The following is a 57,671-nucleotide window of genomic DNA, read 5'->3' on the forward strand; positions in this document are numbered from 1 at the left end:
GACGGGTGGTTGTGCCTGCCGGACGGGTGGTTGTGCCTGCCGGACGGGTGGTTGTGCCTGCCGGACGGGTGGTTGTACCTGCCGGACGGGTGGTTGTGCCTGCCGGGCGGGTGGTTGTGCCTGCCGGACGGGTACCTGTTTCAGCGGGCCGTGTTGTTGTGCCCACTGCAGCCCTTCTGTCCGAACCGGTTTCTGCCTGGCTTACACCGGTACCGTCGGTCCGCCGGCTACCCGGCGCGGTTGTGGTTTCGGTACGCCTTCCATAGGCACTGGTAACTCCTGAAGGTGTATAGCCTCCAATCCCGCCACCTCTTCCGGCTCCTATATAAGTACCTGAGGCACGGCGGTGACCTGTATGATAGGCAACACCCCTGACAGGCCTGGCATAGCCGTAATAGCCGTAGTGCCCCCAGTATGTATGCGGATACCATGCATAGCGGGCATGGTAAGGATAATGCATCCCGTACCACCCCCCGTAACCATATCCCCAGTGCCTGTAATGCCATGGCGAGTATCCAAAATAAAACGATGAATGCCAGGGCGAATAGTGAAACGGTGAGTAAAACGGTCTGTGCCAGCCCCAGGAGAACCCGAAGTGGTAACGGTTAAGGCTGCGCCAGTAAAAATCAGTATAGAACGGATCGTAATACCCGCCGTAATAGTAATCGGAATGGAACCTTCTCATCCTGGTGGACCAGTAGTATTGATTCGGATCATATATGTTATAGATGTTTGTAACATGCCCATCAGCGTAATGTTGCTGCGCATGATGGACCTGCTCATATGCTAAGGTATCCCTCCCCACTACATAATAATCCTCAAAATATATCGTGTCGTTGGGAGTAACGCCATACTCCTCCCAGGCATACCTAACTTCCTGCTGTGCTGCAGCATTCACTGCCCTGGCATCCCTTTCCGGAACAACTTCCCTGGTCACTTCGGTAACTGTTGCTACCGGCTCGTCACCGGGCGTATAATAAAGATCATCATACCCGGTCGAAAGATGGGTCCCGGATGAACAGGCTCCTGCTATAAGAGCCAAAACCATCAATATCTTAACATTTGCTTTCATGACAGACCTCCCGATTCTTTTATTTAATGAAATTCCTTATTCAGTCTTCACTCAATATCTCACTGAATTAATAACAAAATCTATACCAATTGGCTGTAAATATAAAAATTTTATCAGGGCAAAGCTGATAAAGCAATCAATGCCGCTGACAGCACTGATAATCGAATAAACCTTCTGCGGTGACGGTCAGGATCTTCCGGCAAGGTTCTTGACACGCCAATAGCAGGCGGATCAGGCATGTAGTACTGATAATTGTATATTTTAAACTCCTCTCCGAGCTGTTTGTAATCTTCAATTAACTGTTCGATCGATCCAAACGGATAAACCGGAATAAAAAAGCTGAAATAGGGTATGCCAAAGTAAAAACCTATGGCGGTGACAAATTCAGGGTCATTACTGTATAGCCGGTGGTAAACCAGGGTATCACCGCCCACAATAAAGTAATCATCAAACCATATTGTATCATTAGGGCTTACATTATACTCCTGGTATGCATATTTGTAGTCCGGTTGATAACGCTCCTCATATAAAACCGTATCTCTTCCCACGACAAAATACTCATCAAACCATACCGTATCAAATGGTGTCACGTTGTATTCATGAAAAGCGTAACGTTCGCCCCTGACCGGAATGAACACATCTTTTTCCCCGTCAGCCCGGGAGATTTCATTATTCACTGTTCCTGCAGCAGGATCCGGGCCGTAGTCAGTCCCTGTAAGGTTGCCATCATCGCCGGCGGAAATTGAAGTACCGGCCGTACATGCCCCTGCAACAAGAGCTAAAGCAAGAATAATGTTTACAGCGCTTTTGCCGTTGAACCAAAAATTTGCTTTCATGATCTTTTTGCCGGATTAATGTGCAGAAAAATATTTAAATTGCGTCACTTTATACTTAACTATTTTTAACAAATTCCATACCAAATATCAATTATGGCTAAAGTTTTATCCAGCAGGAAAGAAGATTATGCTCAATGGTACAATGATTTGGTTATCAAGGCCGGACTGGCAGAAAATTCGGCAGTAAGGGGATGTATGGTGATAAAACCATACGGGTATGCGATATGGGAGAAAATGCAGTCCGTTCTGGATAAGATGTTCAAGGATACGGGACATTCCAATGCCTATTTCCCGCTCTTTATACCCAAATCATTTTTGAGCAGGGAGGCCGATCATGTTGAAGGCTTTGCCAAGGAATGTGCAGTCGTGACCCATTACAGGCTAAAAAACTCTCCTTCGGGAAAGGGCATTGAAGTTGATGAAACAGCCAGGCTGGAGGAAGAGCTTATAATAAGGCCTACCTCGGAGACCATTATATGGAACACATATAAAAACTGGATACAGTCCTACAGAGACCTCCCCCTGCTTATTAACCAGTGGGCAAATGTGGTGAGATGGGAAATGAGGACAAGGCTCTTTCTGAGAACCACCGAATTTTTATGGCAGGAGGGACATACCGCTCATGCCACAAAGGTTGAGGCGATGGAAGAGACCATGAAGATCCTGGATATTTACGCAAAATTTGCAAAAAACTGGATGGCAATGCCGGTTATCCAGGGCACTAAAACGGAGAATGAAAGGTTTGCGGGGGCTGTTGAAACATTTTCAATAGAAGCACTAATGCAGGACGGCAAAGCACTGCAGTCGGGTACCTCCCATTTTCTCGGACAAAACTTTGCAAAAGCTTTTGATGTGACCTTCCTGAACAAGGAGGGTAAACTTGAGCATGTGTGGGCCACCTCATGGGGAGTTTCAACCAGGCTGATGGGAGCCTTGATAATGGCCCATTCGGATGACAGGGGACTGGTGCTGCCACCAAAACTTGCTCCCATACAGGTAGTTATAGTGCCCATCTATAAAAAGACCGAGGACCTGGGGATGATCAGCGAAAAAGTGGAAATAATCAGAAAAAGACTTATTGATGCAGGGATTACAGTTAAATACGACGACCGTGATACACAAAAACCGGGATGGAAATTTGCAGATTATGAACTGAAGGGTGTTCCCGTAAGACTGGCCATTGGGCCAAGGGACATTGAAAACAACACAGTTGAACTTGCAAGAAGAGATACTCTTGAGAAAAAGATATACCCGGTTGAAGGCATAGATATTCTAGTAAAAGAGCTTCTTGATGAGATACAGGAGAATATACACAAAAAAGCTCTTGATTTCCGGACCCGCAATACCTTTGAAGCCAACACCTATGAGGAGTTCAGGCATATAACTGAAACAACCGGCGGATTTATCCTGGCCCATTGGGACGGCACCAGGGAGACAGAAGAGAGAATAAACCAGGAAACAAAATCTACCATACGCTGCATTCCTCTTGATAACCCGAAGGAGCCCGGCAAATGCATGGTTACCGGCAAACCTTCATCACAGAGGGTGATCTTTGCCAAAGCATACTGACCTTAATTTACTCGGCGTTACGAAAGCATTTTTCCGGGGAGCGGTTACCGGTAACCGAAAACCTCCGATAATGCCCCGGCCGGTAAGGGTATGATGGCTGCCAGCTTATCTTACCGAGAATCTGTATACAGCAATGTGCCTGTATTCTTCGCCCGGGCGAAGAATCGTGTTCGGAAATGCAGGCTGATTTGGAGAATCGGGAAAATGCTGGGTTTCCAGGCACAACCCCCAATACTTGTCATAAACCACCCCTTCCTTGCCGGTTATGGTACCGTCAAGGAAATTTCCGGTATAAAGCTGCACGCCGGGCTGCGTTGTATGCACCTCCATCTGGCGCCCGCTTGCCGGATCATAAAGCACAGCCGCCTTAACAGGCACTACCTCATCACCGTCAAGAACGTAATTGTGATCATAACCCCCGGGCACTTTGTCAATATCCCGTCCTACCGGCTTCATCTCCCTGAAGTCCATGGGACCACCGTCAACCGGAAGCAACTTCCCGGTGGGTATAAGCTCATCGTTGACCCCGGTATACCGGCCGGCATTTATCTGCAGTTCATGATCAAGCACGTTACCGGTACCGCCGTTAAGGTTAAAATAGCCATGATGGGCAAGGTTGACCGGCGTAGCCTTGTCTGTTTCTGCCCTGAACTCAAATCTCAGCTCATTGTTGTCATTGAGCTCGCAAATCACGCTTACCTGCAGGTTGCCGGGATACCCTTCCTCACCATCCGGACTCAGATAGGTAAGAAGAAGTTTTGAGGCTCCCTCCTCCGCATCAAGGATCTCATAATCCCACACCCTTTTGTCAAATCCCCGTATTCCGCCATGCAGGTGGTTGTTGCCATCATTGGCAGCAAGCCGGTATTCTTCTCCGTCAAGTTCGAACCGCGCACCGGCGATCCTGTTGGCATACCTGCCCACAACAGCACCGAAATAGGGGTGTTCGCCAAGGTATTCATCGAGGCTTTCGAAGCCGAGAACAACATCAGAAAGTCCTCCTTCCCTGTCGGGTACCTCGAGCGATGTTACAATAGCGCCATAATTGGTGATTTCGGCAACCATGCCGTTACTGTTCTCAAGCCTGAATATATGTACATCTCTTCCATCAGGCATTTGGCCGAAAATTCTTTTTTCTATCTTCATTACCTCTTCATTATTTGGGCTGCCCGCCTGTCCGCATCCGCCAGAAAACATCAAAGATACGAGGATCATAAACCCCACGGCTGTAAAGCAGCATCTGTTAATATTTTTATTTCCCATGATATCCGTTTTTTTACTTAATTCATTGATATTATTGTTACCCTTCCGGGGAAAAGCACGGCATGGCAATATATATAATTTATAGTTCCTTTGCGCAAAAAATCGATTAATTTTACACCCGTTTATGCAAAACTTTTTATGGAATTCTCGATCGTATCAGGATTTGTTCCTACCGGTGATCAGCCCGAAGCAATAAGACAGCTTACAAAAGAGATCATGAACGGTACCCGCTGCCAGACCCTGCTGGGTGTTACCGGCTCGGGCAAAACCTTCACAGTTGCCAACGTGATCGAAAAGGTGCAGCGCCCAACACTGGTACTCAGCCACAACAAGACCCTGGCAGCACAGCTGTATACCGAATTCAGGGAGTTCTTCCCAAATAATGCAGTCGAATATTTCGTCTCCTACTACGACTATTACCAGCCGGAGGCTTACATTCCGGTAACAGACACCTACATAGAGAAAGACCTGTCTATCAATGACGAGATCGAAAAGCTGAGACTCAGCACCACATCATCACTGCTTTCGGGAAGACGCGATGTAATAGTCGTATCATCAGTATCGTGTATTTACGGAATTGGCAATCCGGATGATTTTCACAGCAACACCATCAGGCTTGAAAAAGGGCAGGTAATTAATCGCAACCAGTTGCTGCGCAGACTGGTGGACAGTCTCTATTCGAGAACCGCAGATGATTTCAGCCATGGAAAATTCAGGGTAAAGGGCGACACGGTTGATGTCTTTCCGGCCTATGCCGACTTTGCATACCGGATCATATTCTGGGGAGATGAAATAGAGGAGATCAGCATCCTTGATCCGCTTACCGGATCGGATGGTGAACAGAAGGAGAGTGTAGTTGTTTACCCGGCGAATATATTCGTTACGACACGCGACAGGATGCAGCAGGCAATAAGGAATATCCAGGATGATATGGTTGAGCAGGTCATTTTCTTCGAGGACCAGGGGAGGAAGCTTGAGGCGGAAAGACTGAAACAAAAGGTTGAGTATGATATTGAAATGATAAAGGAACTGGGATATTGTTCAGGCATAGAGAACTACTCAAGGTACTTTGACGGCAGGGCAGCCGGTACCAGGCCCTTCTGCCTGCTTGATTATTTTCCGGAAGACTTCATCACCATAGTGGACGAAAGTCACGTCACACTGCCACAGATACGGGCAATGCACGGCGGAGATTACTCAAGGAAGAAAAACCTTGTGGATTTCGGTTTCCGGTTACCGGCAGCAATAGATAACAGGCCGCTAAAATTCGAGGAGTTCGAGCAGGTAACAGGCCAGATTATCTTTGTCAGCGCGACTCCCGGTGACTATGAACTTGAGAAGAGCGAAGGCATAATTGTTGAACAGGTGATCAGGCCGACCGGACTTCCGGAACCTGATGTGGAGGTGCATCCCACCCCTGATCAGATCGACCACCTGATGGGAGAGATTAACAGCAGGGCAGCGAAAAATGAAAGGGTACTGGTAACAACACTTACAAAGCGTATGGCCGAAGAACTTACCAGGTACCTGTCCAATATGAACATAAGCTGCAGGTATATACACTCAGATATCGATACGCTTGAGAGGGTCGAGATAATGGAAGGACTGAGAGAGGGGAACTTTGACGTTCTGATCGGGGTAAACCTCCTCAGGGAGGGTCTCGACCTGCCCGAAGTATCACTGGTGGCTATTTTGGATGCGGACAAGGAAGGTTTTCTCAGGTCAGCAAGATCGCTAACGCAGACGGCCGGAAGAGCTGCAAGGAACATCAACGGGAAAGTGATCATGTATGCAGACACCATTACCCGGTCGATGAAACAGAGCATCGAAGAGACCGCACGGCGAAGGGAAAAGCAGCTGGCATACAACAGGGATAATAATATTACCCCCGCGCAGATTGTAAAATCAAGCAGAACATCGCTGAAAAAGGCGGGGAAGTATACCGATCCCGAAAAATTTGATATTGCAGCCGACCCGGTAGTCCGCTACATGAACTCAGAAGAACTTCAGAAAGCAATTGCCAGGACACGCAGCGCCATGGAGAAAGCCGCTGAAGAGCTTGACTTCCTTACTGCTGCAAGATACAGGGATGAACTGTATGAGCTTGAAAAACTGATCGGAAATAAAAAACCCTGATAATCAGCGACCCACTGCTCATTTTTATTTAAAAGTTTTTTATATAAAAATTAATTTGTAGTTTAGTAGTGAAATCGCCCCGCTATGCAAGGACGGGCGACGGTGGTGGATTATATACATATAGTATGGAAAAACTAATCATCCAGGGCGAAAAGAAGACGCCATATATAAGCCTTGATCCCGGCAGCAGGCAGTTGAAATTTGAGGGCCGGTCAATTCCCGAAGACACAATCAGCTTCTACGAACCCATACTCAAATGGATGGAACAGTATGTTGAGGCAGAACGGAAAGACACAACTGACCTGCATGTGAACCTTGAGTATTTCAATACCAGTACATCCAGGTACCTGTTTGGAATATTCAAGAAACTTGAGGCATACCACAACAAGGGTAACCCTGTGCTGATACACTGGTATTATGAAAAGGATGATTTTGAAATGCTGGAATCCGGCGAGGATTACGCATCAATCCTGAAAATACCCTTCAAAATGGTGCCGGTTGAGGTTGAAGGAGACAACCTTGACCAACTTTAACCAGACAGCATATCTTTTTACCAGGTTATAATTCACAGGTGAACCTATCTCCGTTGTCCGGGGATTCGCTCGGAAAGTTCCAGCCAGGTGTACTAAAGTTGTGCCTGACGCAATGAAAGTAATCTCACTGGGAAAAAACAGGTTTGACTGCAGTAATAGTGGTGAAGAAAGTTTTACGTTCACTTCCCCGGAAGGAAAAAGCAAAAAAGGCGGAATAAATTCCGCCCTGAATGTAATTCTTTTTTATTAAAATCAGCCAAGATAGCTTTTCAGCAGCCTGCTTCTTGAGGTATGGCGCAGCCTTCTGATAGCTTTCTCCTTGATCTGCCTGACCCTCTCACGGGTAAGTCCGAATCTTTCTCCTATCTCTTCAAGTGTCATGTCCTGTACTCCGATACCGAAGAAATACCTTACGATATCTCTTTCCCTTTCGGTAAGTGTGGCCAGCGAACGTTCTATCTCCTTGCCAAGTGATTCATTCAGCAACGCCCTGTCGGCATTAGGCGAATCATTGTTTATCAGCACGTCGAGAAGGGAGTTCTCCTCTCCGTCGGCAAAGGGCGCATCAACCGACAGGTGCCTGCCCGACACCCTTAGGGTATCGCTAACCTTCTCCTTTGGCAGCTCGAGAATTTCTGCAAGCTCTTCCGGTGATGGTGTGCGTTCAAACTCCTGTTCGAATTTTGAAAATGCCTTGTTGATTTTGTTAAGGGAGCCCACCTGGTTGAGGGGAAGACGGACAATACGTGACTGCTCGGCAAGAGCCTGCAGAATTGACTGCCTTATCCACCATACGGCATAAGAGATGAACTTGAACCCGCGGGTCTCATCAAACTTCTCGGCAGCCTTTATCAATCCAAGGTTCCCCTCGTTTATAAGATCGGGAAGGCTAAGTCCTTGATTCTGATACTGTTTTGCAACAGAAACCACGAAGCGCAGGTTTGCCCTTGTAAGCTTTTCCAGGGCCTCTTTATCGCCCTGCCTGATCCTCTGGGCAAGATCAACCTCCTCTTCAATAGTGATAAGCTCTTCCCTGCCAATCTCCTGCAGATACTTGTCAAGCGAAGCACTCTCCCTGTTGGTAATTGATTTTGTGATCTTTAGCTGTCTCATCCTCTCCTTTTAAAATATAATGGCAAATTTAAGGCAATTAATATATATTTTCAACCTGATCAGTGGGCTTTCCTGAATAAACGCTAAAAAAGACCTGCTATTGCAGGCCTTTTTACTTTAAACTGGCGGCAATATACCTCCCGTATTAAAGACCCAATGCATAATAGGCAACCGTACCATCCGGATAGACACCTTCAACAAGAACGCCTCCTGTATGCCCATCCAGTATTTCCCTGATGTCGGCCGGCGAATTTACCGGCCTGTTGTTTATGGAGGTTATTATAAAGGTTTCTCTCATACCGGCCTCCATGAATTTACCAGGTCCGAGGTCGGTTATCTGTACACCACCGCGAATGTTCAACTCTCTCCTAATATCCCGGGGAACCTCCCTGAACCTTGCCCCCAGGTAAGCCTCCTGCGGCCTCACAATTTCCGTATGGCCCTCTAGATTACGTAGAGTGGCGGTGATTTGTTGCGTTCTGTTGTTACGATTTACCAAAATATTTATTTTATCATTCGGGCGGTAGCGCGCCACCTGCTCCTGCAGTTCGGAGGGACTGTTTACAGTGACATTGTCAATTCTCAATATTACATCGCCCTCTTTCAGTCCCGCTTCCTCTGCCGCACTATTAACCAGAATTGAGTCTACATACACCCCTTCAAGCCTGTCTATACCCTTCTCCCGGGCCAGATCGGAACTAAGTTCCTGCATTCTGATACCCAGCACGGCCCTCTGCACTTCACCAAACTCAATGATATCGTCCACCACCTTTTTCACTATGCTTACAGGTACGGCGAAAGAGTTACCGGCAAACGCCCCCGTTGGCGACATGATGAGCGTAGGGATACCTACCAGCTCGCCCCTGAGGTTTACCAGCGCACCACCACTGTTACCCCTGTTTACGGCAGCATCTGTCTGTATGAACGATTCTATTGGCATATCACGGTTACTGAATATGCCAACGGTTCGTCCCCTGGCACTGACTATGCCAGCTGTCACTGTTGAGGTAAGGTTCATCGGGTTTCCTACCGCCAGCACCCACTGACCGAGGCGAAGGTCATCTGAATCGCCGAATTCTATATAACGGAGCCCTTCGGCTTCAACCTTCAGCAGGGCAATATCTGAGTTAGGATCACTGCCTACTATCGATGCTTCGTAACTGCGGCGGTCATTAAGTACGACCTCAACCGCCGTCGCATTTTCAATCACATGGTAATTGGTCACAATATAACCATCCTCAGATATGATCACACCCGAGCCGAAACCTGTTACAGGCTCCGGTTCACGCTCCTGGCGGGGACCGAAGAACCATTCGTGTAAAGGATCCTGCCTGCGCTGCTGAAACTGCGGCTGGCGCCTCATTGATGTCACTTTCACATGTACCACGCCGTGAACCGTTTTCTCGGCGGCATAGGTGAAGTCAAACTTATCGGCCTCAAAATCATCAGGGAGATTTGTAAACCATGTGGGCCGGTCTTCCCTGTAGGTAATCACTTCAGTTACCGGTCCGGCAATTTTTGCATACGCTATTACTGCGACCAGGGCCGCTATCACTGCTATAAATATGTTTATTATAATGCTTTTGATCTTCATAACTCCGGTATTTTGTTTTTAATTAAAAATTAAAATAGTCACTGATTAATAAACTCTCAATTACCATTTTTGTTTTAAAATCAGCCCGCCTCAATCTGTAAATATTGGCTGTGGCCTTTTTTAAGGTAACTTTGCATATAATTTATGCAAAAATAGTGCCTGATACCGGCAACATGCCAACTCGTCGGGTTAAAAAAATTTAAAATCGCTGACAAACCGGATCTCATGGAGCTCAAATTCAGTAAATATCACGGCAACGGAAATGATTTCATTATTATTGACAACCGTTCAGGCAGATTTCCCACAGAGGATGAGGTATTAATCAGTAGATTGTGTAACAGGTACTTCGGGATTGGAGGAGACGGACTCATTCTGCTGGAAGTCCGCGAAGATTATGATTTCCACATGAGGTATTTTAATTCAGACGGCAGGGAAGCAACAATGTGCGGAAACGGCGGACGCTGCCTTGTGCATTTTGCAAACAGGCTTGGTCTTACAGGACAGGATGCACATTTCTCCGGAATTGACGGCCCCCACCATGCGAGGATCGGCGAGAATGAGCTCGTGCACCTGAGGATGCAGGATGTTTCCGGAATTGAAAAGGTGGGCAATGCATTTGTTCTGAACACAGGTTCGCCACACTATGTGGTTTTTGTGGCCGATCCAGATAATTGTGATGTTGTTGCTGAGGGCAGAAAAATACGTTACAGCGGAAATTTTGGCGAACGGGGCATCAATGTAAATTTTGTCGGGTACGATAACAATGCAATCCGGGTCAGGACCTATGAAAGAGGTGTTGAGAATGAGACACTCTCCTGCGGGACCGGATCGGTTGCAGCTGCCATCTGTTCAAGGCTTGACAGTGACCTGCCTGACCATACCGTGGAAGTCCGCTCCCCCGGAGGTTCTCTTGAAGTCAGCTTCAGACGGAAAGATCGGTTAAGTTTTACTGATATATGGCTTACAGGTCCCGCAAAACAGGTGTTCGACGGCAGGACCGATACCGGTCATCTCCCTTCCTTGTAACACCCCGAAGTAACTTCATTTTTTACATGCCACCAGCCTTATTACGCTGGCAGCCCCCCTGTGGCACAAACCCTCATCCAGATTAACCTCCTGCTTGTATAAGGTCTCAATTTCAAGATCACTGAAATCCTCCTTCAGCTCGCCGATATCATACAGCATCGATTTGTCAGCCGGCCCCCCGCTGTCATACTTAAGCTGCCCCCTGGAGAAAGCCTCCAGTATGAAGAACCCCCCTTTCTTTAGTGAGTTTACAAGCTTCTTATGAATGTATGATCTGTTTCCGGCCATGAAATGTACATGTATAAGCGCTATTGCATCATACATCTCCTCACCAAGCTCGTGAAACTCAATATCTGCAACAAGGTACTCAATGCTCACCCCCTCCCTCCTGGCAAGCTCAAGAGCCTTATTCCTCGCATTAAGGCTGAAATCAAATGCATTAACATCCCAGCCCTTATTGGCTGCATAAACGGCATTACGGCCCTCACCCTCAGCCGGCAGCAGTATTCTGCCGGGTTCCACCCCATCGATGAAGGTCTTGAAAAAGACATTTGGTTTGTCTCCGTAAACATAATCCCTGTTTTTGTACCTTTCCTCCCAGAATTCTCTCATTGCGTGTGAAAATAAAAATTAATCATACTGTTTAAACCAACCGGCAGATGGTCTTTAGGTAAAACCGCCGATTTATGATTACCTGGCGGGAGCCCTGTTACCGATCATCACGAAAGCTCCCCAATAGAAGGGTGAGCTGTAACTCTCCATTACTTTTAGCTGAGCATCCCTGAAGGCAATGCTTTTATCACCTTTTTCAAGCCATTTCCTGTAAAACTCCGACATCAGCATCTGGGTTACCTCATCGCTCACCTGCCACAGGCTCAATATGACAGTCCCCGACCCGGCCACCTGGAACGCCCGCTGAAGTCCGTAAACACCCTCACCGTTGATCACCTCCCCCAGACCGGTTTCACATGCACTCAGAACAACCAGCCGGGTCGAAGAGAGGTCAAGCAGCATCGCCTCATAAGCATTCAGTATACCGTCATCACCATCAGCAATATTAACGGTACCTATCTGCTGTATAGTATTGTCCGCCCCGGCCAGCATCAGTCCGCTCCGCAACAGGGGATTCTCAACAGCCTTTTCCGGTTCAATCCCAAGTACCGTTTCACCGGATCCTGCATCAACATCATCAAGGAAAAACCCGTGAGTAGCTACGTGCAGGATATCGGGGCTCCGAACCCTCCTTATATTTGTTTCAGTTGCCATGTCGTCAAGATAAACCGAGGTACTCCATCCCGCACTACTGAAAAGCCTGTCAATGATCTCAACCTCTTCCCTTGTCCCAGGCAGTTCAGGCAGGGGCATAGTGGTTACAAGGTCCCAGTCCACTCCAAGCGAATAATTGGGATCACCGACAAGCACGGCTGATCCCTCACCCTGGAAAGCATCCGTTTCCTGCCTCGGCTGTTCTGCAAGTACCCTTGTGTTCGGTACATAGAACATCCTCTTTTTCCTTATCAGGTAACTTCCATCAACATCTGTAAGGGTTAGCAGGTTGATCTGGTTGAAAACACCGTCGAGCGATATGAAAATATCAGAATAATCAGCGGTGACCGATGATAACTCTCCCCAGTATATCCTGCCAAGTTCATTATCTTCCAGGGCCCGCTCCATAATCCTTCTGTATTCGGCAGCATATAATGTTTCCATCTCATTGCCGTTCCTGAATACAGTAACTGAGGGCTGATCCATATTCCGGTCAACCACCAGCGATGCGTAATATACAAGTGTATCGGGCCTGAGGTAATTATATCTCCTGAAACGGATGATCTCCATGGCAGCCTCATCATCATACAGTGCATCGGCTATGTCCCTGTATGAAACCCTTTGGACCGAGTACCCCTCCTCAAACGCATCGGACATTCTTGACAGCTCCCTCTCCATTCTGTTTGCCGCATTCTCAAGTGAATCAATATTTATGTTATCCTCTGCCAGATCTTCCCTTGGCATGGTATACAGGTATGCAAGGTACTCCCTGATATCAAGCCACTCCTGGAATCTGCCTACCAGTTCGTTGTCGCCGCTGCTTAAGATCTGGTTCCTCACCCTTGTGGTGGCGTTCAGCAAAAGAGCCTTTACAGCAATATGGTAATCATACATGTCGCCTGTTATCCCGTCAATGTGATCTTTCGCATCAACTGAGAATGAATTGAACCTGATGAAACGCGGCTGTATCCTTGCCCAGAACCTTGCCTTCTCCGTATCGCTCATGGCGGGGAAATGTCTGTCAATCTGATGCAGGTGGCGATCAAGTACCCTGGTATACCACTCATATGCATCCTGATAATCACCTTCCTGCCATCTCAGAACGGCCATCCGCTCAATTGTGCTGATATGATTTGGATGATGATCATCCAGTGATTCCTTTTCAATCTCCAGCGCTTCCTGAAGCAGAGGCAATGCCGCTCCGGTATTCCCGGCCAGGAGATAGAAACCACCGAGCTCCGAGGCGGTGGCAGCATAGTGGGGATTATCCCGGCCCAGTCTCCGTCTGTAAATATCCAGTGCACTGGTTAAATTCTCCTCAACCTTGTCCATTTCTCCGGTAACCATGTAGAGTGACGCAATGTTCCTGAGCATAACTGCATAGTCGGGGTGCCCGGCACCCAGGCGTCTGCGCTTTGCAGCCAGAGCATCAAGATAGATTTTTTCCGCCTCATCATACTCCTCCAGAAGCTGGTACAACAATGCCAGGTTAACCTTCATTCTCAAAAAATTTGCCGATCTTTCACCAAGCTGGCCGGAAGCTATCTCCACAGCACTATTAAGCAATTCTTCAGCTTCATTATACCGTCCTGTAACCTGGTAAAAAATCGCCTGGTTATTCAGTGCAATTGAGTAGGGCACAGAGTTACCTCCCTGGTACCTGTATATGTTCTCAACTGCTTTCTCATAATAATCATGGGCCTCGGTATATCTCCCCATATCCTTGTACAGCACTGCAAGATTGTTGTAGGATGCTCCAAGCGTGCTCTCATCGGCCACAGCTCGGGCCCGCATCTCCATGGCTTCAATTGTGAGGTTCTCGGCGCTGCTGTATCTGCCGGTTGCATGGTGCAGCAATCCAAGGTTACTTATGACACTTGCAGCCTCCTTTGAGGGGTACATATTGTTAAACCTGTAAATCTCCAAAGCACTGTTAAACGAAAGTTCAGCAGACCTGAACCGCCCGGAAGCATAGAACATCTCACCCGCCTGGTTAAGATCCTCTGCCTTTTCAGCCGGAGACCTGTCCGCATAACTTTCGGGCGTCAGCACAAAAAGCAGCACTCTCTGGAGTTTGCGGTATCTTTCCTGTGACTCGAACATCCCTGAATTGTCACTGAATGAAACTGCATAGTTAAATTCTGTCTGATCGTACTCTTCATAAGACTTTCTCAGCTGATTTACAGCCTCATCCTTCAGGGCATCCACTACCCTGTCCCTGCCGGCATCGATGATCTGGCGCAGTATCTGCCCAGGAGCAGCCTCAAACTGAAAAAACAGGACAATAATAACCGGAATAAGCTTTCTCATAGTTTCAGTTTTTTGATTAACACCGGAGTTCGTAAATTTGCATCCCGGCCGGGATATTTGCTCAGAAATTCCGGACCCGGCAGCCGTCTGATAAATGAACAATATAAAAGTAATGAATATAGGGCAAATAACATAAACCATGCCTTCTTCAATTAAATATCAACCCACTCTGTTTTATGAACCATGACCCTGTGCAGCAAAGAATTCAAATTCCTCCGGATATTGTCAGGCCGGAAATAAGATCAGACACTGAAGGAACAGCCCCGTTCAGGGCGGGTATGAAATACGGCCGGGCCCTCAGGGATATAGAAGCAGGAGAATACAAAATAATTCAAGGCAGTTTTGCAACAGCACTGGCTTTTTACTCCTGGCTCAGAAAACATACCTCCCACGAATACCCGGTCAATGATCACTCATCTTCCAGGCTTAACAGGAAGAAGCTGGCAGAAAGGGCAGGCCATATAATGATCAGGGTCAGGGATCACAAGCCGGACATGGACAAAGCACCGTCAAATCCATGGCTTAAGGATTTTTATCCTGATATAAATGAGTTCCTGATCTCACTTCCCGACCTGCTCGGCATGAACGGCGCACGGCAATGGTTTATGAACGGGGTAAAATACCCGGTACTTGACCACAGGTTACATCCATTCTACGGCGCCTATTTTCCCGTACGTACGGCACATCTTATGTTGCTGGACAACTGGATGAATAGAAGCATGAAGTTGTTCAGGCATGTAAAAGATATTGGTACCGGATGCGGAATAATGGGTTTTATGGCCCTCAAACATGGCGCCAAATCGGTCCATGCCACCGACATAAATCCCAATGCAATATTCAGTACCATAACTGATGCAGGGCGCATGGGACTCAGGAGCAGGTTAACTGCCGAACAGGCCTCTTTCTTTGGCAAAAAGAACCGGGGTCTGGGTAAAGGCCCTGGTTTAACCCTTTTTAATCCGCCCTGGATACCGGGATCATCGAGCAATATAATAGACAAGGGTATTTATTACGAAGAGGGTTTTTTTGAGGAATTCCTTGCTGATGCGGCAGAAAACATTGATTCCGGCGGAATTATTGCAGTTGTTTTTTCTGACTATGCAATCATTGCCGGCTTAACGGGAAAAAACCCGGTCGAAACTGCTGTATCTGCCAGCAATCATTTCTCTCTTGCGGATGTAATCACCGGAAAAGTTCCGGAAAGATCCCGCAAAAGATCAAGATCCTGGATAAACCGTATCAGGGAAAATGAAACAACCGGACTCTGGATACTCAAAAGAACCTGAAAAGAAATAACCGCCTAAATGTATGTTCTCAGTATATCTGCTATCTCCCGGTCGTTTCTCAGCCGGGGCACCTTGTTTTGTCCGCCCAGCTTGCCTATTGAGTTCATATATTTTGCAAAACCATTTTCAGGCACAATCCTGACAACGAGCGACTGAATAATGTTCCCCTTAACCAGGTCATCGTAATAACTGTTCCTTCTCCTCATCTGGCGGTCCAGTTCGCCGGCAAACGCATCCATGTCAGAAGGCAGTTTCTCAAACTCAATAAACCACTCGTGGCAGGGTTTGCCTCCCTGGTAATCAAACAACGGCGCAACAGTGAATTCTGATATTCTTGCACCGGTCTTTTTGCACGTCTCAACAATAGCTGAGTCGGCCTCCTCGGCAATAACATGCTCACCAAATGCTGAAGTAAACTGGCTCACCCTTCCTGTAACGAGAATTCTGTAAGGATCTTTCGAAACAAACCTGACCGTATCGCCTATATTATAACCCCACATACCGGCATTTGTATTGAGTATCATAACATAGTTAACACCTGTTTCAACCCCTTCAAGCGGTATGCGCCCGGGTTTATCGTCGTGGAATTTGTCCAGTGGTATAAACTCGTAAAAAATCCCGGCATCGGGAATTAGTATCAGTCCCTCTGAAGGAAACTCATCCTGAAAAGCCATGAACCCTTCTGAGGCAGGAAATGTCTCCAGGGAATCAACATGATCGCCACCGATGAGTTTTCGGAATTTTCCCTCGTAAGGTTCAAAATTCACACCACCGTAAATAAATAGCGAGAACTCAGGGAATACCTCCTTTATTGAAGCTTTGCCGCTCTGCCGGATAAGCTTCTCAAAATACATTTCCACCCAGGGAGGGATGCCGCTTATCAGTGTCATGTTCCTGTCAACTGTCTGATCAACTATAGCATCCAGCTTCCTCTCCCAGTCCTCTATACAATTAACCTCCCATGAGGGCAACTGGTTGCGCCTAAGGTATGACGGAACATGATGATTTACTATTCCTGAAAGCCGTCCTGAAGGAATACCGTTCTCATCTTTCAGCAGGGGGCTGCCTGAAAGGAATATGTAGTTTCCGTCTACAAACCCCGCGTTGCCGGTCTTCCGTATATAGTTCAACAGGGCAAGCCTTGTAGAGCCTATGTGATTGGGAATTGAATCGCGGGTGATCGGTATATATTTACCCCCGGAAGTGGTACCCGATGTCATTGCAAAATAGATGGGGCGGCCTGGCCACAAAACGCTCCGGTGTCCCAGCCTTACCCTTCCTATATATGACCTGAGCCCCTCATAGTCCCTTACCGGCACCATATTAGCGAACTGTTCGTATGTTCTTACTGAAGAGAAAGAATGATCGCGGCCAAAACCGGTATCCCTGCCCTTACGCAGGAGCTGCCTGAAAACCCGATCCTGCATTTCAACTGCCCGGCTTTTCCATGAATTTATCCGATTACTGTATAATCTGGCAGCCATCCTGGCTGAAAAATTCAAAAAGCTCATTTACCTGTTTTTGCAGTTAAACTTCAATTATCGCTTTCTCCGTATCCGGATTCAATAAGCACTCCAATCAATTCCCGGTAAACCCCGGTTCCTTCTTCGAGTGCCTTAAAAGGCAGCCGCTCATCAACGTTGTGAATTGTTTCAAGCAGGTGCACAGGTAAAAATACGGGTAATATGCCATATGTAGGTATACCCAGGGCCCTGAAATAATTGTTGTCGTTCGATGCAGGAGCGAGTATGGGGATAACACCCGATCCGGGAAAAACCCTGAGAAGCGCCTCCTTCATGTATTCATAGTACTCGTCTACCGGGGTCGGCGGAGCATGTATACCCTCCCTGATTACAGTCAGCTCTACCTTGCTGTTGTCAAGCGATCTTCGGATCTTGTCAAGGAATTCATCAACATCAGTTTCAGGCAGCAGCCTGCAGTCCAGAATTGCTGTTATCTCCTGCGGTATCTGATTGGGAGGACCCTTCGGAGTATTAATAGCGGTTATCGTTATGGTGTTAGATATCAGAGCATATACCATCTCCTCCCTTTTCATTGCAGGTACAACGAAAGGCCTGAACAACCTGAGGTTCCTCAGTGCCAGTCCGCGCAAGCCTCCCTCCACCCGGCCCAGTTCATAAAACATATTACGGGTTGACTCTGAAAATATTATCCTCCTGTTTCTTTCTGCAAGACGGTTAAGTGCCTGAATCTTATCCTGTACAACATAACTGGAAGGCGGCACCGAACCATGTCCGCTCGTTGTCATCGTAAGTTTAAGTTCAATCCAGAGACTTCGCTTAAAGGCTGTTGAAATCCCGAAAAGTTTCCTGTCCGGTTCCCTAACCAGAACACCGGGCACACCCGATCCACCCTCGCCGTATACAACTGCGGGATTTAAAATATCCATAAAATCTTCAACAATGATCATGGCCCCGGTATGCCCACCCGTTTCTTCACCTGAAACTGAAAGCATTGTGACATTGAAAGGCAGTTCAGAAGCAGATGCAACATCCAGGTAATCCTTCATTGCCATTAGCTGCATAACTGCCATTCCCTTGTTGTCTATTGCACCTCGTCCCCATACCTTACCACCGGAAATGGTGCCGGAAAATGGCGGATAGGTATACTCTCCATTTCCCCCGGCAGGGACAACATCAATGTGATTCAGCAGAACGATGTTGGGCTTGCCTGAAGAGAGCGGATATAATGATGCTGTAAAATTAAAACTGGCAGGTTCATCGGTTAGTATCTCCACATGGAAGCCCATCTGCCGGGCAACTGTCGAAAAGAAAAGACCTGCCATCCTCTCATGACCGGTAACTGATGCATGTCTGATATAACGGCTCAGCAATTCAGCTGAATAAGGCACACTATCACTCCCTTCAGCAAAAACGACCCTGAAGGGACTGCAAAAACAGAAGAATAAAAGTAGTGTTGCTAAGCGTCCAACCATAATACAAAAATAATATATTCCCAAATAGTGGCAAGGTCAGATTGCGTTATTCAGGGAGGCGTTGATACCGTAACTTAGTCAGCGATCAGTATCGGGTCCAGTTACTCCAATGAACATGAACATGCTGGCGGACTGGCAGGCTGATAATGTCAGGTAGCGGCCTATATATCTATATTGGCATATTTGGCGTGCCGTTCAATGAACTCCCTTCTTGGAGGAACCTCATCTCCCATCAGCATTGCAAATATATGATCTGCCTCAGCGGCATTTTCAATAGTCACCTGCCTGAGCTTCCTTGTCTCCGGGTTCATGGTTGTTTCCCAGAGCTGCTCGGCATTCATCTCGCCGAGCCCCTTGTAACGCTGAATATGAATGCCGCTCTCCGAACCCTGACCAAGCTCATCCACAGCTATTTTACGCTCGTCCTCCGACCAGCAGTATCTTTCATGTTTACCCCTTTTAATAAGGTAAAGGGGTGGGGTGGCAATATAGAGGTGCCCATTCTTGATCAGCTCCAGCATGTGCCTGAAAAAGAATGTCATGATCAGGGTTGATATATGACTGCCGTCAACATCGGCATCAGTCATTATTACAACCTTGAAATACCTCAGCTTTTCAAGGTTAAGTTCCTTAGAGTCCTCGTCAGTCCCTATTGTAACTCCCAGGGCGGTAAATATATTCTTGATCTCTTCGTTGTCGAATATCTTATGAGGCATTGCTTTCTCCACATTCAGAATCTTTCCGCGCAGGGGCAGTATGGCCTGGAACGCACGGTCCCTTCCCTGCTTTGCAGTGCCACCAGCTGAATCACCCTCAACAAGGAATATCTCACATATACCGGGATCACGCTCAGAACAGTCAGCCAGCTTTCCCGGTAATCCCGACCCGCTCAGTACATTTTTCCTCTGAACAAGTTCCCGTGCTTTTCTTGCAGCATGACGCGCTGTTGCAGCAAGAACAACCTTCTGTACGATACTTTTGGCATCCTTCGGGTTCTCCTCAAGATAATTGCTAAGTGCCGAGCTTACTGCCTGGTCGACAGCACCCATTACTTCGGAGTTGCCAAGCTTGGTTTTGGTCTGTCCCTCAAACTGGGGCTCCTGCACTTTTATGGAAACAATAGCCGTGAGACCTTCCCGGAAATCATCGCCGCTTATATCGAACTTGAGCTTGCTAAGCATCCCGGATTTTTCTGCATAATTCTTCAGGGTACGGGTCAGCCCCCTTCTGAAACCCGCAAGATGCGTACCGCCTTCGATAGTGTTGATGTTATTTACATACGAATGGACATTCTCAGAGAAAGAAGTGTTATACTGCAGTGCTATCTCGACCGGGATGTCATTTTTCTCCGTCTCGATATAGATGATATTATCAATAATACTGTCCCTTGTAAGGTCAAGAAAACCGACAAATTCCTTTAGTCCCTCTTCAGAGTAATACGATTCATGCCTGTATTTGCCCGAAGTGTCATTGACCCCGTTACCATTCTCTTCAACATCTCTTTTGTCGGTTATGCTCAGCCTTATACCCTTATTGAGAAATGCAAGTTCACGCAGACGGGATGAGAGAATATCATAATGAAAGTCCGTTGTCGAAAAGATCGACGGATCAGGGTAAAATGTAACAATTGTGCCGGTTCTGTCAGAAGTTCCAATCTCCTTTACCTGGTAAAGAGGCCTTCCTGCTGAATACTCCTGCATATAAACCTTGCCTTCACGGTGGACCTCGGCAATAAGCTTCACCGACAAGGCATTGACACATGAAACACCAACTCCGTGAAGACCCCCTGAAACCTTATAAGATTCCTTGTCAAATTTTCCGCCTGCATGTAACACTGTCATAACAACTTCAAGAGCGGACTTTTTCTCTTTTTCATGATAGTCGACCGGGATCCCCCGGCCATTGTCACTCACTGTTATTGAGCCATCCTCGTTAATAACCAGATCAATATTATTACAGTAGCCCACCATTGCTTCATCAATGGAGTTGTCAATCACCTCATATACCAGGTGGTGCAGCCCCTTGATACTAACATCGCCAATATACATCGCAGGTCTTTTCCTGACCGCCTCAAGTCCCTCCAGCACCTGTATGCTGTCAGCCAGGTACAAGCCTTTTTTCAATTCTTCAGGATTGATCTCCATAGAAATTTATTAAAATAGTTAATTACAACACGCTCTATATAAATGAATTTTAAAAAATCATTCACTGTTTTTTAAATCCAACAAATATAACAAAAATCAAGCAAAGATTCCCTGAAAACTGACCACCTGAAAGGCTGACTTTTCAACAAATAACAAACATCCTAAAGCTATGGTAAGCTGAGTATTACATAGAGTAAGTAAACCCTGCTTTCAAGGTAAAACCCTGTACAGGATAATTATTCCATTTGTAGTACCTGACATTCGCAATATTATTCAGACGAAGAAATCCCGATAGTATCCTGCTGTACCTGTATTCAAACCTGAGGTTAAAATCAGTAATTCCGGGAAGTTCAACTGCCTCTTCATCCATCCCGAAAGGTTTTGCATACCGCCTGCCTATGTAGAAAACATCGGCATTAAGAAGTATTTTGTCTCTTAAATTATAGCCGGCCGACAGCTTCATGTCCAGTGAAGGTATATGCCAGGGTTGTTCCTGGAGTTTCATCGCAAAGTTCCTGTAGTTAAACCTTGCCATTAAATTAATCCTTTCAGATATGTCTGCCCCGATCTCGCCTGAATAGGTCAGTATTTCAACATCATCATATACTACAGAAAACTGGTTCCCGATAATGCCGGTGCTGTCATTTATAAAGAAGTGTTTATCATCCTGTACTACATATGAAACCCTGAAATTGAAGGATATATCCCTGGTAAAATTACCCTTGACCCCTGTATGGATATCCATATTTGTATTTGAATTCCGCACAAACAGGCCGGGAACAATGAAAGGATTATCGTAGGCGGTACGGCTGTAGTTGTTGATATTCAGATTACCGTCTATGCCTACATAAGGAATTACATAATTGCGAATTATACTGAACTGAAGGCTGGCCCTTGGATGAAAATAAAATCTGGATTCTTCGCCAAGTTGGTCATAATATGAATGAAACCCGGCAAAAACCTCCCATTCGTCGTCAGCCTTGTTGAACCACGGACTGAAACGGAGAATCAGGTTGGAGGTGTCGGTAAAAAACGTATTGTTATAATAATCTGCCACAAGTTCGGCACCTATAATCTGGCTGCGGACGAACCTGTCAAAGGATGACCTGAAGGATAACCCGTGCTCCTGTACATTGAGCCGGTCCTGAAAATACAAGTAATCAAAAGAGATGTCATAGTTTAGGTGATTTGAATCTATGTGGGTCGATTTAAACCTGATACCGCCATTAGCCGCAAGAAATTGCTGACTTATGTCCTCCTCGGTCAGCAGTGTGTCAACCCGGGTATCATATCCGTAATAGTTGAACCTGTTGGAGTTAAGGCCGGCTTCGCCGGATATAACACTTCTTCGTCCCATCCTTTTGCCGTAAAACAGCATTTCATTATCAGCAAATTGAGAATTAGCCTTTTCATCATTATCAAGTTTCAGCCTTCCCTGGGAAGAGAGGTGTTTGAGGTATAGCCCGCCGCTGAATTTGTTGTTGCGGAGATTATTTATACTCAGCTCCCCGTAAGGTGTTGAGTAATTCCCGAAACCAAGGCTCAGATAGCTGCCATAAAGCTTTGAAACTGGTTCGGCCGACATCCTGGCCGGGGTAATAGGCTCTACATCAAAGCCGGAAGCCAGTGGAGTGGGCAGTATGGAGTAGCTGAATACAGGTTTAACGCTAAGTGTGTCTGTCAGGGACGGCAGGATATTGATCTTGGCTGCCTCGGTAACGGCAGGTTCAAACGGCCTTACAACCACTACTTCCCGGTCTATCCTTTCCTGGGCATTGAGTACCCCGGGAATAAGTGCAATCACTGATAAAACCGCTGCCTGCAAATGTACCCTGAAAACTGACATGTTCATTGGATCGCTCATTTTAGAAAGAATATTAATTTTCTGTATTACTGGTTTTGCAATCTGATCTCAATGGTATCAGCCTCCCGTTCGGGAACAATCTCCTCGCGCTGTTCGATTGCGACAAGCCTTTTCCGTGCATCTGACAAAATTCCGTCATCTGTAATGTCATAATTGTCAAGAATGCTTTGAAGGGTGTGCCTCGCCTGGAAATCATCGCCAATATCATGATAGATATCTGCCAGCAGTATAAAGGCCATGGCCATCCAGTATTGATGAGGCGTATTCATTGCCACGAACTCATATATCTGCTTTTCAGACTGTTCATTATTGCCCTGCAGAAAGTAGAGCTCGGCTAACCTGTATTTCGATTCTGCACCCTCACTGCTGGTAACTTCCACTGCAACAACCCTGAATTCATTCATCGCCTGCTCATACTGTCCGGAAGCCATATAAGCTTTCCCCTTGGTAAAATGCACCTCCCGTAACAACTCTTCAGGAAGATCCTCCGCTGAAAGTATCCTGTTAGCCGCACTAATTGCCGCTTCATGATTCTCAAGAATGAAATTACATCTCATCTGCCCCTTCCTTGCTATCAGAAGATTTGAAGTCATTTCTGCTATACGCTCAAGCTCCTCATAGTTTTTGAGGGCATCCTCATAGTTTCCTTTGCTGAAATTGATCGAAGATGCACCAAGAAGCGCCTGCTCAGTAAACGTATTCCTGAACATTCCAATGACAAAGTTGAACGATTCAAGTGCTTCATTATACTCATTTAACCTGTAATGGCAATCTGCCTTGTAAAAATGTGCATTCAGAATAAAGCTTCCGTTTCTGAACTGTTCAATATAACGGCCAAAATTCTCGGTTGCCTGACGGCAGTTCCCTGCCATATAAAGATTTTCAGCTGCCATGTAGGTAAGAGAGTCCTGTTCTGAAATAGTTACGGTTGCAAAATCACCCAATGTCCTGGTGTATTCAACATACGCATCAATATCATTCATATCAAGATATATATTTCTAAGCCCTGCAAGTGCCGACCTGGATTCAGAAGTACCCGGAAAACCTTCAGCCACCTGTTTGTAATACCCGATAGCTGTCTCATTCCTGTTCCGGTTATATTCAATGAGACCCAACTGGAGAAGTGCCGAACTAACGTAGTTGCTGGCCGGGAATTCATCGACCACCCTGCTGTAAAAAGGTATTGCGCTGACAGGTGTCCGGGCTGTCATATGGGCATTTCCAAGCTCAAACAGGGCATCTGTAAAATAAGAAGATCCAGGGTGATCATCAAGAAGCTGCTTAAGAACCTCTATTTTGACGTCGGTCCTGTTGAGGAGACCTGATGCAACAGCCTTCTGAAACAGGGCATAATCCCTGTTTGCCTGTCCGTTCCTCACCGACCTTTCATAATATTCAATGGCAGTTTCATAATTTGACAGGATAAAGTATGCATCTCCCAGCCTGTTCAGGGCGTCTCCAACCATTCTCGAGTCTGCCTCACCGGTCAGGTTAATATATCTCCTGAACCAGGATACTGCATTCTGATAATCACCGCTTCTGAAATATCCGTAACCCATATTGTAATGAGCAATATTGTATTCATCCAACTCAAATGCACCTGGTGAGAGCAGGAAGCGGTTATAGTTCCTCACAGCCTCCCCGTACCTTCCAAGCCTGAAATGCGCCTCACCTTTCCAGTAGTATGCCTGCGCTGCTATGACCTGATTGAACTGGGCATTCTGAACAGACAGGTCAAAGAGCTTAATTGCATCTTCAAACCGCAGGTTACTGTAAAGTTCGAGTCCCCTGAAGTAAGCAACCCTCTGATAAGCCCTTCTGATCTCATTGGTAGGTGAGCTTATCTTTTCGATAGAGCGCAGCGCTTCCCTGTAATTACGGGTATTCATATAAGCCATTACCAGATAATTGTATGCCTCATCAATCCTCCTGGAATCGGGAAACAGTTCGATAAATCTGTTCAGACCGTTTATCGCCTCATTGAATGGTGAATAGGCTATCTCAAAGGTAAGCAGGGAATAATTGAACAAAGCGTCCTCCTGTATGGCCCTGTCATGATCCATCCTGGACGCAGATGAAAATGCCATTCTTGCCTTCTGCTTATCTCCAAGCCTGATGTAGCAGTCCGCCAAATGGTAACTGGTATTCTGAACAAGCATGTCATCGCTGCCGCCAACAAGTTCAAACATTGCGGCAGCCTCTTCGTACCGTTGGGTCTGATAATAGGAATATCCCAGCTGATACCTGTCCTCCCGGGAAATATTACCGGTTCTGCCCATGAATATTTCGAAGTAGTAAATGGCATCATTGTATTGGCGCCTCCGGTAATATGATTCCCCTATGATCCGCGCTATCTCTGCAACCCGTCTTGATACGGCCACTTCCAGGAGGTCAGGGCCGTGTTCAATTACATCATCATACCTGCGTTGCTTGTAATATATCTGGATAATATAATAGGGAACAACCCCGCTGAAAGTCTCATCATCCCTAAGATTAAGGAAACCGCGCAATGCAGTTTCAAGGTTGTCGTCAGTGTAGGCTATATGGGAGTAGTAATAAGTTGCCGGGGCCGCATATGGTGTATCCCGGTTGGTTATCACAAAGAAAGCCCTCGATGCCCGTTCAAACTCATTTCTCATGAAATAACCGTATCCGAGCATGAAAAAGTACTCATCCCTCAGGCTTTCTGCAAGATATTCATGCCTGACAGCCTCCAGCCAGTCCGATGACCTCCTGTAATTCCTTTTCCTGTAATAGAACCTGCCAAGATGAAAGTGTGCATCGTTCAGATGAATACTTTCGGGATTATTGTTAACGAACATCGTCATAAGATACTCGGCATCATCATTAAACAGTTCAATGGCGCAAAGTGCCGCATAGTAGCCGGCTTTTGAACTGAGCACAGTATTCATGCCCTCATAATGATCCATGGCTCTCTGGAAATGCTTCTGGGCAGCTCCGTATTTCTCCTTCTGGAAAAGATCCATGGCACGGACAAAAGAGAGATCGTCATTGTCGTAGATCAGGGGTTTTTGTCCGCTTGCCGTATTTGAGTATAAAAAGAGGGTGAAAGCTGCCAATAACAGTTGTAAAGCAATCCTGGTCATCGGTTCTGTATAGGTTGTTATTTATATTTTTTGACTTGCTCTGCCAAAAATACAATTTATAATCTTTGACAGCCCTTTTTGAGGGGGGATTTTAATTAACAATAACTGATAATTTAACCGAATATTCTGCTGCTCCTCATAAAAAATAATTATTTTAGCTGCCTGTTGACGATCAGCCACCCCACCCAGGAGCCTTGCGTGCAAGGTTGACCTGCCGGCAACGTGGCGCTGTTGCCGGCAGAAAACGGTAAGTCAGGTTTGAGCCGGGCAAACCGAAAATAAATACCTCTAATGGCCATGTCACTTGACCTGATCATCGATCTTAACAATGTAAATATATTCCAGGGGGATAACCTGGTTCTTTCAGAAGTATCTTTCAGCCTCAATAAAGGAGAGTTCCTTTATCTTATAGGAAAAGTAGGGAGCGGTAAAACAAGCATAATAAGGACTATTAATGCCGAACTTCCCCTCAGGTCTGGAAGTGCGCTGGTTGCCGGATACGACCTGGAAAAGATCAGAAAAAAGCAAATTCCTTACCTAAGGAGGAAACTTGGCATTGTTTTCCAGGATTTCCAGCTTCTGGGTGACAGGAATATATATGACAACCTCTCATTTGTCCTCAGGGCAACCGGATGGAAGAACAAAAAAGAGATAAACGACCGTATTGTTGAGGTACTTGAGAGGGTTGATCTCAGCTACAAGGGATACAAGATGCCACACCAGCTTTCAGGGGGCGAACAGCAGCGCGTGGTCATAGCCAGGGCGCTCCTTAACAACCCTGATATTATCCTTGCCGATGAGCCGACCGGGAACCTCGACCCTGAGAATTCGGAAGACATACTGAAGCTTCTGCTTGAGATCAGCAGCAGTGGCCGGGCTGTTCTTATGGCAACCCACAACTACCCGCTTCTTAAAAAATTCCCGGCAAGAACGATCAAATGTGAGCAGGGCAAAGCCACAGAGGTTGATCATTCTGAGGAGATTGACTTCACTAGCCTGATGGAATAACTGCACAGCCTGCCATGCAGGTCACCCTTTAAGCAGGCTGACCGGAAATGGCAGCCTGTTTATCCTGATCCTGCTGTACGTTGCGGCACCTGAACCAAACCCCTTATAGAACCGGGCCATTCCGGGATTAACGGATCCGTTGAAATCAAATGTCCTGCCGCTTCCGGCATATTGCTGAATAAAGCTGTCCACCAGCAGGAACATGGCACCGGTATTTCTTCCCTCGGCGGTGTTGGCAGAAAAAAAGAAAACATGCCTGTCGTAATCAGCAAGCATACATAGCGCTGCAATAAGTTCCCCGCCAGGGGAGAATGCACCCCTCATCTCAATGAACCCATCCGAAAGGCCCCTTTCAAGGACCTTTTCCAGCCGGCTGTAGTTAATATTCCTGATATTTGGATAGAGCCTTCTGCCGTTAAGTGCGAAAATCCTGACTACTTCATCAACATGCTCATGCGGTCTGAGATCAACCCCCAGCCGGTCTGCCTTTCTTATGTTCCTCACGGTGTTCGTGTCATATCCCTTAGCCAGTTCATTATATGACCGGTCCAGCCTGAGCAGGTAGTTGGTCATGTTCACGCAATGGTACCTTGCAGGGTCAGGATCGTTCATTTCATTCAGGGCTATATCCGAGAACCTGTAAGTTGAGGATACTCTTTCCAGGAACTGGTCAGTATAATCAACGCTGGCATCTTTCATTAAAATGCCAAGCTGCTGAATAAAAACAGGCTGAAAAAGATAGCTAATGCCCCATTTCCTGTTGACGGCAAGTGGCATGACCGCATCCCCGCTACCCATTACAAGGGCACCCCAGCCGGGAGCGAAGATATCAAGGAAAACGGAACAGGCGTAAATCCGTCTGTTTGCAGTCGCTGTCACCCAGCTATCCCACTCTTCCCGGTTTATACTGCCGGCAGGTATGTGCCTGATCTCCATCATCATTCCATTGCGGCCTTAATTATCTCAAGATATACTTTTTCCCAGTTTCTCCATCTGCCCTGGCCAGAGAATGTTTCATTATGCCATAATGTAACAAGCGTGCCGCCGGCCTGCCGGACCCTTGCTGCGATCCCTGATCCGTGTACTGCTGCCTCTTCAGTATCCAGTTTCATGTAGTCGCACAGGGTGCCGTCCATCACCTGGAACGGGAACAGGGTCAGACTCCCGGTCTCTTCCCTCTCAAGATCGTAGAACAGGAAGGGGGTACAGGTGCCAGCCCTGAAACCGGTCATTTCAGCCCAGCCAAGTGTATAATCTTCTCTTATCCCTGCAGCTTCAAGCATCCTGCAACTCTCCGGGAATGAAAACCTGAGATAGTGGTTCCTGCTCCTGACAGGGGCCTTGCCGGTAATACGGGCCAGGGTATCGATCTCCATTTCCAGTCGTTCAGGCTGATCATAAGACAGGTATGACGGATGAATCCCCCACTCAGATCCTGCAGATATGTCCATTATGAGCCTTCTGTATTCTTTATTGTTAGGCGACACCGACTTGTCAAACCTGCCATAACTGCCGGCGCTGAAGAAGAATAGCGGCGTAATCCCGTATTCATTGTGTATCGAACTGATCCGGTCATAGGTGTCATACGGGTCATCCCATCCTCTGAACAGAACCCGGTAACGCATTTTCAGGTCAGCAAAATTCCCGGTGGCAGCAGCTTTAGCAAAGCCTCCGATTGTACGCATTAACCCACGGTTACGGTATGCCCAGGGAACATCCACATCTATTGTGGGTATGAACCTGAATTCCCTTTCGGGGAAAGAAACGGCCGGGTACCGTTGTGATATCGCCTCCATTAACATTACGGCCCACTGGTCTACCAGGGGCTCCCATGAAAGGCCATACCTGAAGGCCATGCTTTCCTTCCAGGGGAAGCGGCCGTGCCTGTCCCTGCCGGCCGGAAGGTATTCTTCGTAACGGCACAGCATGTAGAAAACAGCCGAAAAGATATCAAAACCAAGATCATCCCTTCCGGCAGAAGGAAAAATAACAGTCTTCCCGCCAAGAGCTGCCGGCACTACATCCAGGGGTCTCACTCCACTCTCCCCAAGTAGTCCGCTCGGCACTACATGCAAGGCACCCCCGACAGTTTCATCCGAATAATTAATTACCGGTCCGATTGAGGCAGCAGCCTCATCCTCTGATGAGGTCATATTTATAACTGCACCGGGCAGCATTGATCCGATATGCATTCCTGCATACTGCAGCCGGGGGGTCAGCACAGGTGAATAGAGGAGGATGGTTTTCTCGGCCATAGCACAAATATAACTACAAGCAGCATATACTCGCACAATTAATTAACTTTAGCAATAACTGAACTCTTTGGTTTTTAAAAAATCTTTACGTTATTTTTGAACACAAAAATGGCAGACGGACAGTTACAGGTATATCATCATGAAAGTCCGGTACACCTGGAGTCGGGAGAAACACTACCCTCTCTTGATATTGCATATCACACTTACGGCAAATACGATCCGGAACGAAACAATGTAATATGGGTTTGCCATGCATTTACAGCCAGTTCTGATGTGGCGGACTGGTGGAAGGGACTTGTCGGGGAAGGACGTTTCTATAATCCTGACGATCATTTTATAATATGCGCCAACAAGATAGGTTCATGTTACGGTTCAACAGGCCCCCTTTCAACAGATCCCCGCACAGGAAGTCCATGGTTCCATTCATTTCCCGAACTCACCATCAGGGATCTGGTAAATGCTCACGAACTTCTCAGAAAACACCTTCAGATTAAAACAATTCACACTGTACTCGGCGGATCCACAGGAGGGCACCAGGCTCTGGAATGGGTAATTATGAACCCGGGCATCCACGAAAATCTTGTATGCATTGCAAATCATGCAAAAGCATCCCCCTGGAGCATAGCTTTCAGCCAGTCCCAGCGGCTGGCCATAATGGCCGACCATACGTGGAATGACAATCATCCTGATGCGGGGGGTCGGGGACTAGCGGCAGCGCGTTCCATAGCCCTGCTGAGTTACAGGAATTACGAAACCTATCTCAAAACACAGTCCGATACCTGCAACAACAAAGTATCCGGGTTCAGGGCAATGAGCTACCAGGATTACCAGGGCCGGAAACTTGTAAATAGGTTTAATGCCTTCTCCTACATGAGACTGTTAAACGCCCTGGATTCTCACAATATAGGCCGGAACAGGGGTGCCATCGATACTGTGCTTGCATCGGTAAGGGCCAGGACGCTGGTGATCGGAATATCGAGCGACCTCCTTTTCCCTGTCAAAGAGCAGCTATTCATGACAGAAAGAATTCCCGGGGCAACATTTTCCGGAATAGAGTCCCTTTACGGCCACGACGGTTTTCTGATTGAAACCGACAGCATAGCGGCTGCGATAGGAAGGTTTTACAAAAGATAACTTTGTTATGAAACAACGTGTCGACATGGTAATTACTGATCTTGACGGAACACTATTCAATGACAGTAAAGAGATAAGCAAAACTGACCTGGATACCCTTCATTGGCTGGGAGAACAAAACATTCACAGGGTGATTGCTACCGGGAGGAATCTGTTCAGTTTAAAGAAAGTGCTTCCATCCGGCATCCCGGTCGACTACCTGGTATTCTCTACAGGCGCCGGTGTCATTGACCTTAAAAGCGGAGAACTCATCTATGCGGAGCATCTGCGTGAACCTGATGTTAAACTGGCTATCGAGGTTCTGACCGCGGCAAAAATGAGCTTCATGGTGCATGACCTCGTGCCTGATAATCATGCATTTCTTTTTTTTGATGCCAGTTGCGGCAACAATGATTTCCACAGGAGGATTGAGCTCTACCGTGACTTTGCTGCTCCCCTTCAGGTTGACCCCCCGAACTACACCCATGCCAGCCAGCTTCTTGCAATTGTGCCCGAAAACCTGGAGCTGCTTGAAAAGATCAGGGACCGGCTTGACTCAATGCGGGTAGTCAGAACAACATCGCCCCTGGACGGAAAGACCATGTGGGCAGAAATCTTTCCATCAGGTGTTTCGAAAGGGCATACGGTTGAATGGCTATGCAACAGGCTTGGCGTGGACAGATCCTTTACGCTGGCCACCGGCAACGATTACAATGACCTGGACCTGCTCAATTTCGCAGCCTACCCTTTTGCAATGGAGAATGCCCCGGAACCTGTCAGGAAACTTTACAGGTCCTGCAGATCCAACAATAAAAGTGGTTTCACAGATGCAGTATGCCAGGTTACAGGCCGGGCACCCGGTAGCTGACGAACAAACGTGATCTCAGGCAATTAAACCTCTCAAACAGCGTTTAATTATTACTATGCTCAAAAACATATTTTTTTGGAAAAATCAAACAATTTACTGACCTTTGCAGAACCAATTTCAGACACTAATGTAGCATAAGTGCTTAACTATATGGATTTTATGCCTTTTTTCTGGAATGCTTTCATACTACTTTCAGCATATTTGCTGGGGTCAGTCCCCAATGCGGTCTGGATAGGAAGGGTGTTTTTCAAAACCGATGTAAGGAACCACGGAAGCGGAAATGCGGGAAGCACAAATACACTGAGGGTCCTGGGATACAAGGCCGGCATCCCTGTGCTTCTGCTTGATATTCTCAAAGGTTTCCTGGCCGTAAAAATGATCCACCTTACATTCTACTATATACCTGAAACCGGCCAATACATTAACTTCCAGCTTCTGCTGGGCCTTGCCGTGATCATAGGCCATATTTTTCCCGTATTTGCCAACTTCAGGGGAGGAAAAGGCGTTGCTACCCTGATCGGTGTTATTCTCGCCATTGATCCGGTCTCGATGCTTATTTGCCTCGGTGTCTTCCTGGTTACCCTGATTGTCACTAAGTATGTATCTCTCAGCTCAATGATTGCCGGACTTTCATTCCCGGTTCTGGTAATTGTTGTATTCAATACCACCACATCATCACTCGTTATATTTTCCATGATAGTATTCGTGCTGCTTCTCTTTACCCACCAGAAAAATATCGAAAGGCTAGTGCGCAACGAAGAATCCAAGGCACATTTCCTGTTCAGGAGAAGGTAATATCAGGTAAATTCACCCACATAAGGATCATGGATGAATTCCTTTTCCAGGTATTCGGAAACATCCCTCAGTGTCATACCGGGGATAAGCTGTCCCCCGTCTGCAAGAGATATCCTCCCCGTCTCCTCTGAAACAACCACAACGGCAGCATCGGTCTGCTCCGACATCCCCAGGGCCGCCCTGTGTCTCATACCAAATTCCGGCGGGAGGTTAATATTCTCTGATACAGGAAGAACGCACCTTGCTGACCGGATCTTGTCACCCACAATTATCACTGCGCCGTCATGAAGAGGGCTCTCCTTGCAGAAAACACTCTCGAGAAGACGGCTTGAGGTTACAGCATTGAGAGTGTCACCTGTCTGCGAATAGGTTTCCAGCTCTGACCTCCTTGCTATTACAACCAGTGCGCCGGTTTTGGACGCAGAAAGATTTTTTAATGCCTTAATAAGCGAACTGATCCTGATCCTCGGCCTGCTGCCGCTGACCGAGGTGAAAAGTTTTTCAATGGAAAATGCACGGTTGGATATATACCTGGTCCCTAATAGTATCAGGAACCTCCGGATCTCCTGCTGAAATACGATAATAAGGGCAATGACCCCTACCCCGATGAACTGGCCCAGGATCGATCCAAGCAACTGCATATTTAGCGCTCTTACCAGTAGCCATAGGAGATACACAGAAAATATACCTATGAATATATTTATGGCTATCGTACCCTTTATAAGACGGTAAACCTGGTAGAACAGAAAAGCGGTAATAATAATGTCAAAAACATCAAGGATTCTTATACTTATGAATAGGCTGGTCATCCGGTAACAGATTTCACTTAATTTACAAAAATCTCCATTTTTACTGACAAATCAAACCCGGATAGATGGGAATGATTCACTTGCCATGCTCAACTACCCTTTTCAAACGCATTGCCACCTCTATCGTATCCCTTGCCTCCCTCACATCATGCACCCTTAAAATGTGAGCTCCGTTCATGACTGCAACGGTATTCAGGGCAATGGTTCCTCCGAGAGCATCGCCGGGGCCTCTCCCAAGAACCTTATAGATCATCGATTTTCTTGAAAAACCAGCCAGTACGGGAAGCTCCAGCACATGAAACTCCTTCAGCCTTGCAGCAATCTCATAGTTGTGATCAACACTCTTGCCGAAACCGAAACCGGGATCTATGATGATGTCGTCTATGCCGGCATCCCTCATTATCCTTACCCTCTCTGAAAAATAGAGTATTATATCGTTTACAACATCTCTGTATACAGGATTCTCCTGCATGGTAGCCGGGGTTCCCTGCATATGCATTGCAATATACGGGACCTTCAGTTTGCCGGCAGTATCAAGCATCCGGTCATCCAGCCTGCCCGCTGATATATCATTGATAATGCCGGCACCGTAATCACGTATCATTATTTCAGCTACGCCAGACCTCCACGTATCGACCGAAAGAATAACTTCCGGCAACTCTTTTCGGATTGCCTCCAGGGCTTCTGCGAGTCTTCCGGTCTCTTCCTTTTCAGATATCCCCGGTGCCCCCGGCCTGGTCGAAACAGCTCCCACATCTATAATATCGGCGCCATCCTCTGCCAAACGGACTGCATGACCGGCAACTGCATCAGGGTTCCGGTACTTTCCCCCATCATAAAATGAATCGGGCGTATAATTGATAATCCCCATGACGGCCGGCACAGAAAAGTCCACCACCCTGCCCATCACACATATACTTCTGACCCTGTTTATCGCTTCCATAATCACCCATTAAACATAAAACAAATGTATGTCAAATTTGCATCATTTGAATATGCCATTCAAATTTTAAGAGCTGAACTGTCTGTAAACTTCTCGGTTTTTTTTCCCATTTTTGTACGGAAGACGGCAACCATCTGGCCGTAGATTTATAAACTTTAACAGATTTAGAGATAATGGCATTTCTGGTTATTGAGGGGCTTGACGGATCGGGGAAATCAACCCAGGTAAGGATGTTGCGGGATTATCTTGACAAAGAGGGCACGGAATACAGCTTTATTCACTTTCCGCGTACTGAAACAGGGGTTTTTGGTCAGCTGATATCCATGTTCCTTCGTGGTGACCTGGGAAAAATAGGAGATGTCAATCCTTACCTGGTAGCCCTGCTTTATGCAGCCGACAGGCACGATGCAAAAAAGGAGATGTTTGAGTGGCTCTCAGATGGCAAGCTTCTGGTGGCCGACAGGTACGTTATTTCAAACATTGCATATCAGTGCGCCAAGCTGAAAACCACTTTAGAGAAGAACCAGCTGGCAGAATGGATTACCTGCCTTGAATTTGTCAAGTACGGTATCCCGCGTCCGGACCTGAACATTTTTCTTGATGTCCCCTTCGAGTTTACCATGCATAACCTTGGCAAAAGCAGGAGCGGCGATGAACGAGCCTACCTGGGAGGTAATACCGATATCCACGAAGCCGATCTGGAATTTCAAAAGAAGGTAAGACAGGTCTACAATACCCGGTCAGAAACAGATCCTTCTGTAATGCTGATACCCTGCTATGATGAAAATATGGCAATGCTCCCTCCCGGCAAGATCTTTGAAAGAATTCTCGAACTGCTGAGAAATGAAAACATCATCGTGTAATTGATTATGATCCACTTAAATTATATTTTTACATCCTGATTTAATAAAACTGTTGATATGTCTTCTGCTATACCTGTTAAAAGATTTAATCCGTTGCTTCTGAATTTCTCGAGGCTTCTTGCCGGATTTGTTTTCATCTACTCCGGCTTTGTCAAAGGTATCGACCCCCTGGGATCAGCCTACAAGTTCATTGATTATTTTGTTGCATTCAATATTGAGTTCCTGGAACCGCTGGCACTGCCAATGTCTGTTGCCCTGTCGGCTGCAGAAATGCTTATAGGGGTGGCTCTGATTGCGGGAGTGCATCTTGTCCTGACTTCATGGGCCCTGCTTTTATTCATGGGTTTCTTTACCATTCTCACACTTTTCATTGCCATCACCGACCCGGTGGCGGACTGCGGATGTTTCGGCGATGCGATAATACTGACCAACTGGGAGACATTCTGGAAAAACCTGGTATTGATGGTTTTTGTCATATACATTTTCATCAGGCGTAAAGAATTCAGGCCGTTTTTCAACAGGCCCCTGGCAGAATGGATAACTGTGTCAGCATTCCTTGCCGGGATACTTGCCATCTTTGCATGGTCGTACCTGAACCTCCCGGTGATAGATTACAGGCCATACCATGTTGGGGCTGATATAGAGGAATATATGAGCATCCCTCCCGATGCACCTGCCGACGAATACGAAGTTACGCTCTATTACCGAAAAGACGGTGAGACCAGGGCATTCCCGGTAGATGACCTGCCCGGTCCCGAGTGGGAATGGGTAAGAACTGAAAGCACTCTTATAAGCAAAGGTTACGAACCGCCAATTACCAATTTCTTTATTGAATCGGTTACCGACGGGACCGACCATACATGGGACATTCTTCACGATCAGGGATACACCTTTATACTGGTTTCCTATAACCTTGCCGGGAGCTCCCTGAAAAACGTCACCGCCATTAAGAGGCTGGCTGACTGGTCGGCCGGTCATGGTATAAATTTTATAGGACTCACAGCAAGTCCGCTATCACAGATTGACGAATACAGAGATAATACAGGTGCAGCATGGGATTTTTACCATGGTGATGAGATCACACTTAAAACAATTGTAAGAAGTAATCCCGGACTTATTCTCCTGAAAGAGGGAACAATCATAGGAAAATGGCATCACAGGAATATTCCCGATACGGCAGAGCTGAAAGAGAATCTGATGTCATTTGCGATGAACGACCGGCAACAGGCACATAACAACATGGTTTCGCTAGGGTACCTGATGGCATTTCTTTTGCTGATTGCAATAATCAGAATGATCAGGTACTCCCTGAAGAAAAGAGATATTGAACCAGAAAGCCAGGGCTGAGCCAGCTGTGAGCAGACGGCCGGCAAGCAGGTTAGCCCCTGCCCACAATTGAAGTGAATTACAAATCAGTAAGTTAATCCAATTATAAACAGAAAAACCATTACCATGAGAAAGAAAATTGTTGCAGGAAACTGGAAAATGAACACATCCCTGAACGAGGGTACGGGACTTGCAAAAGATGTTGCCAGCAATGCCGCGACGGGACTTCCCGAAGGGGTCTCGCTTATAATTGCACCTCCTTTTACCCACCTTATGACGATAAGGGAGATACTGCCGGCGGGAATCGGACTTTCGGCCCAGAACTGTGCTTCTGAAAATTCGGGTGCATTCACCGGCGAAGTATCTGCTGCAATGATTGCATCGGCTGGTGCTGAATATGTTATTATAGGACATTCTGAAAGAAGATCTCTTTTCAATGAAACAGATGAAGAACTCAACAGGAAGGTCAGTATAGCACTGGAAAACAATCTAAAGCCTATTTTCTGCTGCGGTGAGAACCTCGAAGAACGCGATAAGAATATCCACAAAGATGTAGTTAAAAAACAGATCGTGTCGGGTCTTAAAGGTATTTCCAGGGATGATTTCAGTGACATTATCATAGCCTATGAACCGGTTTGGGCAATTGGCACGGGAAAAACGGCAACACCTGAACAGGCACAGGAGATGCACCTTTTTATCAGAAATCTATTGAGAGAGCTTTACGATGAAAGTGCAGCCGATCAGGCGGTCATTTTGTACGGAGGCAGTTGCAAACCTTCAAATGCCAAAGAGATATTCTCAAAGGAGGATGTTGACGGGGGACTTATCGGCGGAGCCTCACTCAAGGCAGAGGACTTCCTTGCAATAGCCCGATCATTTTGAAACATTTTCACCAGTATATGGTATAACACCAGAGTATGTTGCCGGAGCATATGGTAACCTGCAGCAGCAACCTTAAATAAGGTGGTAGTCTGAGGCCATAAGATGACCTCAATAACAAAAGACGGAGAATGGCTGAAGCTTTTATTCGTTAAACCTGACTGAGCCTGGATCAATGGGGACTAAAACGTTTTTTGCATCACTTCTGGTTTCCGTAATAATGATCGGTTCGGCATGGTCCCAGAACAACCGGTCCTTCTCGGGAGATCCTGACACATTCACTTCAGAGCTGAGGGATTTCATGGGCAGGAACCTGAGCGAGGTACAAAACACCAGGCTGGAACAATTTATAACATTATGGGATTCTGCAGCATATGCCCAGCCGGAAAAGGATTTCATTATCACCACCTCAGATATTCTCAGGTCACGAAATGCAAGACCCGTGCCCCATATGTACGCGTTTATCGAAACAATTATTCTTTTCGGTGACTATGACCTTGGCAATTTCAGGATCTGGCAGCAGGCTTTTTCTGATATGGCCGGAAGTGATGATGTTTCGCTGTCAGCTATTAATGAATTTCTGGTCTCCTCAGGCTGGTTCATTTCCGAAAACCGGCTGTTCAGGTCAGGTGCACTGTCATGGAAGGTCACCAGTAATGATTACAGGCTGGTCTATGACGACACACTGAGGATCCTTTTCGGCAACACCGACCTGATGGCATTCAACCATATTGATACAATGATGGTCTCCGGTACAGGCGGAGTTTATTATCCCCGGACAAAAGTATGGAAAGGGACGGGCGGACGTGTTACCTGGGAGCGGGCCGGACTACCGGAAGCTGAAGCATTTGCAATGCTGGGACCCTACACTATAGACCTCAGCAGAAGTGAATATACTGCCGATTCAGCAAGTTTCAGGTATAACCGCTACCTGAGCACCCCCATGAGCGGAAGATTAACAGACAGACTAATGACTACGAGCAACAGGGATGATGCCGGCTATCCCAGGTTTGTATCACACAGGCAGGAGCTCGTTATCAAGGGTATCTATTCAGGGGTCGATTACGAAGGAGGTCTGAGCATGAGAGGCGCCAGGCTGATAGGGTCAGGCAGCGAAACGGAAAATGCCAGGGTGCATTTCCACTATAACGGGGAACGATGGCTTACAGCAGAGTCACTGAGTTTTGTTTTCAGGCCCCAAGGCATGACTTCGGGAAGTGCAAGCATACTGTTCTTTATCGAGAATGATTCTGTTTTCCATCCCGATATGCAGATCAACTATATTGATAACAGCAGGGAACTGTCGGTCAGCCAGAATCAGAAAATAATATCGCAGAGTCCGTGGTACAACCATTTTCACCAGGTTGACATGAGTTTCTCACAGCTTATATGGAACATTGACAGTACGGAAGTGGTTTTTACCATGCCCAGGGCCGGTTCTCTGGGTAATGCCAGCTTCAGATCTGCCAGCTACTTCGACAGGAATGAATTTATGCAGATCCAGGGGATGGAGCAGAGGCACCCGCTTGCAAACCTCAGAAGTTTCGGCACAAGCTACGGTTATGAAGATATGCCGGCCGAAGAATACGCCAGGTTCCTCCGCCGGCCTCTGTCCCAGGTAAGGCGCCACCTGCTTGATCTTTCGCGCCAGGGTTTTATCTATTATGATACAGAAACCGATATCATAAGGGTAAGGGAGCGCCTGAACCACTATCTCCAGGCCAATTCAAGAAGGATCGACTACGATATAATCAGTTTTGAATCGCGAACGCGGGCACCGGTAAATAATGCAATGCTTGATTTGACCAACAGTGACCTTAAAATTTACGGCATTCCGCATGTTTCTATTAGCAACACCAAAAATGTAGACATTCTTCCATTTAACAGTACACTTACGCTCAAGAAGAACAGGAACTTCATTTTTGACGGAACCATAAATGCCGGAAATCTATCCTTCTTCGGCACCAATTATGCATTTGACTATGCCGGTTACAGCATAAACCTGCAGAATGTTGATTCCATAAGGCTCCGTGCATGGCTTGATGAAAGGGATGAATATGGGAGATTTCTGCTTACTGAGGTATATAACATAATCAGGAACGTTACCGGCGAACTGGTCATAGACAGGCCATTCAACAAATCCGGACGGGTAGACATGCCTGAGTACCCAAAATTTACCTCAGCAGGGAACTCCTATGTGTTTTTTGACGATCCTGAGATATATGAGGGCGTTTATAAATCCGACCACTTCTATTTTGAACTGGAACCGTTCCATATGGACAGTCTCAACACCTACCGGAATGAGAATATGAGGTTCAGCGGAAAACTGGTTTCTGCCGGTATCTTTCCCGATCTGGAGGGGCAGCTTTCCCTGCAGGAGGACTACTCCCTGGGCATGAATTACTCAACCCGGCGTGAAGGGATCCCAGCATACGGTAACAAAGGTACATTCTATAACGACATCCTTCTTAGCAAAAGCGGGCTGGAAGGTATGGGCAGGCTGGAGTACCTGACGGCAGAGATAAGTTCACCCGGATTTCTGTTTTTCCCCGATTCAATGAATGTGCAGGCTGATGAATTTCGGATAACCAGTCAGACAGCTGGCATAGAATTCCCCGATGTCAGATCATCCGGCAACAAAATAAACTGGCAGCCATACGAAGATGTAATGGCAATAGGACCTGGCGATTCCGGCTTCAGCTTTTTCGAAGACCGTGCTCAGTTTGACGGACTACTGCTGCTTGGAAGCGCGGGGCTTGAAGGTGCGGGTATGATAGACATTAAAAATGCCAGGATATCTTCTGATGAATTTGATTTCAGTTCAGAATCATTCAGTGCCGACACCAGTAACCTGGAATTACAGATGACCGGCAGGCCCGTTTCACTTGCAGCTGAAAAGATCAGCAGCCGGGTTGACCTGCGCTCAGGAAACGGCATGTTCAGAATTTCGCCGGAAACAGAAATGGTTTCGCTGCCTCTGAGCGGATTTATATCTAACCCGGTTACAATGGAATGGGATATGGCCGGGCAGAGATTTGACCTTCTGTCCGGGCAGACCTGCCCTGAAACCGGACGACGGGGTGCAAGGTACATATCTTCGGTGCGGGGACAGGATTCGCTCTATTTCTATTCATCCCATGCGGTTATGGATTACCGGAACGAGCTGCTTCATGCCGGCGGTGTCGAATATCTTGAAGTCGCCGACGCAACAATATACCCGGCTGAAGAATCTCTTGTTATCGGAGAGGGAGGGCGCATATTCCCCCTGAGAAACGGGAGTATCAGCGCCAGCAGGAAGAACCTGTATCACGACATCTACAATGCCACTGTTCAGATTAAAGGCAAGTACAGCTATTCCGGTTCAGGATATTATGACTACAGAGATGAGCGGGACAATTTGCATACAATACTCTTTGACACTATATTCGTTGACAGTGATACGGTTACAGTTGCTACGGGCTATATCCCGTATGGTCACAACTTTAAGCTGAGTCCCCGTTTTGAGTTTGCGGGAACAGCCGAACTGAATGCTTCGCGGCGTTTTCTGGACTTCAGCGGCAGCACCAGGATACTTCACGACTGCAGCCGGCTGGAAGATCACCGGATCTCATTCAGCAATATTATTGACCCCGTTGAGGTTATCATCCCTGTAACAGAGCAAACCTTATCATCTGAAAGAGAGAGAATATACTCAGGGATATTTGTTGCGACCGACTCCGTACATATCTACCCTGCATTCTTCACATCCAGGAGAAGCTGGTCTGACCAGCTCATAATAACGGCAAACGGTTATATGAAATATGACAATACCCGGGGAGATTATGTTATCACGTCAATGGAAAGGCACAAGGATCCGGGCGTGACGGCAAATATTCTGAGGCTTGATCCTGAAAAATGCATTATACGGGGGGAAGGCCCCCTCGAACTGGGAGTGGACCTGGGCCAACTGAAGATCAATATGACCGGTAATGCCAGAAACGAGGTTGTGCCGAACGAGACCACTCTTGAGGGAGTAATGACAATGGATTTCTTCCTTTCCGAAGATGCACTGGCACTCATTGCGAGGGCCGCCGACAGTATCCCGGGAGAGCCGGTTGACCATGATTCCTACTATTATGAGCGCGGGCTGAAATGGATACTGGGCGATGAAAAAGCCAGCTCACTGACAAATAGCGGTAATAACAACAGGTCAGGAAGAACTGAAAGCAAACCCGCTGAGCTGAACAACACATTCGTGCTTTCACACATAAAAATGGCATGGAACAAGGAAAGCCGTTCCTACCGTTCGCATGGGCCGATAGGCATAGCAAGTATCGGGGGCATACCGGTCAATAAATATTTTAACGGATACCTGGAAGTAACCAAGAGGAGATCGGGTGATATGGCAGACTTCTACATAGAACTTGATGAGAGAAACTGGTACTACTTTGGATACACAAGGGGTACCATGCAGACATTCTCCTCAAACAGTGATTATGTCACAATTATAGGAGAAACTCCTCTAAGGCACAGAAGGATGAATGTATCTGCAAGGCAAACAAGGTTTGTCTATATGCTTGCCACAGATACGAAGCTGGAACAGTTCTTCAGGGTTTACAGGCAGCATCTCGAGGGAGAGACTATGTTCATACCTGATGAAGAGATCGAAATACCCGATGAAGAGATTGACCCCGATGAAGAGATTGACCCCGATGAAGAGATCGAAATACCCGACAACGAGAATACGGAAGAAGAGCCTCTTTGAACCGGCATCAACATGTCCGTTCAAGCTCAGCAACCTCCAGGTCCTTTACAACTCCCTCCTCTATCACAAACCGCACAGCTGTCTGCACTTTATGGGCACCTGCCCGCCCGGCAGCACCCGGATTGATATGAAGCAATCCAAGCTTGCTGTCATTAATTACCTTCAGAATGTGTGAATGTCCGCAAATAAAGAGTCCGGGAGGCGCCTCAAATATAGCCGGGACAACCGACCGGTCATACCTTCCCGGATAGCCGCCGATGTGGGTGATCCAGACATCCAGGCCACCTGCACTGAACCTTTGATGTTCAGGGTATGATGCACGGATATCCGCACCATCAATGTTGCCGTGTACAGCTCTCAGTGGTTTCATGGAGGAGAGTTCTTCTGCAACCCCGGTACTGCCAATATCACCGGCATGCCAAATCTCATCACAATACCCGATAAATTCTTTCAGCCTCTTGTCAAAATAACCATGGGTATCAGATAAACATGCTATTTTCAGACTCATAAGAATGATTTATTTTTATAAAACCTTATTTTTAGGTCCGCGAAAGGAATGACGTTAATCAAAATACAATTATAATGCATTTATTCTATTCTCCTGTGATCAGAGAAGGCACTTTCACCCTTGACAGCGGTGAGTCATTGCACTGCACCCGGGTTCTGCGCCTCAGGCAGGGCGATATAATCCATATTACCGACGGTGCAGGCAGAATACAGTCCGCCGAGATAGTTATTCCCGACAAAAACAAATGTGTCGTCAGAATTACTGATGAGCAGCAGATGCCGCCGGAAAGGGGTTTTCACCTGCAAATAGCCATTGCACCGACAAAAAGCATTGACAGGTTTGAATGGTTTCTTGAGAAGGCAACAGAAATTGGAATAGACATTATAACACCTGTTATCTGCAGTAATTCAGAACGAAGAATCGTGAAACCTGAACGGTGCAGGAAGGTAATGGTTGCTGCAATGAAGCAGTCGCTGAGTGCCTGGCTTCCTTCTATTGAAGATACTGTCAGTTTCATGGAATTTTTAAAGAAGCCTTTCGGCGGAACAAGAATTATCGCAACGGGCAGCGCCCCGCCGCATAATCATCCTGGCAGGTACTGCGCGCCGGGCAATCCCGTACAGATACTTATAGGACCGGAAGGAGACTTTACGGACGACGAAATGCAATCGGCAATACAAACCGGTTTCATCCCGGCAAGCCTGTCACAAAAGAGGTTACGGACTGAAACGGCAGGTGTGGTGGCATGCCATGCAGTCAGTTTTATAAATCAACCCGGTCAATAGCTATTGCCGTATGGCCCCCTCAGCTGCCTGCCGGCATATTCAACCAGCCGCTCTACAACCGAGTTTCTGATCTCAAAAGCGTGCCGGTCCAGGAATAACGAAACATCGTCATAGGAACCGTAATCTCCGCTAAGACAGTCTTCCTGGTCAACGAGCTCAGATAGCCCGCCATCCATATTGTTAAGCATGTAAATGTAATGGTAGTTTTTTCCCATAGGCGGTTTAACAACTTTTAACACTGTTTCAACCAAAAACGAAAGTTGGATAGTATTTAGTATTATACTTTATCCAACTTTTGTGCGAAGTCCTTGAGTCTGCTTACCTATAGCCTGATATTCAACTCATTGTGAGGCTAATATTTTTTTTACTTATCAGTTTCCTGAGGTTTATGAGAGCATACCTCATCCGCCCAAGTGCCGTGTTTATGCTCACATCCGTCTGATCGGCGATCTCCTTGAAACTCATGCCGCCATAGTGCCTCAGAAGAATTACCTGTTTCTGCTCCTCAGGCAGCTCATCAATGAGCATCCTCACATCATTTGTGATCTGCTCTCTTATCAGAACATCTTCGATATTCTGATCTGAAAGCTTCTTTGAGTTGAAAATATCAGCCTCATAATCATCATTCGACAAGGTGTTTATCTGCTTTTCCTTCCTGAAATGGTCAATTATCAGGTTATGGGCGATCCTTATCACCCAGGACGCAAAACGGCCGTTATCCTTGTACTTGCCATCAACGAGAGATCTGATAACCTTAATGAAAGTATCCTGAAATATATCCTCGGCAAGCTGCTGGCTCTTCACAACCAGCAGGATATAGGTATAAACCTTGGTTTTGTGCCTGTTTATAAGCTTCTCAATACCTTCCCTGTCGCCCGAAAGAAACTGCTCTATGAGTTCCTGGTCACTCATTCTCTTTGCTTCCACGTCTACCTCCTTTTTTATGTTTCCTGGCGTAAAAGTTCTTCGATAGCAGTTTCTTTTTAAAGATTTAACATAATGCAATAATATAATATACAAAGTAATAAAAAAAATTCCGTTTCATAAATAATTTTAAAAAACAAAAGAAAACTGCTACCTTGCACCGGCACCGTCAAAATTGAATTACCTGACATGGTGCCTCTTACCATTTTTATCTGATATCACAATTCATCGTTAATTGACGCAATAATTATGCCAGAAAATTTGGCTGATGACAGTGGAAAGATACTTATCAGGGGAGCCAGAGTACACAATCTGAAAAATATCAGTCTCAGCATCCCGAGAGATCAGTTTATTGTGATAACCGGTCTATCTGGCTCGGGCAAATCCTCACTGGCATTTGACACTCTTTATGCCGAAGGTCAGAGACGTTATGTTGAAAGCCTTTCATCCTACGCACGACAGTTTCTGGGAAGAATAAACAAGCCGGAAGTTGATTTCATAAGGGGAATCCCCCCGGCAATAGCAATAGAACAGAAGGTCAATACATCAAATCCCCGCTCAACTGTTGGTACCTCAACGGAGATATATGATTATCTAAGGCTGCTGTTTGCAAGGATCGGCCGTACAATATCGCCTGTTTCAGGCAAAGAGGTAACAAGGCATAGTGTGAATGATGTGGTAAGTCACATACTGTCACTGAGGGAGGATACCACGGTGCTGATACTTGCCCCGGTAAAGGTGACTGAGCGAAATTCACTGGAAAGAAACTTCAGGATAAGGCTTCAGCAGGGACTAACCAGAATTCACTATGACGACCGTACTGAAAAATTGCAGGATATTGTAGATAATTTCGACAGTTTCCAGATACCCGCCAAACTGTTCCTGGTCATTGACAGGCTCAGGGTAGCTTATGACGGTGATACAAGATCGAGGATTGCCGATTCTGCTGAAACAGCATTTTACGAAGGGAACGGTGAATGCCTGCTGAAAACGGAATACGGTGATAACGCAGAGCTGGATTATTTCTCAACCCGCTTTGAGTTGGATGGCATTGACTTTGAAGAGCCGACACAGCACATGTTCAGCTTTAACAACCCCCTGGGAGCCTGCCCGGTTTGTGAGGGATACGGAAAGATAATTGGAATAGATGAAGATCTTGTCATACCTGACAAGAGCCTGTCGGTGTACAACGACGCTATAGCATGCTGGCGAGGTGAAAAAATGAAGAAATGGAAAGAGAGGCTTGTACTAAATGCTTCCAAATTCGACTTTCCGATACATAAACCCTGGTATGAACTTTCTGACGAACTGCGACAGCTGGTATGGTCAGGTAACAGGTATTTTTACGGACTTCACCGTTTTTTCAAGCATATTGAGAAGAAAAGCTATAAGATACAATACAGGGTGATGCTTTCCAGGTACAGGGGACGTACCGTTTGTCATGAATGTAACGGAGCCAGGCTGAAAAGGGAAGCTTCATGGGTTAAAGTCGGGGGTATCAGCATCCAGGAACTTGTACAGATGCCCGTGACCAGGCTGGCGGAGTTTTTTGAAGCTATTAGCCTTGACAAACATGAGGAGAAGATCGCCGGCAGAATACTGACCGAAATAAGAAGCCGAACCGGGTTCCTGAAGGAGGTCGGATTGGGCTACCTTACCCTTAACAGGCTCTCTTCCACCCTTTCGGGCGGAGAGTCACAGCGAATAAGGCTGGCATCAAGTCTTGGCAGTAACCTCGTAGGATCCCTCTATATTCTTGATGAACCCAGCATCGGTCTTCACCCAAGGGATACCCGTCTTCTGACTGGTGTGCTGAGACAATTGACCGATTCAGGCAATACTGTTATAGTGGTTGAACATGATGAGGATATAATCAGGTCGTCAGACAGGATCATTGACATCGGCCCGCACTCAGGCCATCTTGGCGGTGAGATCATATACAACGGGAAACATGAAATGCTGTCAGGAAACGAGAAAAGTCTCACTGCAGGCTATCTGAGCGGCAGGATAACCATACCGCTTCCCTCCAGCCGTCTGAAATGGAATGATTATATTGAAATTACAGGAGCCTCCGAAAACAACCTCAAGCTTATTGATGTCAAATTCCCGCTCAATGTGCTCACTGTCGTTACAGGAGTGAGCGGATCGGGCAAGTCCTCGCTTGTCAGGGGCATTCTTTATCCCGCACTGGGAAGAATACTGGGCAATACGGGCCTGAAACCTGGAAGGTTCGGGAAAATAGCAGGCAACATCAACCGGCTTACCGGTGTCGAGATGATCGATCAGAACCCTATAGGGAGATCATCCCGGTCAAATCCGGTAACTTATGTCAAGGCGTGGGACGAGATACGCAAACTGTATGCATCTCAAACAGCGGCCAGGATCAACAGGTTCGGTCCCGGATATTTTTCATTCAACATCGACGGAGGCAGGTGCGAGGAGTGCCAGGGTGAAGGAATTATAAAGGTTGAGATGCAGTTTATGGCAGATGTAACCCTGATCTGCGAAAGCTGCAATGGCAAAAGATTCAGGGAGGAGGTCCTGGAAGTCCGGTACCGGAATATGAACATACATGACATTCTGGAACTTACGGTCTCTGAGGCGATCTCTTTCTTCTCTGAGGGAACCGGCAGTACCGAAAAGAAAATAGTTGAAAAGCTCAGGCCCCTTCAGGAAGTCGGGCTGGGCTATATAAAGCTTGGCCAGTCTTCAAGCACTCTCAGCGGCGGTGAAAGCCAGAGGGTAAAACTGGCATCTTTCCTGGGCAGGGAGAAGGAACAAAAGCCTGTGCTGTTCATATTCGACGAACCGACCACCGGTCTTCATTTCCACGACATAAAAAAACTGCTGAGTGCTTTCAGGGCGCTTACTGACAGGGGAAACAGCCTGGTGGTGGTGGAACACAACCCGGAGATAATAAAGATGGCGGACTGGATCATTGACCTCGGGCCTGAAGGTGGTGAAGAGGGTGGTAACCTGGTCTTTGAAGGTACACCTGAAGAGCTCGTTAATTGTGCCGCATCATATACGGGAATATACCTTCAGAACAAGATTGTAAACGGTGGCAGGAGCAATAGCCGCAACCAGCGATAAAATACTGATCATGAACCCGGTCAACGCGTTGAGAGTCCGAACAGAATTGATACACACCCGCTTGCCGGCTCCCGCCCCGGATTGGGTGAGGACACCTTTACCCATATCATCAGCTGCTGGGAGGCTTCAAGCCGGAAATCCCAGGTTCCCCTGAATTCATTTTCGCTGTTGTCGTACAAAACATTCCGCTGAATATCCATGACCCTGAACTGAATATCAGGTAATCCATCATCCCCGCAGATAGCGATCCTGTATTCCTGGTCGGCATAGAATGTTTTATAAAGCTCAGCCTCTTCGCCCTCTGTAAGTATTGCCGCGTGGTAATTACCGTCATGCATGTATCTTTCCAGGTCAACCTTGCAAATCCTCCTGGCAAATGCCTTACATTGTCCCTGTGCCTCAGGGGAAAAAACGGCAAATAGTATGGCAGCAAAAAAAAGAAAAACCGGAAAACGTCGTATCATCTGATAGCATGTATTAAGAAACAAAACCGGTACGGATCTCCGTCACCGTCGATTTCAGCTCCCTGAAAACTTCCCTGTCCAATTTCGCATCGGTGGTGGACCTGAGTACTGCAACCCCGTCATCCCTATCCCTGTCTACCTGTATCGGCGACCGGGTAATCTCAATCTTGTTGAAAATATCTTCAATCCTCCTGACCTCATCCATAAGCGATACCACATCTTCACTGTGACTGTTCTGCCTTAGAAGAAGCATTACTATTTCAAGCGAAAGCTTCTTGTCAAGGATAATTCGCACCATCCTGCTCTGTTCAATATCATCCTCATCAACCTGGTGAAGGGCCAGGTAAAGTCCTTCAATCCAGCCGCCGGTAAGCATCATTGCGGCAACCGGTTCCCTGTTGCTTTCCTGAAGAAACGAACTTGAATTCATAAAAGTTTCAGAAACGATGTCCATTATCACATCACGGTCGTTGATATTTGCTTCAAGCCTCTCCAGGGTCTCACTATCGACAGCATCTATTATCCCGAGATTATCAGCCAGGCGCTTTGCTGCATTCATATAATCAATGGAGATCTGGGGCTGATCAAAAAGGCTGGCATAACTCAGATCTGTTGTATAAATGCCCAGGTTGACCGCCATACTTTTATTGGTCATATAGCGTGATACGTTTTCCACAGGGTTGAGCAGGTCCTCATTGAATACTGCACCGGAAGATCTTAGTATAAGGGCTGTTTCCAGAGGTGAAGGGAGTGAATAAAATATCTGTCTTACCCGCTCCATATCTTCGCTGTGATCTTCAGGAAGGTCCACTGTGAAGTCCCTGTCCCTGTCCTGCCTCGAACAGTTACCGGCACAACCCCCCGAAAGAAAAATGGCTGCTGAGATTGCGAAAAAAGCTATCAGGACCGGTATTTTATTTTTAGACCACATAGATTTACAATTGTTAGTTCCTATATCCAAAACCATGCCAATAGAAAGTAAAAGTAATACTTTTTTGGTTTAAAAAAAACCGTGGGGCATGCCCTTATTCAAATGTTCTCACGGTATATACAGGTATTTACGGCAGCCGGAAGTGCCTTTTCCGTGGGGCGGGACAATTGAAAATTCTGCTTTTGCGCAAATATGAGAAACTCTATTAGGCAAAACGATAAATAAGTGTTTATTTTACAGGCCGAAGGGATAGAAATAACAGAATCATATAAAAAGAGACTATGAGAAACAGCGAACAGCAAATGCAATACATGATCAGCAGGGCCAGGAAAAATATCAGGAAGATCCTGATCCTGGTCATACTCCTGATCGTGGCCTTCACCTCTGTCAGGACCGTGGGACCTGAGGAGGAGGGCGTGGTACTGATGTTTGGAAAGTACAACCGGACTGTAGATCCCGGACTAAACTTCATTCTGCCCCTGGGCCTTGAGAAAATGTACAAGATACCTGTGCAGAGGCAGTTGAAGCAGGAGTTTGGTTTCCGCACAACCGCTGCCGGTACCCGAAGCCAGTACATCAAAAGCGGGTATGAAGACGAATCAATGATGCTTACCGGCGATCTGAACCTGGCCGATGTTGAGTGGGTGGTCCAGTACCGGATAGTAAATTCCTTCAACTACCTTTTCCGGGTGAGGGATGCAGAAGATGCCCTGCATGACATGTCAGAGGCTGCAATGCGGAAGATAGTCGGCGACCGCACGGTGAACGAGGTGCTTACCATTGGGCGCCAGGAGGTGGCAACTACTGTTGAGGTGCTGCTGCAAAGAATGTGCGACGAGTATGAGAACGGGATACGGATTGACCAGGTTGTACTCCAGGATGTAAATCCACCCGAACCCGTTAAACCATCATTCAATGAGGTGAATGAGGCGCAGCAGGAAAGGGAAACAATGATCAACCGCGCAGAGTCGGAATACAACAGGGTAATACCCAGGGCAAGGGGTGAAGCCGAGGAGACCATCCAGCGTGCTGAAGCTTATGCCCTGAACAGGGTCAACAGGAGTATCGGTGAAGCAGACCGTTTCAATGAACTGTACGAAGAGTATATCCTTGCACCGGAAGTCACAAGAAAGCGTATATACCTGGAAACCCTGGAGAAGATAATGGCAGCGACCGGCACCAAGATAATAATGGATGAGACCGGAGCAAGCGTGCTGCCCCTTCTTAACCTTCAACAACAAAAAGAACAGTTACCATGAAGAATAAACATATAATACTGACAATACTGGCTGCAGTGATCCTGATACTGGGATACCAGAGCATTTTCATACTTGACGAAACTCAACAGGCCATTGTAACACAGTTCGGGAAACCGGTAGGCGGGCCCCGCACCCAGCCCGGCATCAATTTTAAAACACCCTTCATCCACAAGGTCCAGTATTTTGACAAAAGGTACCTCAAGTGGGATGGTGATCCTAACCAGGTGCCGACACTGGACAAGAAATTCATATATGTCGACACATATGCAAGGTGGCAGATTACAGATCCGCTTCAGTTTTTCATAAGGCTCAGGGATGAGAGGTCCGGCCAGTCGCGTCTCGATGATATACTGGACGGCGAGACCAGGAATGCAGTGGCGAGCCACGAATTGCTCGATCTGGTCCGTTCCTCCAACAGGGAGCCTGAAGTGTACGAAGATTATCTTGAAGAGCTGGAGACGCTGGAAGATATAAGTGTGGGAAGAGAGAAGATAGAAGCACTCATACTTGAGAGGGCCAACGCACGGACCGCCGACCTGGGCATAAGGGTGCTCGATTTCAGGTTTAAGAGGATGAACTATGTTGAAGAGGTTCGCAGAACCGTGTTTGACAGGATGATAAGTGAACGGCAGAGGATAGCCGAACAGTTCAGGTCAGAGGGTGAAGGAGAAGCCAGGAGAATCGAGGGGAGCAAGGAGCGTGACCTTGCCCAGATACAGTCCGAGGCCTTCAGGGAAGCAGAAGGCATAAGGGGAAGGGCCGATGCTGAGGCTACCAGAGTATATGCCAGGGCTTACAACCGCAACAGGGCCAGCAGGGACTTGTACTCATTCGTGAGATCCATGGAAACCCTGGAAAAGTCATTCGATGACAAGACCAGCATCATTTTGTCGACCGACAGCGAACTGCTCAGGTTCCTGAAATCCAGCGAATAACAGCTTCAGCAGGCAAATTACTGTTCCCCGAAAGGGGAATAGGCCGGCTGTCAGTGAATGCCTGAAAAATATTTCATGAATTGCGACCGCTCATAGACGGACGGATCGGGTATATTCCTGTAGCTCATCTTGCCCCTGAAGGCATCTACTGAGTCAAACCCCTTTTTTTCCATCCATTCCGACAGTCCCTGTACCAGGGTCCCTGCCTCCTTGAGGCCGCTCTTGTACAAAAGCGAGCATACCTGTACCGTTTTTGCCCCTGCCAGCAGCTGCTTGACTACCGCCTCCCAGGAATGGACACCCGTTGAGGCAGAGATATCAACCAGGCTCACCTTGTCAGACACCAGGGCGGTCCACCGCAGCACATGTCGCAGATCTGAAGGATTGCTGAAGACATCGGCAGAGGTAAGCTTCATCCTGTCAATATCGATGTCAGGTTCATAAAAACGGTTAAAGAGAACCACACCGCGGGCACCGAGGGCATAAAGCCGGTCGACCAGGCCCAGCAGATTGGTAAAATGGTTTCCCAGCTTGATAGCAACGGGTATTTTAAGTATACCGGTCACTTTTGATACCAGGTCGTAATATATATTTTCAAAATCGGCCGGCGGCATGAACTTGTCGGTCGGCAAATAATATACATTCAGCTCAAGGGCATCGGCCCCGGCCTCTTCGATACGCCTGGAAAAACTCACCCAGTCGCTTGCTGTAATGCAGTTAATACTTGCAATCACAGGAATGGAAACGACCTTTTTAGCCTCCTCGATAAGGCTCAGGTAATTTTCAACCGAATTACTTTTGGTATAGTTCCTGATATAATCCTCCGCCTCGGGATAATCATGGTTCATGATCAGGCTTCCCGCTTCGTAATTGATCTGTTCCTCAAAAAGCGATTTCAGAACAACAGCTCCTGCGCCTGCCTCCTCAAGTGTCCTTATCTTTTCGATGCTGGCAGTAAGGCCCGAGCTGCCGGCAATAACAGGGTTCTTTAATTTGATACCCATATAGTTAACTTCCAGATTTGGCATAATTGTAATTATTATTAGTTATTATAATCTATTATTCCCTTTCGCCGAAAATGAGACTTCCTATCCGCACCAGGGTACTCCCCTCCCCGACGGCAACCTGGTAATCGCCTGACATCCCCATTGAGAGTTCATCAAAATCCTCTGCCCCACTGCCAAGTATATCCTGCAAGTTTCTGAATATTGATGCCAGCCTTCTGAACTCAGACCTTACCTTAACAACATCTTCAGTAAATGTAGCCATTCCCATCAATCCCCGCAACCGTGCACCGGGATAATCGGCTGCGGAGAAACCTTCTGCCAGACCGGTAACCTCCTCCTCCGAAAAGCCGAACTTTGTCTCCTCATCTGCTATGTGCACCTGGAGAAGCACGTCAATCACCCGTTTATTCTTAAGTGCTTCCTTGCTCACTGTCCTCAGAAGCTTTTGCGAGTCGACCGAATGTATAAGTGACACAAATGGTGCGATGTACTTCACTTTGTTGGTCTGAAGGTGCCCGACCATGTGCCATTCGATATCACCCGGAAGCTCTTCCCTTTTGGCCAGCAGTTCCTGCACCCTGTTCTCTCCCATTAAACGGTGTCCTGATTTGTAAAGTTCCATGACTTCTCCGGTGGTACGGGTCTTAGTTACTGCAACTATCCGCACGCCATCAGGAAGCTCAGTATGTAACCTCTGTATGTTGGCAGCAATTTCCATATAATTCAGTCGAGCAAATGCACAACCAGCCCGCTTCTGAGTTTAGGCTCGAACCAGGTTGTCTTGGGCGGCATAATATTGCCGGTATCGGCAATATCCATAAGCTGCTTCATAGTGACCGGGTAAAGGGCAAAAGCCACTTTCATCTCGCCGCTGTCGACGCGCCTCTTCAGCTCGCCAAGCCCCCTGATTCCTCCCACAAAATCAATCCTCTTGTCTGTTCGCAGATCTTTAATGCCCAGTATATTATCCAGTACCAGTTTTGATAGCACTGTAACATCAAGGCAGCCTATCGGGTCGGCATCATTGTATGTCCCTTCCCGTGCACTCAGAGCATACCAGCTGCCCTCAAGATACATTGAGAATTCATGTAACCTGCCGGGTTTGTATATCTCCTCCCCTTTATCGGTCACAACAAACACTTTTTCAAGCTCCCTGAGAAAGCTCTCCCTTTCCAGTCCGTTAAGATCCTTCACGACCCTGTTGTAATCTATGATGTTCAGATGGTTGTCAGGAAAGTGAACTGCCAGGAAAAAATTATACTCCTCTCCACCGGTATGATTTGGATTGGCCGATTTTCTCTCGTTACCCACCAGTGCAGCTGCAGCGGTTCTGTGATGGCCATCAGCCACATAAGTGCACGGAACCCTGCCGAACAGCTCAACCAGCCGGGTAACCAGTTGCCTCTCATCTATCACCCAGAAATGGTGACCCACGCCATCATCGGCGGTAAAATCATATACCGGCACATTATTCCTGGTATAGTTTTTCACTATCTCATCTATCTCCGGCTCGGACCTGTAGGTAAAAAACACCGGTTCCATATTGGCATTAGTTACCCTCACGTGCCTCATACGATCGGCCTCCTTATCCGGCCTGGTAAGCTCATGCTTCTTGATCCTGTCGTTCATATAATCTTCAACTCCGGCACACCCTACTAGTCCGTACTGCCTCTTTCCATCCATAGTCTGGGCATATATGTACAGACACTCCGATTTGTCCTGCAACAGCCATCCTTTTTCACGGAATTTTTCGAGATTGCTCCGTGCAGTATCGTATACCAGCTGGTCATATTCGCCGGTTCCCCGGGGACAGTCAATTTCGGGTTTGATTATATGAAGCAAAGAATACGGGTTATCCCTGGCTTCTTCACGGGCTTCTTCAGAATTGAGGACATCATAGGGCCTTGAGGCTACCTGCCTGGCAATGCCGGAAGGAGGCCGCAACCCCCTGAAAGGTTTCAGTATGGCCATCTTTAAAAAGAGTTTTTACTTATTAACCTGGTATTTTGTTTCGCCGCTTTCAAAAAAATCAACTATCTGCCTGGCTGCAGCAATGCCCGCGTTGATGTTGGCCTCAGCCGTCTGGGCTCCCATCTTTTTGGGTGTAAAAAAGTACCTGCCCGGATACTTTTCGGCAATTTCACCTGCACAATCAGGCGCCACATCAGTTAAATACTGAAAATCGGGCCTTTCGGCAAACATTCTGAGCAGCGAGGCCTCGTCCACCACCTCTTTCCTGGCTGCATTAACGAGTACCGCCGGCGCAGGCATCCTTGATAGCAGATCGTAGTTGACAAGGCGCAAAGTTTCTTTGTTGGCGGGTATGCTCAATGATATGTACTGGCAATTGCTGTAAAGATCCTCTACTGAATCTACAAATTTAACGCCGGCAAAGCTGATCCGGTCCATGCCAACCCAACTGCAAAAACCAATCACCTTCATCTGGAGGCCCCGGCCGATCCTGGCAACGTTCATCCCGACATTACCGCATCCGTGTATGCCAATCTTCTTGCCCCTGAGCTCTGTCCCTGAAGTGCCGTTAAACTGGTTGCGGGCCATATATATCATCATGCCGATTGCGAGTTCGGCAACGGCATTTGAATTCTGGCCGGGTGTGTTCATAACGACTACACTCTTACCTGTAGATGCTTCAAGATCAATATTGTCATATCCGGCTCCCGCCCTGACCACAACAGCAAGTTTTCGGGCAGCGTCAAGGACTTCGGCAGTGACAAGGTCACTCCTTACTATAAGTCCATCAACATCTTCTACAGCCCCGATAAGATCAGACTTGTCACTGTAATTTTCAAGCAGTACCATCTCATATCCTGCTTCCCTGAGAACTCCGGATATGCCTTCAACAGCCTTTTTTGCAAATGGTTTTTCCGTTGCTACCAGTACTTTTCTCATTACAATTCTGTTTTTTTATTTAACTTTTATTTCCTCAAACTCCCTCATCACATCGATAAGCGCCTGTACGCTTTCGACCGGCAGCGCATTGTAGATCGAGGCCCTGAATCCCCCGACCGACCTGTGTCCCTTGACGCCTACCATGCCTTTTTCCTGTGCGAAGGCAAGAAAATCAGCCTCAAGATCCTTGTATTCTTCCTTCATCACAAAACAGACATTCATGATCGACCGTGAACTCTTCTCTGCAGTTCCCATGAATATCCTGCTGTTATCAATGGCATCGTAAAGCAATCCGGCCTTACCGGTATTGATTTCCTGCATCCTGGAAACTCCGCCCAACTTCTTTAGCCACTTGAGTGTTTCCCTCACGGTGAATATCGGAAGACAGGGAGGGGTATTGAACATTGATCCGTTCTCAATATGTATCCTGTAATCCAGCATGGAGGGGATGTTGCGTTCAACCTTGCCGAGGATATCCTTCCTGATAACAACGAACGATACTCCGGCCGGACCGAGGTTCTTTTGTGCCCCGCCATAAATGATGCCGTACCTGGATACATCAACCGGCCGGCTGAATATGTCAGAGGACATATCGGCCACAAGCGGGACCGGACTGTCAATATCTTCATGTATCCCGGTGCCGAAAATGGTGTTGTTGGTGGTTATATGGAAATAGTCGGCATCTCCGGGTATTTCATATGATTCGGGAATATAGCTGAAGTTTTTGTCCGCCGAACTTGCTACCACCTCAACCGGACCGATATAGCGGGCCTCCTTTATTGCCTTTTTCGCCCATGATCCGGTCTCCAGGTAAGCTGCTTTTTTATTTAAGATATTGTAGGGAACCATACAGAACTGCATGCTTGCCCCTCCCCCGAGAAACAGGACTTCATAGCCGTCGGGAACTCCAAGGACTTCTTTAAACAGTGCAACAGCCTCATCCATAACAGCCTGGAAATCTTTGCCCCTGTGAGATATTTCCATGACTGACAGACCAATTCCATTCAGATCGAGCACCGCTTCCGCTGTGCTTTCAATTACTTCGCGGGCCAGGATTGATGGCCCGGCGCTAAAATTATGCTTCTTCATCGGCAGAGTGTTTTAAATGGTTATTCTTTTACGGATACGCAAATTGCAAATTATTTATCAGAATAGGTAAGACAAATGCAAGTTTTTATTAGTTATTATCAACATCCGGCAACCGGATTCAGTAATCGGTATGGCTGACGAGCATGTCGCCTTTGAGAACGGGGATGACATCTGTGCTGTCGGGAGTAAAACAGTACTCCAGCACATCATCAAGTCCCAGTTTTTTTAACCTGTGACGGTGCGCTGCCTTCTCCATATATCCAACCAGGTCTGCCTGTGCCGTCAGCCATAAATCACGTGCAGCAACTGCTGCATCGCATTTTGTGGCAAAGTTGCCCGACCCGGTCAGCTTATCTGCCAGGGCACCTGCGAATACAGTGTCCTCCAGGTTAAACCGGTTCTTCCACCCGGCACAGAGGATAACTACATCACGTCCTGCTTCCAGGAGCCAGCCGGCAAGTGCGGAGAGATTTACAAATGCCCCTACAGCCACTTGCTTCGCACCTGAAGCCATCATGATGGCCTGTGTACCATTGGTAGTACTGTATACTATGGTCCTCCCCCTGACCCTGTCCGGCTTGAAATTAAAAGGCGAATTGCCGAAATCGGCAAAATCCAGAACAATGCCGTCCCTCTCGGCAGCAACAAGATAGCCCTTTGCTTTCCATTCGCGGGCCTCATCAATTCCGCCAACAGGTATGAGGTTTTTGACCCCATTATCAAACGCCGCACAGATGGCTGTGGTTGCCCTGAGAATATCAGATACCACAACTATGGCATCGTCATTACGATAGTAATCGTAGAGCGCCGGAGAATAGCACACCTCAATGTATTTTTTTGCCTGTTTCTGCATTCTTTACAGTACCGGTTTATGGCCGGCCATTTATATAGATCACTTGCCGGAGGCTCCTTTGTATATGGGAGGTTTTACTATCTCAGCGCGTATTGGTTTATTACGTATGATTATATCTATTGTCGCACCCTCTGCTGCATGATCGGGCGTGACATAACCCATTCCCACCCCGGTTTGCATCATGGGCGACATGGTCCCGGATGTCACATTTCCGATAATAGTTCCGTCTTCACCGGCAATCTCATAACCCTTCCTGGGAATGCCTCTCTCCTTCATTATGAAAGCAACGAGCTTACGGGTCACGCCCTCTGTCTTCTGACGATACAGCCTCTCCCGGTCAATAAATTCGTTTCCCTCAACAAATCTTGTTATCCAGCCAAGGCCTGCTTCAATCGGAGAGGTAGTCTCATCAATATCATTCCCGTAAAGGCAATAGCCCATTTCCAGGCGCAGGGTATCTCTAGCACCAAGTCCCGCAGGCTTGATACCAAAATTCCGGCCAGCACCATAAATGGCATTCCACAGGGCCGGGCCATCTTCATTTGCGACATATATTTCACATCCACCTGCACCTGTATACCCTGTCACTGAAAATATTGCATTACTAATCCCCGCTATATCGAGTTTTCTGAAAGAATAGAATTTCATTCCTCCAACTGGTTCTCCCGTTAGCTCTTCCATTATTCTCATGGCCAATGGCCCCTGGACTGCAATAAGCGCTATTTCATCAGAGGCATCGTAAAGGTCCTTTCCAATCTCAAGTCCGTGTTCCCTGGCATGCAATGAGAGCCAGTCCCAGTCCTTCCGGATGTTGGATGCATTTACAACGAGCATATATGTTTCAGGATCGATCCTGTATACAAGGAGGTCGTCGATTATGCCACCATTGCCATTGGGCAGGCAGGTATACTGAACCATACCGATGTCAAGCCTGTTGATGTCATTACTGGTTACATACTGGAGAAATGCTGACGCACCCGGGCCTTTAACCCAGAATTCACCCATATGTGACACATCAAATATTCCGGCCTTTTCCCGGACTGCCCGGTGCTCATCATTTATACCACTGTATTCAACCGGCATGAAGTACCCGGCAAAGGGTTGCATTTTCGCACCAAGCTTTACGTGCATATCGGTGAAAACAGTCTTCTTCATATCCATTAAATTCTTTTCAAAGGTAAAAAAGGCAAATATAAATAAGATAGCTGTGAATAAGGTACATGAAATTCACAAAA

General features: G+C 47.0%; 46 protein-coding genes. 17 read left to right on the top strand and 29 right to left on the bottom strand.

The window, feature by feature from the left end; all coding sequences use genetic code 11:
* On the bottom strand, positions 1-1,072 hold a 1,072-nt coding region (locus EA408_01540; protein TVR74758.1), incomplete at its 3' end, for a hypothetical protein.
* Between the two features lie 113 nt (positions 1,073-1,185).
* Positions 1,186-1,908 carry a hypothetical protein gene (locus EA408_01545; protein TVR74759.1) on the bottom strand — a complete coding sequence of 241 codons (723 nt, stop codon included), beginning with the start codon at positions 1,906-1,908 and terminating at the stop codon, positions 1,186-1,188.
* A gap of 93 nt (positions 1,909-2,001) precedes the next feature.
* On the opposite strand from EA408_01545, the gene EA408_01550 reads away from it, so the two are divergent.
* The gene (locus EA408_01550) at positions 2,002-3,477 is read left to right on the top strand and encodes a proline--tRNA ligase (GenBank protein TVR74760.1); all 1,476 of its coding nucleotides are present in this window, start codon (positions 2,002-2,004) and stop codon (positions 3,475-3,477) included.
* Positions 3,478-3,582: 105 nt separating this feature from the next.
* Here the strand turns inward: EA408_01550 and EA408_01555 are convergent, their stop codons facing one another.
* A complete protein-coding gene (locus EA408_01555; protein TVR74834.1) occupies positions 3,583-4,692 on the bottom strand; it encodes a galactose mutarotase in 1,110 nt (369 codons plus the stop codon).
* Between the two features lie 186 nt (positions 4,693-4,878).
* Here EA408_01555 and uvrB point away from each other — a divergent pair, with 186 nt between their 5' ends.
* Positions 4,879-6,876, top strand: a complete 1,998-nt coding sequence (gene uvrB / locus EA408_01560; GenBank protein ID TVR74835.1) for an excinuclease ABC subunit UvrB — start codon at positions 4,879-4,881, stop codon at positions 6,874-6,876.
* A 125-nt stretch (positions 6,877-7,001) separates the two neighbouring features.
* On the top strand, positions 7,002-7,409 hold the full coding sequence (locus EA408_01565; GenBank protein ID TVR74761.1) for a DUF1987 domain-containing protein: 408 nt from the start codon (positions 7,002-7,004) through the stop codon (positions 7,407-7,409).
* 252 nt (positions 7,410-7,661) lie between these two features.
* Here EA408_01565 and EA408_01570 read toward each other — a convergent pair whose 3' ends face one another.
* Both EA408_01570 and EA408_01575 read right to left on the bottom strand, forming a co-directional pair.
* Positions 7,662-8,522 carry an RNA polymerase sigma factor RpoD/SigA gene (locus tag EA408_01570; protein TVR74762.1) on the bottom strand — a complete coding sequence of 287 codons (861 nt, stop codon included), beginning with the start codon at positions 8,520-8,522 and terminating at the stop codon, positions 7,662-7,664.
* Positions 8,523-8,667: 145 nt separating this feature from the next.
* Positions 8,668-10,116, bottom strand: a complete 1,449-nt coding sequence (locus EA408_01575; GenBank protein ID TVR74763.1) for a Do family serine endopeptidase — start codon at positions 10,114-10,116, stop codon at positions 8,668-8,670.
* A 225-nt stretch (positions 10,117-10,341) separates the two neighbouring features.
* On the opposite strand from EA408_01575, the gene EA408_01580 reads away from it, so the two are divergent.
* The gene (locus tag EA408_01580) at positions 10,342-11,142 is read left to right on the top strand and encodes a diaminopimelate epimerase (GenBank protein TVR74764.1); all 801 of its coding nucleotides are present in this window, start codon (positions 10,342-10,344) and stop codon (positions 11,140-11,142) included.
* Positions 11,143-11,157: 15 nt separating this feature from the next.
* Here EA408_01580 and EA408_01585 read toward each other — a convergent pair whose 3' ends face one another.
* Both EA408_01585 and EA408_01590 read right to left on the bottom strand, forming a co-directional pair.
* Positions 11,158-11,754: a class I SAM-dependent methyltransferase gene (locus tag EA408_01585; protein TVR74765.1), complete on the bottom strand. Its 597-nt coding sequence runs from the start codon at positions 11,752-11,754 to the stop codon at positions 11,158-11,160.
* A gap of 78 nt (positions 11,755-11,832) precedes the next feature.
* On the bottom strand, positions 11,833-14,859 hold the full coding sequence (locus tag EA408_01590; protein TVR74766.1) for a CHAT domain-containing protein: 3,027 nt from the start codon (positions 14,857-14,859) through the stop codon (positions 11,833-11,835).
* Between the two features lie 35 nt (positions 14,860-14,894).
* On the opposite strand from EA408_01590, the gene EA408_01595 reads away from it, so the two are divergent.
* Complete coding sequence (locus EA408_01595; protein ID TVR74767.1) at positions 14,895-16,004, top strand: hypothetical protein; 1,110 nt, start codon at positions 14,895-14,897, stop codon at positions 16,002-16,004.
* Positions 16,005-16,018: 14 nt separating this feature from the next.
* Here the strand turns inward: EA408_01595 and EA408_01600 are convergent, their stop codons facing one another.
* The 6 genes from EA408_01600 to EA408_01625 form a co-directional block, all read right to left on the bottom strand.
* Positions 16,019-17,515 carry a hypothetical protein gene (locus EA408_01600; GenBank protein ID TVR74768.1) on the bottom strand — a complete coding sequence of 499 codons (1,497 nt, stop codon included), beginning with the start codon at positions 17,513-17,515 and terminating at the stop codon, positions 16,019-16,021.
* Positions 17,516-17,538: 23 nt separating this feature from the next.
* The gene (locus EA408_01605) at positions 17,539-18,984 is read right to left on the bottom strand and encodes a M20/M25/M40 family metallo-hydrolase (GenBank protein ID TVR74769.1); all 1,446 of its coding nucleotides are present in this window, start codon (positions 18,982-18,984) and stop codon (positions 17,539-17,541) included.
* A gap of 137 nt (positions 18,985-19,121) precedes the next feature.
* Positions 19,122-21,104: a DNA topoisomerase (ATP-hydrolyzing) subunit B gene (gene gyrB, locus EA408_01610; GenBank protein TVR74770.1), complete on the bottom strand. Its 1,983-nt coding sequence runs from the start codon at positions 21,102-21,104 to the stop codon at positions 19,122-19,124.
* A 184-nt stretch (positions 21,105-21,288) separates the two neighbouring features.
* Positions 21,289-22,968, bottom strand: a complete 1,680-nt coding sequence (locus tag EA408_01615; GenBank protein ID TVR74771.1) for a hypothetical protein — start codon at positions 22,966-22,968, stop codon at positions 21,289-21,291.
* Positions 22,969-22,994: 26 nt separating this feature from the next.
* Positions 22,995-26,075 (bottom strand): hypothetical protein, encoded by a 3,081-nt coding sequence (locus tag EA408_01620; protein TVR74772.1) that lies wholly within the window; start codon positions 26,073-26,075, stop codon positions 22,995-22,997.
* A gap of 21 nt (positions 26,076-26,096) precedes the next feature.
* Positions 26,097-26,279: a hypothetical protein gene (locus EA408_01625; protein TVR74773.1), complete on the bottom strand. Its 183-nt coding sequence runs from the start codon at positions 26,277-26,279 to the stop codon at positions 26,097-26,099.
* Between the two features lie 93 nt (positions 26,280-26,372).
* On the opposite strand from EA408_01625, the gene EA408_01630 reads away from it, so the two are divergent.
* The gene (locus EA408_01630) at positions 26,373-27,083 is read left to right on the top strand and encodes an ATP-binding cassette domain-containing protein (protein ID TVR74836.1); all 711 of its coding nucleotides are present in this window, start codon (positions 26,373-26,375) and stop codon (positions 27,081-27,083) included.
* Positions 27,084-27,104: 21 nt separating this feature from the next.
* Here EA408_01630 and EA408_01635 read toward each other — a convergent pair whose 3' ends face one another.
* Positions 27,105-28,025: a GNAT family N-acetyltransferase gene (locus tag EA408_01635; protein ID TVR74774.1), complete on the bottom strand. Its 921-nt coding sequence runs from the start codon at positions 28,023-28,025 to the stop codon at positions 27,105-27,107.
* Positions 28,022-29,338 carry a hypothetical protein gene (locus EA408_01640; protein TVR74775.1) on the bottom strand — a complete coding sequence of 439 codons (1,317 nt, stop codon included), beginning with the start codon at positions 29,336-29,338 and terminating at the stop codon, positions 28,022-28,024. Before EA408_01640 ends, EA408_01635 begins: the two co-directional genes overlap by 4 nt.
* Positions 29,339-29,446: 108 nt before the next feature.
* Between EA408_01640 and metX the strand changes: the two genes are divergently transcribed.
* The 3 genes from metX to plsY all read left to right on the top strand — a co-directional run bounded on the left by metX (position 29,447) and on the right by plsY (position 32,114).
* Positions 29,447-30,472, top strand: a complete 1,026-nt coding sequence (metX, locus tag EA408_01645) for a homoserine O-acetyltransferase (GenBank protein TVR74837.1) — start codon at positions 29,447-29,449, stop codon at positions 30,470-30,472.
* A 7-nt stretch (positions 30,473-30,479) separates the two neighbouring features.
* Complete coding sequence (locus EA408_01650; protein TVR74776.1) at positions 30,480-31,319, top strand: HAD family phosphatase; 840 nt, start codon at positions 30,480-30,482, stop codon at positions 31,317-31,319.
* Positions 31,320-31,478: 159 nt separating this feature from the next.
* A complete protein-coding gene (gene plsY / locus EA408_01655) occupies positions 31,479-32,114 on the top strand; it encodes a glycerol-3-phosphate 1-O-acyltransferase (GenBank protein TVR74838.1) in 636 nt (211 codons plus the stop codon).
* A gap of 2 nt (positions 32,115-32,116) precedes the next feature.
* Here plsY and EA408_01660 read toward each other — a convergent pair whose 3' ends face one another.
* Positions 32,117-32,923 (bottom strand): TIGR00159 family protein, encoded by an 807-nt coding sequence (locus tag EA408_01660; GenBank protein ID TVR74777.1) that lies wholly within the window; start codon positions 32,921-32,923, stop codon positions 32,117-32,119.
* A 76-nt stretch (positions 32,924-32,999) separates the two neighbouring features.
* Positions 33,000-33,866 (bottom strand): dihydropteroate synthase, encoded by an 867-nt coding sequence (folP, locus tag EA408_01665; protein TVR74778.1) that lies wholly within the window; start codon positions 33,864-33,866, stop codon positions 33,000-33,002.
* Positions 33,867-34,039: 173 nt separating this feature from the next.
* Between folP and tmk the strand changes: the two genes are divergently transcribed.
* From tmk to EA408_01685, 4 genes are all read left to right on the top strand, one after another.
* On the top strand, positions 34,040-34,729 hold the full coding sequence (gene tmk, locus EA408_01670) for a dTMP kinase (protein ID TVR74779.1): 690 nt from the start codon (positions 34,040-34,042) through the stop codon (positions 34,727-34,729).
* A 57-nt stretch (positions 34,730-34,786) separates the two neighbouring features.
* Positions 34,787-36,076, top strand: a complete 1,290-nt coding sequence (locus EA408_01675; protein TVR74780.1) for a DoxX family protein — start codon at positions 34,787-34,789, stop codon at positions 36,074-36,076.
* Between the two features lie 105 nt (positions 36,077-36,181).
* Positions 36,182-36,937, top strand: coding sequence for a triose-phosphate isomerase (locus EA408_01680; GenBank protein ID TVR74781.1), 756 nt, complete (start codon positions 36,182-36,184; stop codon positions 36,935-36,937).
* 172 nt (positions 36,938-37,109) lie between these two features.
* Entirely contained in the window at positions 37,110-41,678 is a 4,569-nt protein-coding gene (locus EA408_01685; GenBank protein ID TVR74782.1) for a hypothetical protein, read from the top strand.
* Positions 41,679-41,685: 7 nt separating this feature from the next.
* Here EA408_01685 and EA408_01690 read toward each other — a convergent pair whose 3' ends face one another.
* The gene (locus EA408_01690; protein ID TVR74783.1) at positions 41,686-42,186 is read right to left on the bottom strand and encodes a metallophosphoesterase; all 501 of its coding nucleotides are present in this window, start codon (positions 42,184-42,186) and stop codon (positions 41,686-41,688) included.
* Between the two features lie 74 nt (positions 42,187-42,260).
* Between EA408_01690 and EA408_01695 the strand changes: the two genes are divergently transcribed.
* Entirely contained in the window at positions 42,261-42,971 is a 711-nt protein-coding gene (locus EA408_01695) for a 16S rRNA (uracil(1498)-N(3))-methyltransferase (protein TVR74784.1), read from the top strand.
* Here the strand turns inward: EA408_01695 and EA408_01700 are convergent.
* Complete coding sequence (locus EA408_01700) at positions 42,965-43,186, bottom strand: hypothetical protein (GenBank protein TVR74785.1); 222 nt, start codon at positions 43,184-43,186, stop codon at positions 42,965-42,967. The genes EA408_01695 and EA408_01700 overlap by 7 nt on opposite strands.
* 121 nt (positions 43,187-43,307) lie before the next feature.
* Complete coding sequence (locus tag EA408_01705; protein TVR74839.1) at positions 43,308-43,883, bottom strand: sigma-70 family RNA polymerase sigma factor; 576 nt, start codon at positions 43,881-43,883, stop codon at positions 43,308-43,310.
* A gap of 261 nt (positions 43,884-44,144) precedes the next feature.
* Here EA408_01705 and uvrA point away from each other — a divergent pair, with 261 nt between their 5' ends.
* Positions 44,145-46,988: an excinuclease ABC subunit A gene (gene uvrA / locus EA408_01710; GenBank protein ID TVR74786.1), complete on the top strand. Its 2,844-nt coding sequence runs from the start codon at positions 44,145-44,147 to the stop codon at positions 46,986-46,988.
* A 20-nt stretch (positions 46,989-47,008) separates the two neighbouring features.
* On the opposite strand, the gene EA408_01715 is transcribed toward uvrA, so the two are convergent.
* Together EA408_01715 and EA408_01720 are read right to left on the bottom strand one after the other, a co-directional pair.
* Positions 47,009-47,452: a hypothetical protein gene (locus EA408_01715; protein ID TVR74787.1), complete on the bottom strand. Its 444-nt coding sequence runs from the start codon at positions 47,450-47,452 to the stop codon at positions 47,009-47,011.
* Between the two features lie 13 nt (positions 47,453-47,465).
* Complete coding sequence (locus tag EA408_01720) at positions 47,466-48,383, bottom strand: hypothetical protein (GenBank protein TVR74788.1); 918 nt, start codon at positions 48,381-48,383, stop codon at positions 47,466-47,468.
* Positions 48,384-48,664: 281 nt separating this feature from the next.
* On the opposite strand from EA408_01720, the gene hflK reads away from it, so the two are divergent.
* Positions 48,665-49,642 (top strand): FtsH protease activity modulator HflK, encoded by a 978-nt coding sequence (hflK, locus tag EA408_01725; GenBank protein ID TVR74789.1) that lies wholly within the window; start codon positions 48,665-48,667, stop codon positions 49,640-49,642.
* Positions 49,639-50,577, top strand: a complete 939-nt coding sequence (gene hflC, locus EA408_01730; protein ID TVR74790.1) for a protease modulator HflC — start codon at positions 49,639-49,641, stop codon at positions 50,575-50,577. The genes hflK and hflC overlap by 4 nt, the downstream gene beginning before the upstream one ends.
* A gap of 50 nt (positions 50,578-50,627) precedes the next feature.
* On the opposite strand, the gene EA408_01735 is transcribed toward hflC, so the two are convergent.
* From EA408_01735 to gcvT, 7 genes are all read right to left on the bottom strand, one after another.
* Positions 50,628-51,605 carry a dihydroorotate dehydrogenase-like protein gene (locus tag EA408_01735; protein TVR74791.1) on the bottom strand — a complete coding sequence of 326 codons (978 nt, stop codon included), beginning with the start codon at positions 51,603-51,605 and terminating at the stop codon, positions 50,628-50,630.
* A 31-nt stretch (positions 51,606-51,636) separates the two neighbouring features.
* Complete coding sequence (locus tag EA408_01740) at positions 51,637-52,302, bottom strand: YggS family pyridoxal phosphate-dependent enzyme (protein TVR74792.1); 666 nt, start codon at positions 52,300-52,302, stop codon at positions 51,637-51,639.
* A gap of 5 nt (positions 52,303-52,307) precedes the next feature.
* Positions 52,308-53,555 carry a DUF1015 domain-containing protein gene (locus tag EA408_01745; GenBank protein ID TVR74793.1) on the bottom strand — a complete coding sequence of 416 codons (1,248 nt, stop codon included), beginning with the start codon at positions 53,553-53,555 and terminating at the stop codon, positions 52,308-52,310.
* A gap of 15 nt (positions 53,556-53,570) precedes the next feature.
* Complete coding sequence (locus EA408_01750) at positions 53,571-54,494, bottom strand: 3-phosphoglycerate dehydrogenase (protein ID TVR74794.1); 924 nt, start codon at positions 54,492-54,494, stop codon at positions 53,571-53,573.
* 15 nt (positions 54,495-54,509) lie between these two features.
* Positions 54,510-55,583, bottom strand: a complete 1,074-nt coding sequence (gene serC, locus EA408_01755; GenBank protein ID TVR74795.1) for a 3-phosphoserine/phosphohydroxythreonine transaminase — start codon at positions 55,581-55,583, stop codon at positions 54,510-54,512.
* A gap of 118 nt (positions 55,584-55,701) precedes the next feature.
* Positions 55,702-56,436, bottom strand: coding sequence for a 2-phosphosulfolactate phosphatase (locus EA408_01760; GenBank protein TVR74796.1), 735 nt, complete (start codon positions 56,434-56,436; stop codon positions 55,702-55,704).
* 39 nt (positions 56,437-56,475) lie between these two features.
* Entirely contained in the window at positions 56,476-57,591 is a 1,116-nt protein-coding gene (gcvT, locus tag EA408_01765; protein ID TVR74840.1) for a glycine cleavage system aminomethyltransferase GcvT, read from the bottom strand.
* Positions 57,592-57,671 lie beyond the last annotated feature (80 nt).

The organism is Marinilabiliales bacterium, from assembly GCA_007695015.1.
Taxonomy (GTDB): domain Bacteria; phylum Bacteroidota; class Bacteroidia; order Bacteroidales; family PUMT01; genus PXAP01.

What these genes read in the sequence shown, in the direction of transcription:
- EA408_01545 (TVR74759.1), bottom strand. Translation starts at nt 1,908, where the DNA reads ATGAAAGCAAATTTTTGGTTCAACGGCAAAAGCGCTGTAAACATTATT.
- EA408_01550 (TVR74760.1), top strand. Translation starts at nt 2,002, where the DNA reads ATGGCTAAAGTTTTATCCAGCAGGAAAGAAGATTATGCTCAATGGTAC.
- EA408_01555 (TVR74834.1), bottom strand. Translation starts at nt 4,692, where the DNA reads ATGATCCTCGTATCTTTGATGTTTTCTGGCGGATGCGGACAGGCGGGC.
- uvrB (TVR74835.1), top strand. Translation starts at nt 4,879, where the DNA reads ATGGAATTCTCGATCGTATCAGGATTTGTTCCTACCGGTGATCAGCCC.
- EA408_01565 (TVR74761.1), top strand. Translation starts at nt 7,002, where the DNA reads ATGGAAAAACTAATCATCCAGGGCGAAAAGAAGACGCCATATATAAGC.
- EA408_01570 (TVR74762.1), bottom strand. Translation starts at nt 8,522, where the DNA reads ATGAGACAGCTAAAGATCACAAAATCAATTACCAACAGGGAGAGTGCT.
- EA408_01575 (TVR74763.1), bottom strand. Translation starts at nt 10,116, where the DNA reads ATGAAGATCAAAAGCATTATAATAAACATATTTATAGCAGTGATAGCG.
- EA408_01580 (TVR74764.1), top strand. Translation starts at nt 10,342, where the DNA reads ATGGAGCTCAAATTCAGTAAATATCACGGCAACGGAAATGATTTCATT.
- EA408_01585 (TVR74765.1), bottom strand. Translation starts at nt 11,754, where the DNA reads ATGAGAGAATTCTGGGAGGAAAGGTACAAAAACAGGGATTATGTTTAC.
- EA408_01590 (TVR74766.1), bottom strand. Translation starts at nt 14,859, where the DNA reads ATGGTTTATGTTATTTGCCCTATATTCATTACTTTTATATTGTTCATT.
- EA408_01595 (TVR74767.1), top strand. Translation starts at nt 14,895, where the DNA reads ATGAACCATGACCCTGTGCAGCAAAGAATTCAAATTCCTCCGGATATT.
- EA408_01600 (TVR74768.1), bottom strand. Translation starts at nt 17,515, where the DNA reads ATGAGCTTTTTGAATTTTTCAGCCAGGATGGCTGCCAGATTATACAGT.
- gyrB (TVR74770.1), bottom strand. Translation starts at nt 21,104, where the DNA reads ATGGAGATCAATCCTGAAGAATTGAAAAAAGGCTTGTACCTGGCTGAC.
- EA408_01615 (TVR74771.1), bottom strand. Translation starts at nt 22,968, where the DNA reads ATGAGCGATCCAATGAACATGTCAGTTTTCAGGGTACATTTGCAGGCA.
- EA408_01620 (TVR74772.1), bottom strand. Translation starts at nt 26,075, where the DNA reads ATGACCAGGATTGCTTTACAACTGTTATTGGCAGCTTTCACCCTCTTT.
- EA408_01630 (TVR74836.1), top strand. Translation starts at nt 26,373, where the DNA reads ATGTCACTTGACCTGATCATCGATCTTAACAATGTAAATATATTCCAG.
- EA408_01635 (TVR74774.1), bottom strand. Translation starts at nt 28,025, where the DNA reads ATGATGATGGAGATCAGGCACATACCTGCCGGCAGTATAAACCGGGAA.
- EA408_01640 (TVR74775.1), bottom strand. Translation starts at nt 29,338, where the DNA reads ATGGCCGAGAAAACCATCCTCCTCTATTCACCTGTGCTGACCCCCCGG.
- metX (TVR74837.1), top strand. Translation starts at nt 29,447, where the DNA reads ATGGCAGACGGACAGTTACAGGTATATCATCATGAAAGTCCGGTACAC.
- EA408_01650 (TVR74776.1), top strand. Translation starts at nt 30,480, where the DNA reads ATGAAACAACGTGTCGACATGGTAATTACTGATCTTGACGGAACACTA.
- plsY (TVR74838.1), top strand. Translation starts at nt 31,479, where the DNA reads ATGCCTTTTTTCTGGAATGCTTTCATACTACTTTCAGCATATTTGCTG.
- EA408_01660 (TVR74777.1), bottom strand. Translation starts at nt 32,923, where the DNA reads ATGACCAGCCTATTCATAAGTATAAGAATCCTTGATGTTTTTGACATT.
- folP (TVR74778.1), bottom strand. Translation starts at nt 33,866, where the DNA reads ATGGAAGCGATAAACAGGGTCAGAAGTATATGTGTGATGGGCAGGGTG.
- tmk (TVR74779.1), top strand. Translation starts at nt 34,040, where the DNA reads ATGGCATTTCTGGTTATTGAGGGGCTTGACGGATCGGGGAAATCAACC.
- EA408_01675 (TVR74780.1), top strand. Translation starts at nt 34,787, where the DNA reads ATGTCTTCTGCTATACCTGTTAAAAGATTTAATCCGTTGCTTCTGAAT.
- EA408_01680 (TVR74781.1), top strand. Translation starts at nt 36,182, where the DNA reads ATGAGAAAGAAAATTGTTGCAGGAAACTGGAAAATGAACACATCCCTG.
- EA408_01685 (TVR74782.1), top strand. Translation starts at nt 37,110, where the DNA reads ATGGGGACTAAAACGTTTTTTGCATCACTTCTGGTTTCCGTAATAATG.
- EA408_01690 (TVR74783.1), bottom strand. Translation starts at nt 42,186, where the DNA reads ATGAGTCTGAAAATAGCATGTTTATCTGATACCCATGGTTATTTTGAC.
- EA408_01695 (TVR74784.1), top strand. Translation starts at nt 42,261, where the DNA reads ATGCATTTATTCTATTCTCCTGTGATCAGAGAAGGCACTTTCACCCTT.
- EA408_01700 (TVR74785.1), bottom strand. Translation starts at nt 43,186, where the DNA reads ATGGGAAAAAACTACCATTACATTTACATGCTTAACAATATGGATGGC.
- EA408_01705 (TVR74839.1), bottom strand. Translation starts at nt 43,883, where the DNA reads ATGAGTGACCAGGAACTCATAGAGCAGTTTCTTTCGGGCGACAGGGAA.
- uvrA (TVR74786.1), top strand. Translation starts at nt 44,145, where the DNA reads ATGCCAGAAAATTTGGCTGATGACAGTGGAAAGATACTTATCAGGGGA.
- EA408_01715 (TVR74787.1), bottom strand. Translation starts at nt 47,452, where the DNA reads ATGATACGACGTTTTCCGGTTTTTCTTTTTTTTGCTGCCATACTATTT.
- EA408_01720 (TVR74788.1), bottom strand. Translation starts at nt 48,383, where the DNA reads ATGTGGTCTAAAAATAAAATACCGGTCCTGATAGCTTTTTTCGCAATC.
- hflK (TVR74789.1), top strand. Translation starts at nt 48,665, where the DNA reads ATGAGAAACAGCGAACAGCAAATGCAATACATGATCAGCAGGGCCAGG.
- hflC (TVR74790.1), top strand. Translation starts at nt 49,639, where the DNA reads ATGAAGAATAAACATATAATACTGACAATACTGGCTGCAGTGATCCTG.
- EA408_01735 (TVR74791.1), bottom strand. Translation starts at nt 51,605, where the DNA reads ATGCCAAATCTGGAAGTTAACTATATGGGTATCAAATTAAAGAACCCT.
- EA408_01740 (TVR74792.1), bottom strand. Translation starts at nt 52,302, where the DNA reads ATGGAAATTGCTGCCAACATACAGAGGTTACATACTGAGCTTCCTGAT.
- EA408_01745 (TVR74793.1), bottom strand. Translation starts at nt 53,555, where the DNA reads ATGGCCATACTGAAACCTTTCAGGGGGTTGCGGCCTCCTTCCGGCATT.
- EA408_01750 (TVR74794.1), bottom strand. Translation starts at nt 54,494, where the DNA reads ATGAGAAAAGTACTGGTAGCAACGGAAAAACCATTTGCAAAAAAGGCT.
- serC (TVR74795.1), bottom strand. Translation starts at nt 55,583, where the DNA reads ATGAAGAAGCATAATTTTAGCGCCGGGCCATCAATCCTGGCCCGCGAA.
- EA408_01760 (TVR74796.1), bottom strand. Translation starts at nt 56,436, where the DNA reads ATGCAGAAACAGGCAAAAAAATACATTGAGGTGTGCTATTCTCCGGCG.
- gcvT (TVR74840.1), bottom strand. Translation starts at nt 57,591, where the DNA reads ATGAAGAAGACTGTTTTCACCGATATGCACGTAAAGCTTGGTGCGAAA.